Raw genomic sequence first — 57,671 nt, 5'->3', positions numbered from 1 at the left:
GAGCGCATCCAGGATTGTCGACACAGAAGAAGGTGTTACCTACGTTAAAGGTAGAGCCCTGAAACAGGCTCACACCCGCGCGGAACTCGGCGCGACCGAAGACGCTGTAGCGACTTGCTGCGATTTATGGTCTCTCGTTCAAGCGGAGAGCATCACATTGCTCGCGGAAAACAATGTCCTGATCCCCAAGGTTTTGAGGCGCGCCAAACGAACTGCTGGCAATTATGCGCAACTGTTTTTGGAGGATGAAGGCACTGAACACCAAGGCCGTTTCTATTGGGCCGGGCTGGCGGCGTTTGCTGCGAAGCAAGTGGTAGACGGTATTGAGTTTGCTGAAAGCAAATTTGATGAAGTGGTGGGGCAAGTCAGGCTCATGTCTCGTGTCACTTATTACTATCTATTAAAAGGTAATTTTTGGGTCTTTCTTGAAATCACTCCATGGATGCTCTATTGGCGAAAGTTTGGCAGTGACGTGTTCTTCCGCGATGTCGACTGCCGGGATGTAACCACCTACGACCCGGTGATCCTTGAAAAAATGAAGACAATGCCGTGGTCCATGGGGGAGAACACCGCCTTGCGCAATGACCTTGAAAGGAAAATGCGGGTGTTGGATATCCGGAAACTCAATTGGCAGATGAACCTGACTGACGGCAAAGGTGCGTTGGTGGAGATGAAGCAGTGCAAGGCGACGGAGGATTTGAAAAATGGGTTTCGCCAAATAGAAAAATATGAAATTTTAAAAAGCTCTGGCCTACAAAAACTTAAGGAGCGGGTAGCTTTCAAAAGCGCCGAGTTATTTCTGCAGCATGAGCAAAATCACCACTTACAAGCGATGGTTTACGACCATCCTGAATTCAAATTTGCCATCGACAACAACGATTTAGGAAGGCGTTTATGGAACATGCTCGGAGCCAAGGATCCTTCGCTGGTATTTAACGCTGCACCCTTGATTACCCGCGAAATTGAAGTGCGAGAACTGGAGCCTTCCGGCCTTACCGAAAAAGACGTCACTGTCACCATGGAACTGGAGCACGGCAAGCTCTACAAACCGGAGGACCGGATGACGTATGTAAAAGAGATCCTAGCCCAATACCATAAGTTAATGACGCAAGGCCGTGACTTTGAAGGCCAGTTTCGTCCGTACATGATTCAGCAAATGCAGGTAATTTCAGCCTGGAAGGAGTCCTGACCATGCGCCGCCGCACTGGCTTTTGGTTACTCGGGGGAGGCTTGCTAATCACTCTATTGATCCTGGTTCGAATTTTTATCGGCCATGCACCTTCAAATTACTCCACAACCATAAATCGGAGCCCATTAATGAACGTTCACGCACTTGAGTTCAACTTGGGCGAGAAAGGCGACACGGTCATTCAACACTCCAGCTTCTCTATCAAAAGCTCTGGTGTTAGCAGCGTACTTTTTTACACCGCTAGAAATGCTCAATTCCGTCTGAGCCATCCTCAATTTGGTCTACTCTTCCCCCCCGCTTCCTCAGTACTTTTTTATGACAATGCCCGCGACAATTACGGTATCGACGAAGTCAACATGCAGATCAAGTTGCCCAGCGCCCTGATCTTCAGAAGCCCTTTAGATCCCGAGATTGAAGCCTATGACCGGAAAGTCTATGGACTGGTATCAAACCTTCAAGCCAGTATTCAGGCAGCGGGTTGGAAGCGATTTATTTTGCAGAGCGATCCACGTTTAATAGGTCAGGCAAGCTTTAGTTTCCAAGATGGTTACTTACGGCAACCCAGCATTAACAACATGAAGCTTATCTCCCCTTTTCTAGCGGACGCTGACTACCGACTTACATGGAAGGACTGGCAAAACCTTAAGGAGGGTTTTATCTGGCAGTGGTACGCGGACAATATGCTGTTGGAATTCAGTTATACCCTCGGCAGCCGAACAACAGGATCTACCTTACTTGACAGCTTGGATATCATAATACGAACCTCCGCCAGCCTCAGCGGTGCCAGCCATCCCAACGAAGCTACCCGAGCCGAATATGCGGATTCACTGATGGGTGCCTTGCTATACCGCTTTGAACTTGAGGAGCAGGCACGAACCATTGGCTTACCAATCCTGGACAGTTACCAAGACCCCACCATGGTCAGCGGCGTCCCTGTACCGAGCATGGATAGCGTTGCAAAAGCCGCCGCGTTACAAAAATCTCAACCCGCACCTCACGAACCTGTCTTACGCAAGGCTGCCGGCGAACTCTGCCCGAAATCCGGTTGGTGGTTCACCCCCGCCCAACTCAACTCCCGCCGCTATGTTCAACAAGGTGTCACCTTTCCGGCAATAGAGGGCAGCGACTACGGCACAACCTTCTGGCAATGGAGCCCGGATCAATCTGGACCCACGCTGTAGTCGCCCAAAGCATGAAGCAATTACCTAAGGACGATGCGAAATTCGCCAATGAACAGCCCTATTCACTTCAACTCGAAAAAGCCCTCCAACGAGCACCTGCTCCTGCGCCACTACCTGATGTTTTCGGCGCTCGCGCTACTGTTATTGGTAATTTTGGCAAAGGTCCTGGTGAATTGCCTGCCACCCGCCTCCCCCCCGTTGTTCTGCAAATGGCCTTGGCTACAAGCCGCCGTCAGCGACTGATGTGATGCTGATGAATTTATACAAGTTCGACGCCCTCTTGGGCACCCAACTTGACGCGCAGATCGCCAAACTGATCAAGGTTACCCAGGGCGCAGTCAACAAGCGCCGCCGTAGGCTGGGCATAGCCTCGTACAACAGCAAAACCCCGAGCCGTATTGCCAGATATGATTTTTTGTTGGGCGTATTAACCGACCAGATCATTGCCCAGTTCGCGGGAACCCCCGGTGTCCCGGTGCTGGGCCAAATCGTGGATGCACGTGATATCGTCAAAGGCCTGGTCGAAGTATCGAATGAGCCCGACGGAGCCGCTGGTTGGTTTAATCTCATTACCGCTTTAATCGGCGTAATCCCCGGCGGTGGTGATGCCGCCAAACGCTCGTTGCGCGCAGTCAAAAGTGGCACGGCAAACGTCGATGATTTGCTGGCCATGATCCGCCGTTTCTACTCCGGCGATCCAGAAAAACTGCTTCGACAGGTAATGGACCTGGGGCCGTTGCGCAAAAAGCTCGACGAAATCCTCAATAACCCGCGCCTAATCAATCAGCTCTCCCCGCAAATGCGTGCCCAAGTCAACCGCATCCGCAACAGCCTGGATAAGCAGTTTGCAAGGTTCAAAAAAGAAGTGGATGGCTGGCTCGGGCAAGGCCGAAAAACCAGTGCCGAAGCACCGGTCAGAAGCACGCTCTCCACCCGAACCCCTGACAGTAAACCCAACAGCCCGAACGGTGAGGGCCGCAATGCTCGGCGGGACGCCAGCAACGACGTACATTCAAATCAACCCAATGCTCATACCCAGCGAACGGCCCGCTTCAAGACGCTCAGCAACAAATTGCTCGGGGTGCTAGGTGAACATATGGCCGACTACCATTGCCAGCACGTCAAGGGCTGGGGCAAAGGCCAGGCGTCTCACGATGTAGGCGCGAAAAACCTGGCCAAGCTGAATGATCAGCATCGTATGGTGCAACTGTGGCCCTGCATTCCCAGGGGACGGGGGATTGACGCGGTGTGGAAGTCCAATGGCCGTAAGCCGTACGCCATCATTGAAGCCAAGGCCAGTTTCGATCCCACCAAATCATTGAGGGCGTTGCTCGGTGAGGCGGGGGATAAAACTGGAAGTGATGCGAGTACAGGTGGACCTGTATCAGGTAAAGGCGGTGGGCATTCCCGTGGTAAAGGCCACTCAACACCTACGTCTCCACGGCAGCGGAACGGTAACGTTACTCAAATGAGTCATGAGTGGATAAAAAATCGTCTTTCTAAAGCAATTGGCCCCGGATCAACAGATTTCCCGCGCTTAATAAAGGCAGGAATAAATGGATATTCCCGGCATGTATTTCTATTCTCCATTCCTCACGCAATGGCGCACGCCGAAGCACTTATCCTGCACAGTTCGAGTTCAAAAATTAATTCATCAACTCATTCCGCACACGAAATAACAAGAGAATAGACCGACAACCAAATTGAACAGGTTGTTAACAATCGCGCTGGAACCCCCCCTAAAGCCAGAAGCAAAGCAGGTTAAGTTCATGAGCTTTCACTTGACTAGAAGACAACAATTTTTATCAGAAAAATATTACAAATTAGCCACCAAGGTTCACAACCAAATAATTGACGATGACGACGGACTTGAGGCAAGTCTGGCTTCTTCAAAAACTGAACCAAAGGAAAGGATTTTCTTTGCGCAAGGCATCGCCACTGACAAATTCAATCTATTGATGCTGGACTACACTGCTGGCGTGAGTGCAGATATCTTACAAAAAAAATCGGAGGAATTATTGCCAATTACGAGCGTTATGCAAACTTCCTTTGGAAATATCATGAGGACTACAACCAACCTGCATTTGATTTAGCAATTACTGATGACTACGCGACCCTAATGCAAATCATCGGCCTCTGTTTTCTATTACACAGAAAGGATCTGCTACCAAGAATCGCCGCTCTGCTAGATGGTGTCAGTAAAGAAAGTGGCGGCATGGATACGCTTTTCGAAGAGTTCATGTGTTATGGAGTGGGGCCTGAGGAACGCTATCAAAGCGACTACCTGTGTTGCAGCAAACCATACCGGGCGTTATTCTATGCTTTGACAGAGCTATCCGACGAAGCAAGGCTCCAAGAGCTAAATACTTACCTCAAGCATTGGTATAAAGACCTCGCGGGTTGTGCGTGGCACGACAGCCATAAAGCAGAGGGTGGATACTTTGGTTACTGGAGCTTTGAAGCGGGAGCTGCCGTTGTTCTTCTAGGCATAGAGGATGACAGCAGCCTTCACAAATACCTCTATTACCCCAAGGACTTGGTTGCTTGGTACCGAGCCAACAAAACCAAACATCTAACTGATACAAAAGCCCTACGCGATCCTGCAACTAATGCCGGAATTGCGGCAGGACAGTCCTGCCCGAAATCTGGCTGGTGGTTCACCCCGGCCCGACTCAATTCTCGTCGCTATTTTCAGAAGGGCACTCGCTTCCCCGCAATAGAGGCTAGCGACTACGGCACAACGTTATGGCAATGGAGTACGGATCAATCAACACCGGTGTTGTAAGTCGCAAAGCAACTCAATTAAATCACGAGAGCAGGAATGAACGCACCTTTGTTTGCAAATGGCCTGACTGTAAAAAATGGCCAATATCTGAGCACGACGGTGGAAACCCATAAAGAAAAAACTGAACTTTACACCGTCGGCATTCCATTAAAACCTACCCCCAATGCAGCGATTGCAAAATTGGCAATCATCACTCAGAGGGCCATCAATAAGCATCTACATCAGTGTGATATCGCCTCATACATCAGCAAGGCTGATCATTGGAGCTGTAAAATTAAACCTCAACTCTTGGACTCACTCTCTACGCCGAAGCCAACAACACCAACCCGACAATAACATCACAAAAACCATCAACAGCCCACACAGAACTAACTCAACGATGAAAAAGTATCTGAAAATAAAGCTCGCCCTACTCGTGTTTATTTGCTTATGGCTCCTTGCAGACGTATTTCTAAACACTTCCCCAACACTTTCAGCTCTATACGCTTTGTCTGCTCTATTTATTAAGGAGTAACCTCAAGCCATTACCGCAAAATACCGAGAAGCCACAAAGTTTCAGGCTTCTCATTACGCATGGCCCTGTAAAAAACCGAATCAGCCAACACCCAAAATCTGGGCCCACGGGTCTCAATTTCGCTCACTATTCAGTTCATTATTTTGAAGTCAATTCGACGATTTTTACCCCGCCCTTCAGCCGTACTGTTGTCGGCGATCGGCGCATCCGGCCCACTTCCCGTGACCGACATGCTGCTGGATTCGATTCGCTTGCCGATCAAGTACTGACGCACCGCAGCGGCCCGCGCCAAGCTGAGTTCGATATTGCTCTCGCGCAACCCAACGTTGTCGGTGTGGCCTATAATCGCGATCCGGGGGTTATTCAATTCACGGATGACTTGCGCCATCTCATCCAGCACGACTCGGCCCTTGGCTGTGAGGATCGTGCTCCCGCTTTCAAATTCAATGGTGCGCTGGCCCAGTGTTTCATCCAGCGCTTGCTGGCCCGAGCTGACCTGCAGGGTATTATGCACCTGGTAAGTCTGGTTGAAGGAACTGGCCAGGGCACTGGTAACCTCTTGGCGCAACGCTTCGTTTTTCACATTGCCGCTGACTCGAATCTGATTGCCTTCCACCTGAACCTGCCCAGCGGAAATATGCCGCAAATTCGGGCCCAGCATTTTTAATACATATTGGTCCCAGTTGGCGGGGGCGACGACATTTCCTACCTCCATCTGATCCGTAATGCTCTCGGCACCGTACAGTTCATGCAAACGGGAGAGCACCTGCGCCCTTGTCGCCTCGGAGGGCACGGTGCCACTGACGACTATCTTGTCCTGAGCAGCCAGAGCGATGTCGGCCAAACATACCCATGAGAGCAACAAACCTATGGCAATACGCATGTCATAACCCCAAAAATGTTTCGCGGAAGGTGGCTCTGGCGGTGTTGAGTGACAGCCCAGGCTGGCTGGTGTAGATGGACAATTTCTTTAGCGCATAACTGGTGCTGACTTCCTGCTCGACCCATTCGGGGTCTGCCAGCCAGATGGTGTCTTGTTCTTCAATGCGCGGATCGATAACGCCGTAGAGTCCACGGGCAGAGGTGCCGCCAAACCCCAACGTCATCGCCGGCAGATGATCAATGCGTTGTAACAGCATCAATTCGAAATCGGCTCGGCCTAAAAAATCGGCGATCAAATCGAGCCAGAAGGCTGAAACCAAATGCCGGTAGAGCGGATCGGTTGGGAGTGGTAAGCGCAAGCCCTTACCCATTTTCGGCGCACCGCTACTCATGACGGGACGCAACAGTAAACCGAGCGCCAGCAAGATGCGCCGGACATCCACCTGATGCCCCGCCGCATTGAGCAACTGCTGTAGCGAACCCAACGTCTGCGCTTCAATAAAGTCGGCAAAGGTGTTGTGCAGAATATCGGGGCTGACGGTGAGATTGGCTTTGTACTCGCTCAGTTCCGTCAAGTAGCGGGTCGGCTCGGCAGACTGCTTCGCCAACGGCAGCTCACGGCCCAGGCGCGACCATAGTTGGGTGAACGCTAATGGGCTGCGCGCAAGAAACTCCAACGGTTTTTTTACTTCGAGCGTCACGCCGGCCATAAAGGGGAATCGTCGGCCGCTGGCGTCGACACTGGGCAGCAGGTGTCCAGCAATCACTGAGTGATGGCGCGACCCCATAAAGGCGAAGTGAACGCCTGGTGCGCTGTCGTATAAGGTTTTCCAGGCGATGTCCTCAGCCAGAAGCTCCAGCCCCTCGGTTGCCCAGCGATCGAGAATGGCAATTAAGGGCCGGTGATAATCGACAGGCCGGACAAAATCAGACTGCGCAGGTAACTTACCAAAATAGCTGATCGGCAAGGTCAACACGTTCGGGCTCATGGCCGCTTCTCCAAGGCCACATCCTGGCCAACCACTGTGAGTGGCAGTTGAGTGCCGTCCAAACCCTTACGTTGGCTACCATCGGCATTCGCACGAGGGTTACTGATGATTTTCATGGTGACAGGCACCACCCAATCGTCCTGGTGCCACTGCAGTTCGTATGAGCCATCCGCGTTTTGTCGACTCTGAGCACTTTGAATCAGTTGGCCCAACGCGTTTTGACCGACGAAACTCTGCAAGTCGATCGTCCGTCCGTCGTAGGTCACCAGGCTGATTTTGACGGTCTGGTTCGGCTTGCTGCTGTCCCAGACAAAGTTGTTCCACTGTGCGGGGGTGTTGCGGTAACGCAGCTGTTGGTCCCCTACCAGCACGCTGTACTCACTGAACCCCGCCGCAGAACCTGGCAGAATCTGGAACGTCACCAACGCGCCACCTTCCGCCGTTTGCCCCAGTGGGGCGACCCATTGCGCAAAATGGGTCATCAAGGAGGGCGACAGGCTGAGCCCGACATCAGCCCACTGCTTGCTGACCAGGCTGTTGCCGCGCCGGATGACCAGCGGGCCGAGACTGTCGTTCACGAACTGGGCAATGGCCCCCTGCGGACCAAACACCTGGGCAATCTCGGCAGTACCCGCTTCGATTTGCCCAGCAGGCGCGAAAGGATACTTACCCGCCAAGGATTGCAGGAATGGCTCATGCACTTGGGCCTTCCAGACCTTGTTGATCTCGTTGTGGGTCGGTGGAATCAGTGCACCAAATGTTTGAATCATCGGCCATAACAACAGCGGTCGTAATGTACGGCGCTGACCGTCGTCCATGCTGGAGAGCAATTGTTCATCCACCAACCTGAGCCCCGCGGACAACTCGGACGTGCCACTGGCGTCGAGGGTCTGCACCATCAACTGGCGAGCACCCGGTCCAGGGTCGCCCTGGGTCTGGATGGCATTCAAGCGCGTGCGAATAGCGGACAGATTTTCCAGGTAGCTTTGCAGCAGCGAGGGCGCACTGTCGCGAGCCACCATAAGACGGGCGATCCCTGAAAACTCAAGGCCTACGGGACCGACCGGAATGTCCCCAACACTGCCGCGCACCAGTGCCTGGCCCTCGGCAGGCGCACTGGAGAACCAGCTCAACAAACCTCCTTTTGCCGTTTGGATCCCCTCATTGATCAACGAGGGATTGTCCCAGGACGTCTGCTGGTAAATCGCCTCTATCAGCTTACGCATCGGCGAATTTTGCGGGTCGCCCAGTTGGTTCATTGCGGCACTGGCGTCACTAAAATTGGAAAAGCTGGCCACGGTGATGCCTTGCACAAACCTCTTCCACTCTGTGATGTATTCCTGGGTGTACAAGTGCTCTAATTCTTTTTGGATATGTTCCGGGCTACCCGACAGCGTCAGGTCATCCGCACGTGCGTTCTGCAGTACCCAGTCAGTGGTGTTCAGTTCCTTATTGGACGCATCACGAATGGCTTGTTTGACATACCCTTCCCACGCTTCTCGAGAGAAGGTGCCCGAAATGGCATAACTCCCGGCAAAAATCTTGTCGCCCTCCCCCAGCAATCCCGCTACCGTCACGCTGGGGTAGCGCGTAGCAGCCCTGGCTTTGAGCTCCGCATACACCCGCTCACGTGCCGGCAACCCTTGCATCACTGCGCTGAGAATACGACGAGAGTCATCGACCAATGTGACCTTGGTCTCCAGTACTGGCCAATCCGTTGCGCTCGATTGGCGGATATAGAAACTCATCAAGCGTTCGGCGCGGCGCGCCATGTCCTCCCGCTCCATACTGCCGCGATTGTCCTCCAGCCATAGGCGCCAGAAGCGGGTTAGCTGGTCGCTCAGGTGGACAGGTTCTACCCGTTCGGCAGTCCCCAGCATCAAATAGGCTTTCAGGGCGTTATAAGCATCCTGGACATTGTTTGGCGACGGCGGCTGGTAGACGCCGACCGCCACTGTGCTGGCCGAGGTCGACGATTTCGCGGGCTTGAGCGCAGCTGATTTCACGCCGACCTCCCGCAGGTACGACTCCAGTTGTTCTGCTACCGGTGTCAGCATCACCTGGCGCATCCCTTGAAAATACTCATGCCGAAGCTTGGCTTCGAGTGCCGTGCCTTGATAGAGACCCAGCCCCAGCATCAACGGGTGATCGTCACGGTACTTTTGTAACTGGCCCAGGCGGTCTTGAATTACCTGCAGTGCTTCAAGCCGCGACTGCAAGTCAATCCTATCCTTCTGGATATCCTGGGCTTGACGCAAATCGGCCTGCACGTTGCTGACCAACTGTTGATTGTTGGTGTAACTCCACGCCCAGCCCGCCAGGCTGGTGCCGAGCAATAACGCAGTGCCAACGAACGCCACAGAGCGTTTGCGCGTGCGTGAACGACTGGAATATTGGCGCACCAGTTGCCTATCCGCGAACACCACTTTGCGAAACAGATCCAGTAGGAAGTAGCTATGGCGGGACAGCTGTTGCTCTACGGCCTCTGCCCCCTCTGCGTCGGCATGGCCTATCGCTTTCAGCCCAAAGCGTCGGGTAATTTCATTGGACAGGCCGCAAACACTGGCCACTTCCTGCACAGCACTGGTGAAATAAAAACCCCGAAATACCGGTTTGTATTGATAAGGATTGTCCTCGAACAACGCCATCAAGAAGGTACTTAAGCAGGCCTTGATGCCCTTGAACTCCAGCGGCAAGGTCAATAACCCCGGTGCCTGAACACCTCCCCGGTTAAGCGCCATCTGCGCCAGACTCATGTCCTTCAGGCCGTCACACAACTCATCGAAGTGCTGGTCGAACAGGCTGACGACATCGGGTCCTGATTGGGCGTTGAAGGCAAAGGTCGCTCCCCATACTTTTTCTCGCTCTTGAGGTTCCAGCGCCTGAAAGAAATCATGGAAGCCGTTTATCAAGTCGACCTTGGTGAAGACCACGTACACCGGCGCGATCACCTCAAGGCGCTCGGTCAATTCCTGAACCCGTTGCCGCAGCTTCTTGGCCAAATCGATGGCGAACTCTGGCGAGTGCCCGGTCAGCTCGGCCACGCTGGCGGCGATCACAATCCCGTTGATCGGGGCGCGCGGGCGGTGCTTGCGCAACAGGCCGAGGAAAGACAACCACTCGCCTCGATCCGCCTCCTGCACGGCATAACGCCCAGCGGTATCCAACAAGATCCCTTCCGTGGTGAAGTACCAATCGCAATTGCGCGTACCGCCGATCCCTTGCAGCGCAGCCCCCTTATGATCATTAAAGGGAAAGGTCAACCCCGAGTTAAGGACCGCCGAGCTTTTGCCGGCGGCAGGGTTACCGATCACCATCAGCCACGGCAATTCGTAGAGTGCCTCAGACCCTCGGCGACGCCCAAGCCGCGAATACTTGATCGCTTGAAGTGCTTCTTCCAGCCGTTGCTGTAACTCTGGCGTGTCACCCTCTGCGCCAGCCACCATCTGATGCAGTGCCGCCGCCGATTTCTTGGCCACCACGCGTCGCCACAGCCAAGCGGCCGCCAAGGCAATCAGCGCCACCACCAACAGCACAAGGAGTACTTTTTTCAACGCAGCAGCATTAAGAAAGAGCAAGCCCGCGACAATCAATAGCCCAATAACGGCCAGCACACGAGAGTTGGAAAAAAATGCGGAGAGACGGCTAGTCATGGATAAACAATTCCCGGGGCTAACGTGGTGCGCAAATTCATGCGAAGTCCTGAAGGGGTTTTTGAGCCGGTGGCGGCGATGGCTGGATGTGGCATACCGCTCGCCAAAGGGGGTCATACATCGAGACCAACAAGCAGTCCTGCTGCGTCTCAAGGCTGTTTGACGCCGCTAACGCCAATGAAACCAGCGATGTCACGGGGCCCATCTCCCCACAACACATCGGCAAACTCAGGCACTCACTGATGGGGTCCAAGTCGGGAAGCGTTGCGTGCACAGCGGCCAAGAGTTCGGTTTGCCGAGAGGTGTGCGGGGCCGCATCGATGAACACCGCGCCGATCCGGGTAGGGCCCGCGCTGTACGGTTGGAGCAATTGTTGAAGCGCCGGGGATCGTGCCTGCCCGGGCAGATCCACCGATTGCGTACGTTGTTCGCTATCAAATGGATGAACAATGACCGCTTGTGGCGTTGAGGCTGCGGGGAGCAGCCCCTGGGCGATCAGCAACGCACACGCCCCCTCTCCAGAGGCTTCCGGTAACGGGCCCGCGTATGTTTGATCCTGAATGAACGAATCAGCTGCGACTACGACCTGCTGCGCATTGTCAGCTTCCAGCGTCTCGGCCCGGCGCAACTGTTCAAGAAAGCTCAGCACTTGGCGAGTGTCGGCCGCACTGCTTACCAACACAGCGCACTCAAGGCCACTCTCGGAAAAGGGCGCAAGGGCCGATACCAGCCATTGCCGTGCCGCTGCCTGGGTGTCAGTCGACCAGCGAGCGGGGACAATAAAGTGCACCGGCAACGGGGCTTGAGGCTCAAGGGTATCGAGAAACTCACGTTCCACATGACGCATCAGCAAAGGTTCCAGGACCTCCAGCGCCAGCAGCAGTGCGCGCCGGACATCAATGGGCAGTGGATGCGCTTGCCCTGATTCAATGAAGTCTTCAGTGCTCAAGGTATCGACCCAAGCGATACGCCGTGGAAAGCCGTTTGCATCTTTCAGTGTGGGATGAAGGGCTGGTCGCTCTCGCGCTTTGAGTGCCTCAAAAACCGTTGCAGGCTCGTCGCCCACGGGCAACTGTATGCTCCAATCTCGTATCTGCAGCGGCAGAGCGGGTTTGGTATTCGATGACGGCCCGGTGCCAGCCAATGCCTCAGTAACACCTGATCGGCGGCGCTTCAACCACTCAACGCTCTGATAAAGGCCCCAATACCCCAGGCACAGCGCCGTCGGTATCATCAGGAAATGGGTAACAATTTCTTGCGCCGTCGGCAGACGGTAATGGTCGCGCCACGACCACAAGGCGACGCCCCAACTCCCCGCAAAGATCACCACCACTAACAGTGTTTGGTAGCCAAGGATTCGTTTAAACATCAGATTCCATTCCTGCTAGCCCTACATTTACGGCCTGTATGTTGTGGATTGGCCTGCGATTAACACGGCACCACACGAAGTGACATCACCGTCTCGAGCTGACGCTTTACCGTCCACCTCATAGTCAGCATCCCCCGTCGCAATCACCGTGGGCCCATGGACGAGGCAAGCCACCAGATCGCCGACGCGGGCAATGCCCTTGTCGTTGATCGTCGAATGGTCACTAGCCTCCATCACCATCCCGCCGTGACTGGTCATATCCCCTTTTACAATCAAAGGTCGCGTCATCTTCGTTCTCCAAGTGTGCCTTTGCAGTCGTGCATCTGCTCAGGGGTTAAGGCGTAGATCGGGCCAATGACGGCACGCGGCCAGCACTGCGCAGTTCCACATGCCCAAAATCCATCAACTTCCAACGGCCGCCCCAAGTCAAACCCAACTCTTCAGCCACCTGCCCGTACAACTCGTAACCGCGCATGGCCCAGGGGTCTTTCTCGGTAATCACCAACTTACCCTCGCGCAAAAATGCGCTGTCCGCCGCCAGGCCGTATTGGTGGTAGCTCTGCCAAGCCTTGGCATTGGTCGTACCGGGCAAGAGGCCAAGATCGTTTTGACGCTCTGGACTGCGATAGCCCTCAAGCAACACCATTTCGTAGCCGTGACGCTCCAGCATCACCTTGTAGACCACCAGCAAACGCTGTACGAAATCGGTGCCCATCTTGTCCCAGGACCGGTCAGCCGCACCGGTGCGAGGTCGAATTCGCTCCACCTCTCGTGAAGTGAACACCTCCGGCGGCAGCGCGCGGGGCGGTACTAACCGTTCCCCCCGCAACAGCTCTGCAATCAAACTGGGTGCCACTCCACGATGAACATCACGACCGTACCCTTCGAGCTCCACCGTTCCCCGTAAGCTGAATACCAATACTGGCGGCATCAGCAACAGGAGCAGCATCAGCCATAAGAGGCGCTGATAATGAGCCAGCGGCGATAACCAACGCCGACAACCAACGCCAAGACGAACAACGCTACTGTTCGAGACAGCAACAGAACTTCCAAACCATACAAGGAGAAACTTCCTACACAACTTAAAGAAGCCAGCCATTGACTTCCGATAAACCGATACGCGCTCAGGGAATAACAACCACCACAAATAAAAAAACGCACTTGCAGCCAAGCAAGAAACCACGATTAATAGCATGAAGTATACAACCCACCTCAAAAAAATTACGAACTCCAGCGCCAAAGGGTGAACATCCCCTAAAGCACTAGCAAAATGACAGCATTGAAAATTAAATATAGGTACGCCTAAATTCTTGGTAATAGTTTGCGTCCATCCAACTTTTCACCCCGCACATTCAGCGCATGCCATTTCACTGGCGAAATCACCGCCAAACATCGGAAGAAGATGCTGTGACATCAAGTAACGCACATTCAAAGGCACCGAGCTTGTTGGCGGACACTCAAGACAGCAACCCACTCGACATTCGCTCAATCAACCCTGCCGATCAGCCCAGCAGCCACTCCGCCAAGACACTGTTCATCTGGCTGAGCATCATCTTGCTCACATTGGCAACGGGGTCTGCATGGGTGCTGGATTCACCCCCCCAGACCACTGAAAGTACCGCACAGACTCCTGCCGCCAGGAATGCGATCGTCCCGCCAGCAACCACTGGCATCTCGCCGCCGACGGCCGGGCAGCCGCCTATGCAACCGATCAGTGAGCCCGCTCAAATCTTCAGCGAGGCTCCTGAACAGCACGCGAACCTCAATGACACTCTCGCCACCAGCGTCCCAACACCCGAAAAGCTCGAAAAAGCAGTGCCTACACAGCCCGTCCAGAGAACCACGGCTACGTCTCCCACGAGCAAAACCATCGCTGCGCCTCGAGCCAGCGATATCGACGTACTGGTCGCGCTGATGCACTACATCGAAAGCCCGGACACCGCCCTGCCAACCCCTACGCGCAAAACCCTGCAAGACCGGATCAATGCATGCCCTGCCGCCAATACCGAAGCAGGCATTCACTGCCGCGAACGCATTTGCGCCGACCTTCCTGGCTCAGCAAGCTTATGCACCTCACCTTAAACATCCAGAAAACCGAAGGATCAGCCGCCACTTCCGGCGACTTTAACCACCCCTAGCACCTGCTCCAGGCGAACCAATGCAGCATCATCCTTCAGCACAATCTTAAGCCACTCATGCAACGGCATTTCACCCCACTGCGCGGCCTGATCCGCCATATAAGCCACCGGGCTGTGGGGTTCCGCCTGCCGGAAGTAGTGCGCTACTTCACGCAGCCGACTGAGTGCCTCCTCACGCGAAGCGATACCAGCCTGGGCACTGATCACAGACGGTACGGCTCTGGGCGACAGCAACTGACTTGCGGGTGGCTGCTCTGACGCTGAAACCGCAGATGCCTCCCCGCTACGCACATCGACACCCGCCTCCTTGGCAAACCGCTGAATACTGCTGCCGGCTGCGTCCAACGCCTCACGAATGGACGCAAACCTGGGTGCCTGATCACCCAATCGAGCCTCTACCTCGTGTTCCAAGCGCCTCAGCGCAACGCCAGTTTGCTGTATCGCAAGCCATTGGTGCTGATAGAACGCAACCGGCGTAGCAGCCCTGGCACGCTCTATTTGCTCCAGTGTTATATGCTCGCAATCTCCCAGACGCGCAGCGCCAGAACGCTGGTGGGCTACGGCATAGTCAGACAGCGTGTACGAGTGCACACCATCATCCACCACGGGGACCGTCCCCACCCAACGCAAGCTTTGCTTAAGCACCCACGCCAGGCAACCAACCCGCTGCTCGACATCACCCTCTTCGATGACAGGGAACAGGTCGTCCCAGTACCGCTCAACCAAGCTTGCAATCAAATTGTAACCTTGACCCAGCCCCGAGAACCCTTGGGTATACACCCAGCCCTCCGTCAACCACCCCGCAACACGCAGGTCTTTACTGTCCTCTCGCAACAGTTTCGAACATCGTTTAACAACTTCCGGCCAGTTGGCAACTTTAAGATCAGCAACCCACTCACCTTGCTCTAAAGTAGGATCATCAAACTCTCGGAGTTTTTGTATATCATCAAACTCAGATGAGTATGTAAGATCCTTCCCAGAACTCTGTAGGCTGTTTATCGGACATAATAAAATTTCAAGATCAGACACTAAACCCCCTGCCAATGATACAATCATTCTGAAGTCAATTATTACACTACGATACCCGACCAGAAACTACGCGCGATAATAATCACTGTGTTTTTTTCGCCAGACAAGCCCGCACCAAAAACTTTCGTTTAGTCGTAGGAGGAAGCGTATGAAATGGATATCAAAGCCGATGAGCACACCCGCGCCGGTCATTAATAGTGACACACACCTGCACTCGCTGGAATCAACACTAGACTAACTTCACGCGGAACGCTGGTCGGGTACGGAAACGCCGTCCAATTTATACCGCTGGGATGTGTTGGTCTTGACCGGCCACCTCCCGTTGCCGCTCAACGCACTCTTCGGCCAACAGTTCACTCTACTGTGCACCAACACCTTCATGCGATTGCCTCGGCGGGTGACTAAGAGATAAGCACAGTGCGGCTGCGCCATCAAGGGCTGCTGCCATGACCTGTGGGTGGCCGTGGCGCTGCTGCTCTATCACCGACTCTGGGTGGCACCGGCGCTGAGCATCAGCATGATCGACCTTGCCGAGGTCTACCGTGAGCAGGAGGCGGCGTTTACTCGGAAAGTGGCCGAGGCGCGCACGGACCGCGAGCGTGACGCCGCGCTGGAACAGGTCACGGCGTTTGCCCAACGGCTTAGCGTGGCCCTGGACGAGTTGCCGCCTGCACGACCTGACCGGCGAGCTGCAGCGCAAGGTGACGCCACCATGAATCGGCTCCCGATGCGCCCCATCCCGCGGGCGGGCGTCTGCCGCCGCTACGTCGACGTCTGGCGCGACGAACTGCGCCAGCGTTGGTAGCTGTACGGGCCGCTGCTGCTGATCTGGACGCTGGCGTATCTGCGCCTGCTGGTCGACCCGACCCCACACCTGCCGCTGCTGTTCAACTGGACCCCGAGCCTGCCTTATCGGGTGGCCTGGCTGCAGGCCGGACGTGGTCCCTGGCAGCGCGGGCGTGATTGCGCCCCAGATCCAGCAGGCCTACCTGAAGAACCGGATCGCCACCGCTTCAGCGACTGCGGCGAGCATCATCCGCCAGAACGCCGTGCTCAACGCCATCGAGGACAGCGCCAAGATCAGCGGCCAGAAGGCCAACGACCCGGCGGCCATGGTGCTCGCCGTGGGTCGGGCACAAGCCGTGGCCCAGCAGAACGCCGCCTGGCTCAACGCCGGCAAGATCGCCGAGCAGACCCTGCCGATGATGCGCAACATCATCGAAGCGCTGATGTACGCGCTGTTTCCGATCCTGGTGCTGTTGATGCTGCTGACCGGCGGGCGCGAGACTCTGCTGGTGTTCAAGGGTTATATCAGCGTACTGATCTGGATCCAGCTGTGGCCGCCGCTGTATGCGGTGCTCAACTACATGGCCACGATCTACGCGGCCTACGACCTCGCCGCCGCTGCCGACCTGGGCGGTGGCCTGAAAGGGCTGACCCTGCAGACCGCCTCGACGGTGTATTCACGGAGCATTTCCGGGGAGGCCATCGTCGGCTACATGGTGCTGAGCATCCCGTTGATCGCCTGGGCCGCAGTCAAGCGCATGGACCATCTGGGCATGGCGCTGGTCGGCGGGCTGTCCGGCCTGCAGGGCATGCTGACCGGCACCAGCGCCGCCGCTGCTGGCAATACCAGCCTGGGCAATGTCGGCATGGATCAGGTGCATCTGGCCCCGAACCGCAGCTCCGCCTTCATGAGCACCTGGCAGAACGACCTGAGCGGCAACACCTTCTCGGCCAACGCCTTGACCGGCCGCATGGCCGCCAGCCTGCTGCGCAACCAGGGCTTCGCCTCGCGCGTGGTCTCGGCCAAGGTCTCGGAAAACGATGTCAGCGAAGCCAGCCGCCAGGTGGACGCGGCCTACAGCGAGTCAGTGACCGCCAATCGGGAGCGGGCCGCCGTGCTGACCGAGGCCTTCAGCCGCGGGCTGACGACGTTGAAGAGCGGCCGGCACTCAACTGGCACCAGCGGCAGCAGCTTTGAACAGACCGGCCAGAGCCTGAGCCAGCTGGATCAGATCTCACAGAACATCGCGCGTAATACGGGGCTGAGCCAATCTCAAGTTGCGAACATTGCCTTCGGCGCCGCAGCATCAATCGGCATCAAATCCTCCTTCGCAGGGCTGAGTGCCGATGCCAAAGCGGACAAATCCTACCAATCGGGGCTGTCTGCGCAGGAACAAAAAGCGCTCGCCAGCATGAGTCAAGAACAGCTGGACGCGTTCAAAAAGTTCGGTGATCAGGTGTCGCGCGACCAGAGCTACTTCGCCACGGTGAGTGACGACGCAAGCAGTGCCAACGAGATAGGCGCTCGCCTGAGTGCAACCACGTCTTATGCAGAGCAAGCCCATGCCAGTCTGACTGAACGCTCCGCCTATGCCGAGCGTATGTCAGCCGCTTATGAAAAAGGCGAATCCATCGCCATCGACATCGCCCAGGATCCGCACAACAGGGAGATGTTCATGCGTTACGCCGAGCAGTACGGCGGCGACAGCGCATCGGCCCGCGTACTGATGGATGCCGAACTGGCGCGCCAAGGGCTGTCGCCGAATCGGGGAATTTCTGGCGGGACGGCTCTGCCCTACTCCTTCGAGCAAGCCCGCGAGCAACACCAAGCGCAAAGGGGCGTGGGCACACTCAATCCAAGTGTCGATGCCGCGTTTGGCCGCGGGCGCAGCCAAGTGTCCTCAACGCCACAAGATATCCCGGAGGCACCTACGCTACCGGCCTCTCCGGCGCGGCATGACATCAAGGAGCGTGCGGATCAACTAAGGGAAGCGACTCAAGTCGAGCGCGAACAGTTCGATGCGAAGGCTCGGCTCGATCAAAACGAAGATGGCACGTTGGCATCGGAAAAATCATTGATGGGCCAAACGGCGAAGCAAGTGGGGAAAGATGCAAGCAGCACTTTTGATAGCGCCAAAGATGCGGTGAAAGGTGCATTCAAAAAATAGCATCAGAACCCGCAAGTGCGGCTCAACCTGTCTCGTCAGGTCTTCTTGCCGGACACATGCTCATACTCGGTGGGTTTGTTGAACGGAGGGTAACCTTCGTCACGCCAATAGTTGGCGACAAGATCATCAACATCGGTGCCCGCTCCACTTGGCAGACGAGAGAAATCATCTCTTTTCAGCAGAGGAGCATCACGCCGTTGCTTCCCAGCGCTAGACAGCGCCCCACCAATTGCAGCAGCAACCAAGAGAGAACCCCCCATCATCACCAACCGGGTTGGCCAATCGTCATGCAAACCCCACAGGTAACCCGCACAACCACCCAGCAGGATGAAGCTGAAGAAGACAACTTTGCGCATCGCACACCTCCGCACGACAGCCTCCAGGCTACGCCTGCAGGTACCACTCGATCGATGGAAGATACATCTGCCATTGGCGCTTTATACGACGGTCACAACAGGGGTTCCAGCGAACTCATATTGAGTTACAAAATTGGTGACCCCCATAGCAATTTCAGCGTGAGGCAGCTCACCTTTTCCTCATCAGGCCTTGAATTGTTGGTGCAGATCACGAGACGCATGCAGCACTCGGACGATGGTCACAGCCTGGTCAGTGCACTCAAAAAACAAGACGTAGCGACCGTAGGTGCAGGAGCGCAAATTTGTACCGAGTTCGCGACGGCTGCGATAAGCCAAAGGCGATTCCGCCACTCGTAGACACCTCTCCCGCAATTCACCGATGAAGCTCATGGCGCGCTGGGGATTGTCCTGAGCGATGTACAGCGCGATCTCTTGCAAATCACGCGCGGCACGCGGCGAGATCTGCAACTTCATGACCGTCAGCCTCTCGACTTGGCCAACTCACGCACCTGCGCTTCGATCTCCTCGAAGACCTCGTCAGCAGGTCGCGGCTGCCCGCTTTGCATGCCCTCGGCCAAGGCCGCCTTCAACTCCAGCGTCCTGGTCGCGAATTGTTGCTGCTGCTCTTCCAGCAGACGCAAGCCTGCCCGAATGACCTCACTGGTGTTGTTGAAACGCCCCGAGGCCAACTGCTGCTGCACAAAGGCCTCAAAGTGCGGACTCAAGACAACGCTGGTGGACATGCGGTTCTCCCATGTGATGCGCCTGATTACCAATAGATAGTAATTTTCAAGACGACTGCCTTCAAGTCTCAATGATGAACGGCAGCCAACATCAATCTTCATCGACAGCTCACCTCCCTATTCAGGGGGGCTATGACCGCGAAAGTGCGGCAGAACCTAGAGTTCATAACAGCCCATGAGCTAGTAGGGGTCTTAGTAGGGGTCTTTTCTCAGACATGAAAAAGCCCAACTCGCGAAAGTTGGGCTAAGTCATTGAAAAATATGGTCGGGACGGAGTGATTCGAACACTCGACCCCTAGCACCCCATCTGTTTAACAACATATTTCAGTGGACGTCTATAGAATAAAAATTGCCTATATCCCTTTTAATACAAAGCTTTAGCAACTTTTTAAATCTGAGGACATCCACTCAAATCCATCACTATACAGGGCTTTTGTGGGAGTAAATGTGGGAGTAAATTTGTCCCGTCTACGGGAGAAAAACCATGTCCAAACTCACCGTCAAATACCTCCAGGCACTAACAATTGCGGATGCAGGAAAAACGATAAGGGACGAAGGTGGCCTGTCTGCCAAAGTGGTGCTCACACAGAAAGGCATCTCGTTGTCTTTCTACTATCAATTTCGTTGGGAGGGTAAGTACTCACGTCATGCGTGCGGCACTTGGCCAGGCGCAGATTTGAAAGCCATACGCGAAATCAGGGATAACGCACGCCAGTGCATCGCACTTGGACTTAACCCCAACGAACAAAAACGCTTTGATCGCCATCAACGAAAAACCGAAGCTGCCGAACAATTAGCCCTGGCCGAAACCCTAAAAAAACAAGAGCTGACCGTATACGACCTCGCGCAAGAATGGCTGCTTAATGGCGTCGCCAGAAAGGATAATAACGCCGAGCTCGGCCGTCGCTTCGCCAAAGATCTTTACCCGGTACTGGGCAAAATCCCTCTGCGTGAAATTACCGAACATGATTTACGCAATGCCCTGCGCAACATTTTTGCGCGCGAGGCCAACCGACAAGCGATCGGCTTTTTTGCGGACGTTACCCAAATGTTCAAGTGGGCCAGCAAACGTCAGCCTTGGCGCGCTCTGATGATCGATGGCAATCCGACTGAATTAGTCGATATCGCCAATCTCATACCCGCTGATTATGAAACAGAACGCAGCCGCATCCTGTCACCGGCTGAACTGCTTGAACTGAGCGATAGATTCAGAGAGATGACGGCCGATTACGCAGCCCTACCCGCCGGCCAAAAATATGACGGTATACGGCCCTTGAAAAAAGAGACGCAACTAGCACTATGGATCTGCTTAGCCACCCTGTGCCGCATTGGCGAACTGCTCAAGGCTGAGTGGAGGAATGTTGACCTAGAAAACCATACCTGGCTAATCCCCAGCGAAAATGTAAAAGGCCCTCGGGGCAAAAAACAGGACCTCCATGTATTCCTTTCAGTTTTTGCGCTTGAGTCCTTCAAAAAGCTGCATGAATTAACAGGCCATACTCCCTGGTGCTTCCCGGCGAAAAATAATGAAGGGCCTGTCGACAGTAAGGTCGTCAGCAAACAAATTGGTGATCGGCAAGCGCAGTTCAAGCTGCGTAAGCCCCTCTCCCGTCGTTGTCATGACAACACCTTGGTGCTCGCCAATGGTCAAAACGGATGCTGGACACCTCATGATATGAGACGCACCGGAGCTACCATGATGCAAGCATTGGAGGTTAGTCTGGATGTTATTGATCGCTGCCAAAACCATGTTCTGGCCGGGTCTCGAGTGAGACGGCATTACCTGCATTATGACTATGCGCAGGAGAAAAAACGGGCTTGGGACTTACTGGGGGAGCGATTGCAAGAAATTTTGTACGCCTCGCCACAAGATGATCCTCAACTGTCGCTAACGTATTAATCAGTCTTGCGGAAGCACACGCCTTAGGCTCCAGCGATTGCAACCCTCTTAATGAAGCTTTGGCGTCCGGTTTTCTCAAAATGTTCAAGGTCTCAGTGGAGTCGCCGACTCGAGCGATGACTCTGATCAGGCCAGAACATAGCAAGATACAAATTTTTACGGAATAAGCAGTTGAGAAATACTTACCAAACATTGCTCACATTTAAATTTTAACGCTACTAAAAAACACAGACATCATTTCAACATCAAATTCAACAACCAATTTCAAACCGTATGACATCAGAATGAGAAACATCAAAAACCCTAAAAATATCGACCAAACAAAAACATAGCTACACAAACAATTGAATACATTTTTATATCAAGCCAGATAAGAAAAAGCACTTTCATTCCGGCCTAAAATGATACTGTCACTCTAAACCGAGCACAGCGCACGGCACAATTAGCCATTACAGCATAAGGTCGAAACAAATGATAAAACACCACTTCCTATTCACTTATTCGATTTCCCCGATTGAGGGCACTGATAATGCAGCCAAAGCAGCTGACAAAGTAAGAAAAGGCATCGCCAACATACAGAGCCCTGACTGGAGTAAGCTCTCCACTGTCGAAACCACTTTTTCCGGTCGGTTAGCACTGACAACGGAAACAGTCTGTGAAAAAAGAGAGGAAGCAAGGGACATTATCGATCGTGAGCTGAGAGGTGTCATTGATGCCTATAAAGCGCGTTGCGAGATACGAGCCGATATTTCTTTACTTGTCGACGGACTCGGCCCACGTATGGATATCATTATATAGTCAAGCCCCTACCCTCTTGCCTGAGCCTTACCTGACAGTCACCACCCAACATCCAGTGTCTGTCAGATCAAGCCTAAGTTGCTACACATACAGGTTCAAACCTGAAAACACTGCTCGTGAAACCAATCAAAGAGACAGACCAGTAGATTGATGACCCAATCTACCCAGTTTGAATCTCCACATAAGCAATAATCATGCTCACTTCTGAGTTTCAAGTAGCTGATCAAAATCTGATATCTGAATATCAGACGCTGCACTCAACATATCCTGAGCCAACTCTCGACGTTTACTGAGCAATTGATCCAGCGTGGCCTCAAAGGTGGTCATTCCACTGTCCAGCACGGTCGGGTAATACACATGCACGTCCTTGGTTTGTCCGATTCGATACGCACGATCTGTCGCTTGATCCTCCTTTGCCGGGTTCCAGCACCGCGTAAAGTGGATAACATGGTTCGCCGCCTGAACGTTGACACCAAAGCCAACCGCAATAGTCGACAAAATGATCACACCAAAGCCAGGTTGCGCCTGAAACTGATCAATCAACTTCTGGCGACTTATGGCACTCTCGCTGCTCGTACTGGTATCGCCATTAATCACCGTGGCACGCAAGCCGAAACGCTCTTGAATGGCATGTTGCAGTTCCCGCTGTATGTCACGAAGTTCGGTAAAGACGATGACCTTGTCCCCCTGACCTGCGGCCTTGATATTTTCCAGCGTGCGCATCAGCCACTGCATTTTTGGTGAGTGCTCACGTAAACGGGCATCCGGCTGCACGCTATAGGGGTGGGCGCAAATCAATTTCAGCTTATGCAGCAAACCCAACATGCCTGAACTTTTCTGATCCAGTTGCTCTTCGATTTGCTGCTTACGGCTATAGGCCGACACTTCGGATAGATACAGGTCACGCTGAAGACCATGCATGGTCAGCGAGCGACACCCGCGGTCTTCAATTTTTGCCGGCAAGTCCTTGGCGACGTCTTGCTTAGTCCGGCGTAGCGTCTGCGGTTCTATGAGTTTTCGCAGTCGCTCAAGAGCAACCGTATCGCGCTCGAGGGCAGCTTCAATCGGACGCTGATACTCACGACCAAACTGGTTCAATCCACCCAAAAAGCCGGGCTGAATAAAGTCGAACAAACACCAGAGATCGATCAGCGAGTTTTCAACCGGTGTGCCGGTGCACGCAACACGAAAACGTGCTGGGATCGCCTTGATCGCTTGGGTCACCAGGGCCGCAGGGTTCTTGAGTTTTTGCGCCTCATCACACACCACAATGGACCATTGCTGACGCGCCAGTGAGAATTCTTGGTCACGAAGGGTTTCGTAAGTGGTCAGCACAATTCGGGCACCACCAAGCCAGCCCGGGCGTAGAAGGTTTTTAATGCCCTTGGCTTTGATATCAGCGGGTATTTCGTCCTTTTTAAACTTCACCGCGCTCAACGCAGCGCCATAGAGTTTGAGCACTGGCAATGCGTCAGCATAAAAGAACTGACCAAGCTCGCGCTCCCAGTTATCCAGCAATGACACTGGCGCAACGATCAATACTGGTTTGTCCTGTGGATAGGCCTCGAGATACCAAACCAGAAAAGTCAGCAATTGAATGGTCTTGCCCAGGCCCATGTCATCTGCCAACAAACAGCCCGATACATCGGTGGGTGACAACTTGAACAAGTGCTGAAGCCAGGCCACCCCTTGCAACTGATGATCCCTTAGCACCACGTGGGGCTGAAGCAATGTGGGCAATTGCGGCACAGCATCAAGCCCTGCAAGCAATGCTTCTTGGCGTAACTGAACGTAGTTGGGCTCATCGATATTCTGACCGATTTGCAGAACCGCACGCCCGATCTTTTCCACGTCTGGTTTAGGCGTTGGAACCGGGGCGATTTTTTGCGACCAAACGTCAAGCAGTTGCTGTGCCGCCGGTAATGCAAGTTCAATTGTTGACTCGGGCAATAACACGGTCTGCTCGCCGTTGGCACGAGCGTCCTCCAAGCGTTGCGCGAAGTCGTCAAACTGGGCCCTGTCAGAGGGGTCCCAACGACCGAATGCTTCAGCCCCCTGTGCCAAGTCGGCAATGTCTTTAGGCAACCAGTTCTCGGTGGCCTCTTTGACCAGAAAGGGGGAGCTAATGCGCTCCGCTTCACCAATACCCGTCACTCGATCGCCGTACTGCGATAAATCCAGCACCGAATCGAACTCAGCGCCCATGGCTTCACTTTGCCAGCGTTTGAGCAGCTCTTTGATGCCTGCTAACTGGCGCAAATCGAAGTCACTCAGCTCCAGTTCATACCCGTGCCAGAATCCGGCTGGCATCCCCGCCGCGAGCTTCAATTCGAGCTCACTGACGAAAGGAGCAAACTCAAACGCCGCATGAAACGTCAATTCGATCGAAGCCTGTGGTGTAGGGGCGATCGGCTCAAGGGTCAACGTGATCTGTTGGATGCGTTGGCTTGGTTCATCGACTTGAGTGTGCAGGCTGAAGCGGTGGAAAAAAATCCCTGCTGCCACCAAGCCCTCTTCGTAGACCGTGGCGTCGAGAACCTGGCTCGCGTTTTCCCCCAAGGCACTGTAAGGATTGCGCACAAAGGACAGGGCATCATCCCCGGCTACGCGGCGGCCCGGCAACGTATGCACATAATCCAGTACGGATTTAACCTCAGGCCCAATCAGCACATGGGTCAGCGAACCATCATCGTCGGTAACCCGATAGCGATCCTGTACCTGCTGCTGGCCATCGAAACTGGAAAGCCAATTGGCAGGTTGCCCCTCAAAAGAAGGCACGAGCTCGATGACCGGGGTATCACCCACCATGGATTTACGCGGGGTCAGTCGCAAACTCTCAGGCTTGACCACCACCGTTTTATCCAGAAAACCGTCCATCCCTGCACCAGCTTTTAAAGCCAGGCTACGAATACTCGACCAGCCAATCTGGTTGGTCAGTTCGCCGGGAGCTTCCTGCTGCGCCAGGTAAAGATGGCGCACCGCACCCAGTAGCCGCCATGAGGCCTGAGACAGCATTTCAGTCTGAGTGCCATATTCAATCATTGCACCAGTGCGCCGCACAGCTACCATGGCACCCGAGGCTTGATCACGCCAACCACTGATTGAAACCTTAAAATCAGGTGAGGCCAGGCTACCTTGACTCACCAGTTGAGGAGTCAACGTTGTGAGCGGAGGCAGTCCCAATAACCCCAGACTGCTGCGGTGCTCGGGATCTTCAATCAAGCGATAAAGCTCATCCCAGGACAGCAACCAGCGATCACTCAGTTGGCATGCAAACTCTTCTTCCTGCAACTGATCAAGGTACAGCGCCAATGGCCATGAATCGGCCTGATCAGCCAGACTCAAGGAGTAACACAGGCCCTGTTCTTCGACCGAGTAAAGTACTAAAGGCAACTCAGCCGCATTGCCAGTCTGACGATTTTTCCCTGATAGAAAACGCTTGAACATCAATGTCTCCAGAACCGCAAAGGCTGATCGTTAACCTGCTTAAAACCTAACCGGTGCAAATCTGCCATCGCGGTTGGATCTGGGCGCTCCAGTTGTACGTAAAACGCGCCGCCTTTGGCCCGCGTGTCATGCAGAGTATGGGGAATGCCTACCAAAGCAGTTCCAACCTTACCCTCAATAGACACTGACTGCGGTGTGGCATGCATCGGTGGAGGGACAGGCTGCGTAGAAATATGACCATTGAGGGTGATACCCAAAGCGCGTAACTCGTCGTCAAACTTACTGAGCCAGCCTTCTACTTTGTTGGGGTAATAAGGCACTGGCGTATGTAATAAACGCTTAGGTTTACGCCCTCGCTGCTTAAGGTCGTCATTCAAATCCAACATAAATTTATCCGGATTGAACGGGCACGTATCCACCGGGTACACAAAGCAGGCATTCCCCGTCCCGGAAAACTCGACAAAGAGGTAATTCCCAATCTGCATAACCACTGCGTTGTTATGCATCGGCGCACCCTCAAGACGACTCAAACGGCCTTTGTTCTTCTCACGAAAATGAACAAAGTCTTGGCTGCGATCAATCCAGGCACCACTTCCCATAACAATGCGCGTGTAACTCATTTGATTGGCAAAACGTAGCCAGTAGAACAAGCGCGCTTGGTCGACTTCAGCATCGCCTTTCAACAAGTTGAAAAAGTGCTCCAAATCTTCCTTGGCAAACCAAGCCACCACCATAGCGCACACATCGGGCTTCACATGCTGAAGCCAACGATTTTCTCGGGAGCGCATTTGCGGGCTGCCCCAGTTATCCAGAGCGGCTTGCTTCAATATGGATGATGGTTTTTCACGGAACGACGCAAGGTAATAGCGCGACAAACAAGCACTTAAAATATCGTGTACGTATTTAGGGTGCTGGGTCCCAAGGGCAATAAAACCGGCTATGCGGTACTCAAACTCCACATCATCCAGATTAAAAATCCGCGACAGCAGCACATTGAAAATTCGCCGCCACAGCCAACTGCTGTCAGGGATTTGCGCGATGGTCTGCAACACCGACAAATCGTCAATTTCGCCGTTGAACATCTGCTCGCCCAGGCCTTCACCTGCCGTGTCAGTGAATAGCTCTTCGTACTGCTGAACAATACGAATCCATTCCTTTTCACGTACCTGCCGGCCTTTAACGCTTTCCAAACCATCTTTAATATCTTGCCTGAGCGTGCACCAACTGAAATTGGCATCCGGCATCTCGGACTCATAGCCAAAGTAGCTGAAACACAACGCCAGCCAGTCGCGCCGGCTCAGTGAACGCTGGCGAATACGCTCCTGAACCTGATGGTGAACACGTTCATACAACTGACTTTCTTCAAGAATGGGCGCCACGCGCTCACTTTTATCGGCCAGACCTGAAAACACCATCCGCCACTCAGAAGGATTGAGCTTTTGTTCGTTTCTGAACTTGTTGATGGCTTCTCGTCGTTTCAGGTGTGGCGGCGGCAATGCCTGCTCGGCGCGTTCATAGCGCTGATACAGCTCATGACTCGCCGCTTGTAAGTGGCTGAAACGCAGCAGAGGCTCTGGGGCCATGCCCATGCGTTTGCCGGTGAGTTGGGACTCGATGGCCGCTGCCAGCTTTGCAAGTGATCCGCTCATCGCGACATCGCCAACTGACACCTTTCAGCTTCAATGTTAGTAAAAACCGGTACTTCCGGTACCAACGCCCCCTCCTTCTCCTTCAAACCATAGAACTGCATTCTCAATTCGACCCGGCGGCTTTCTTCATTGGTGCCCTTGGCATTGTTGAAAGACACCCCCCCGGCCAGAAACATCGAGCGAATCTGCTGTTGGCGTTCGGCGGACAGACCAATTTGCAGCGGGCTACGGCTATCGAGCAGGCTGCACATCACCCACTCGGAGCGCTGCAAGGACAAATGCAAGTTGTACAGATAAGAACCGACCGTGTCGGTAAAACCCTCAATTACCACTTGTTTGAACCACTTACGCCCTTCTTCACTGTCTGCCGCATCGAGGATCAAAGGCACCACTTCTTGCAGGGCGTTTTGACCCTGTGCATTCAGCGAATAGAGGTTATGCCCAAAACGCCCCGCTTCACCGAAGCTGATGCGATTGTCTTTGCAGTCCACCAGGATCGTCGTGTTTGAGTTTTTGGCAGTGAGCTGAAGACGCTCGCACAACCGCCCAATATCCTGGGTGCGTTGCTTCTCACCTTGCTCAGCCTGCTTGATGCGTTGGGTCACCGAGCTCAAGGACGCGACCATCACCACCAAAAACAAGATCATCATCGCCGTCATCAGGTCAGCGAAGGATATCCAGAACGGCTTTTCGCCTTCATCTTTCTGACGCGTCGCCGAAGGCATCTGTTTACCAAACATGGGTAGCCTCCATTACGACCTGATTTTTTCCATGACATCACTGAAATCTTCGATGCTTTCCTTCACCCCATCGACCCCTGCAGCAATACTCTTGACGGCTTTATCCAGTTCAAGGTCCAGGTTGCCCAGTGTCCGGCGCAGGACATCGTCCATGCCATCGCCAAACGCTTTAAACCCATTGCCCAGTACACCGCTGATGTTGTCGAGGTACTCGTACACTTCACGGTTCATCGCTTGCAAACGCTCGCTCTGCGCTTTGAGGTCTTGCAAATACTGGCTGCGGCCGCTGGCTTCACCGTGAGCACTGGCTACCACCCCTTCAATCACGGCCAAGGTTGTGGCCAGTGCTTCGCGGTTATTGCGATAGTCCGACACCACGGCCGTAAGCTCGCGGGTTGCCTGGCCCAACTCAGCCCCTGCCACCTGAACAGCCCCCATCAAGTTGGCTGTCGAGTCGCTGGCCTTGGTTACACTGTGGCCTGCAGTTTCAAATCGCTCAGCTGCGGCGCGCATTTTATCGGCGCCCACCTGCATACTCTGTAAATGCTGCTCGGTTTGCGCACTCAGTGCCTTGACCGTGTCTTGCGCCGCCTGCTGCTGCGCCCCCACCGTTTGTAGCAGGGCTTTGACTTGCTCATCCAGGCCACCGACCAGATCCCGCGTGCCTTGATGCAAGTCGGCTTGCGCCGCGCGCGTCGATTGGTCCATCTGCTGCTGACCACGCTCAAGTTGCGAGAACACCGCCGAAAGCTGTTCGCCGAGGACATCCACCGAGCCTGCGATTTTTGACATGGTCGCTTCTTGGCCATGACCAATATTCTGCTGGATAGACTCGACAAACGCCTGCAGGTGTTCAGCCATGGTTTGTTGGCGGGCTTCACTGTCAGCGAACAGTTTTTCCATCTGCTGCGCCATACGCTGGCCCGCGCCTTCACCTTCATTGCCGATACGCGCCACGGACTCCTGCAAATGCGCCAACATCTCACTCATGCCCGCCTGCATGGCGTTCTGGGCCAAATGCATGTCCGTCAGCAACTGCGCAATCATCGTCGAGCTGGTTTGATTGGACGAATCACTGGCCGAACGCATGTCTTGGATAAGCGTCGAGAAGCCCTGTTGCATGGACTGCATGGCGGCCACCGATTGCCCCATCAAGTCGTGCAGGCCATTAAACTGCTGGCCAAAGGTGCTTTCCAGCTTGTTCATAAAAGCGACCAACACATCTTTTAGAATGCCTTCTACTTGCCCGGTTTGGGCACCGCTGGCTGCTTGGACGGCCCCGGCGATGGTTTCGAGGGGCTGCTTGAGGCTGTTCTCAATGGCACCGCTGACCTGATCAGCCAATAACTGACCTGAATCGCGATAAGTCGTGGACAAGGTGTCAGCCAGTTTCAGGCTTTCACGCACTTGAGTATCGACAAGGTTTTGCAGCATTTCCCGCAAGTCCGTGACCAGGCTGTCTTTGAGTTGACGCGTCTGAATCGAACTCTCGGCGCTGGAGCGTACGAGTTCAGCCAAATACTCTTCACCCACGCCGCTATCGAACAGGCTGTCTAGGGTCTCGGTCAGGCCTTCAAGCAATGTATAGCAACGGCCTAAGCGCCACTTCTCGACCAAAGTGACCAGAATTGAAACTCCGATAGAAAATACAGAACCGACAAACGCAAAAAATACATCTTTTAGCAGCTTATCCAGGCTGGCATTAACCAACTCAGGGGTACTGGGATCAAAACTTTGCAGCCCTAACATAAGCCCGAAAAAAGTCCCGACAATACCGATCCCCGTCAGGATGCCGGGAAGGTGTTTATAAAACTCCGTACGCAACGGCGTATCGACAACACTTTGAGCCGAGAAAAAATGAGCCGCGGCGGCCGTCGCACGCGAGCGAACCAAGACTTGCTCACCCTCGCGAAACTCATACTGGTCGTGCAGCGTTTCCGAGTACTCATCCCAGGAATGCTCAAGCGAACTGCCCACAAAAATTCGTTGAAGTTCAGAGCGGCGCTGCGCAGGTGCAAATGTTTTGGCCTTTTTAAGGGCAACCTTGAGCTCTGCGAGACTTTTAGCCAGCTTCAAGGAGGGCCATACGTAGCGGAAGACGAATACCACAAGTAAAAACAGCACAACACTGACCACCAACACCGGGGCTGTCAGCTGTTCCGCACTCGCGTCCTTCAACAGACTTAAAAATGATGAGCCTTCCATTCCAACACCTTTGAACATTTGATTTAAAAGCCTTTTCTCAAGGCAGCAATTTACCGAGAAAAGGTTTTATTTTTCTCTGGCCAAGACACAGCATTTGTTAGTTAGGAACGTCTTAAAGGAGCTCCAGATAGTGCGAAAACAGGCAGGATCATGTCTTTATGCCAGCACGATAGCCTTACCTGCGATCAGGGTAAAGCCATAAGTTACTTGAACCGAGCCTGACCTAACCGAATACGACTAAAGTCATACCTTGATCACTACGGGCCCGAAAAATGAACCTCATAGAATGATGGCTAAGCGCCTTTACCTTGTGCCGACTGCTGGATATGCTCAATGCAAACCGCTACGTTACAAAGATGGCAGCTCTCGGGCAACGAAACCCAATCGCGCATGCATCCGTCGTCTCTTGTATACAGCCAGGTTTCCAGGTTCACGTTCGAAATAGGGCCTCTGCTGCGCAGTCTGACCAGCAGCGATAAAGATGGCTTGGTAATGATGTGCCTTTGTGGAGCGCCCTTAGGGATAGCCTCACCTCTGAATCTCTTCGATCTAGGAGCTAGTTATGCTTGGTACAACAGATGATGGGCAAAAAGTAGTACTTAATCAGGACGGAACCTGGCATTACCAGCACGCAGGCCTGGCAAAGGCTGATAACCGACACAGCTTCCGAAAAACCTTCTGGGGGATGCACGCAGCAGAGGTTAAGCAGTCTGAGGCAAACGTTGAATGGCTCGAGGGAGACGGGTTCCTGGCTTTTGAGTCAACACTTGCCGGCAATAGCTGTTTGGTAGTTTTCGTATTTTTGAATGACATACTGGTACGAGGAAAGTATGTATTCAACCAAGATTTCGCTAACGCCAATACCTACCTATCCAAGTTCGATGAGCTAAAAGTCAGTCTGCAGAAAAAATACCCTCTCCTGATAAGCGATGACGAGTACTGGATGAACGACTTGTTTCGTGACGATTATCATAACTGGGGAACGGCAGTGAGCGCAGGGCACATGTCCCGCTTCACTAATTGGGCAGATGACGAGACCAACATTTTTCTGTCTTTGACTGGTGAAGGCTACCAGTGCACCCTTTCGATAGAGTACTCCGCCAAAGCACACGAAGCAGATGAGGCGAAGCATAAAGAAGGCCTATTACTAGATATGCTCTGATAGACAACCAATAACTCGGAACGCCAGGGGGAATGGAAATCTTCCCCCACCTCCATTTCTAGGTCAACTGTTACCACGCCCATCCAAGGATTCACGATTTGCCTATCAAAACAGACGTCTGGACCGTTGGCCCTGTGCCGAGCAAGCTGCGCCAAACCCGCTTGGCCAGTGAACAGTTGCTGGAAGATATGATCATCAGTTCTCCAAGCATTCTCTCGGATGAGTGGATGTTGATAGGTAGACAAGAAAACACAGGCATGGGCGGGCGTATCGACTTACTGGCAATCGCACCTAACGGTGATCTGGTACTGATTGAGCTCAAGCGCGACCGCACACCTCGTGAGGTAGTGGCCCAAGCACTTGATTACGCGGTGTGGGTCGAAGGGTTGCGTGAGAACGATATTGCAGCGATTTATCAGCGCTTCAAACCAGGATGCAGCCTGTACGCAGATTTCCTGGCGCGCTTTGGTTTTGCGCTGGACGATGATGAATTGAACAAAAGCCATCAGTTGATCATTGTCGCCACCGAACTGGATGCCAGCAGTGAGCGAATCGTTGAATACCTGAGCAAGCGTGATATTCCGATCAACGTACTGTGCTTTCAGATTTTCGAAGCAGGTGATCAACAGCTATTAAGCCGTTCATGGTTACTCGACCCAGTTCAGACCCAAGTGAACGCTGTATCGAGCAGTGAAAGCCATAACGAACCTTGGAATGGTGAGTTTTACTGCTCGTTTGGCGACTCGACCTCGCGCTCCTGGGCCGACGCTGTCGATTTTGGCTTCATTTCCGGCGGTGGTGGTGCGTGGTATAGCAAAACACTTCAATTGTTGTCGCCGGGTGACCGAATCTGGGTCAACGTGCCGCAACAAGGCTATGTCGGTGTGGGTCGCGTACTTGGCACCTCGACGCCTGCGAAAGACTTTACCGTGATGGTCGACGGGGAAGAACGCCCGATACTTGAAGTTGCATCGCGGGCCAATTACCACGCTGAGTTCGCCGACGACCTGGAGCTATGCGACTACTTTGTGCCCGTCCAATGGCTGCAAAGTGTGCCTATCAGCCAAGCAGTGCGAGAAGTCGGCATGTTTGGCAACCAAAATACGGTGTGCCGCCCTACCACGCCGAAATGGCGCTGGACGATTGAGCGCCTCAAGCAACACTTTCCGCATTTTGATGACGCGGTTAAGACTGACGCAGCTAGCCTGCTTTAACGGCGGATTAGTGCGCAGCGAAGCCCTAACGAGACCAACAGTCACAAATGCAAACGGTCTTTTGCAGCCTCACTCCTTCCAAACCTCAGCCGCCAGCGGCAATTCGTTCAACTCGGCGCGTGCCTCGCGCCAGGTTGGATAATGCTCCCCGAGGATAGACACAAAGCGTTCATTGTGGGTAGGCTCAAGCAGGTGAACCATCTCGTGGACAATCACATACTCAAGCAGGTCTTTCGGCTTCTTCACCAACTCGGTGTTCAGTCGTATGTTCCCTGCTTGATGATTACAGCTGCCCCATTTGGTTTTCATCCGCTGCAGGTAATAACTAGCAACCTTCACCTTCAGCTTACACGCCCACTTATTGATCAACACCGGCACCACGGCATGCAGTTGCCGCTTCTGCCATTCGTGCATAACTTCGGCGCGCTTTTGCGAATCGCTGCCGGGGCGAACAGTTAGGGTGATACGTTTGTGGTCGAGCACCACCGATGGCTTGGCGTCTTGGTAGTTAACCACCATCAGGTACCGTCGACCCCAGACATAGTGGCTTTCTCTTTCCACGAACTGACGCGGCGCTTCACGCGCCTGCGCCTCCAGTTTGCTCTGTTGCTCGCGAATCCAGCCCAGCCTGGAAATAGCATAAGCCCGAGCGACTTCAAGCCGTGTGCTTGTTGGGGCGACTAACGTTACCCGCCCCTCGGGCGGGTGCACACTCAGGTGGACATGCTTGATGTCTTTTCTGGTCACCGAAATTAAAATTTCGCCCAACTCAATAATCTCGTCCATCAATAGCCCGGTTGCTTCTTGATAATCTCGAACATTGCCATGGTCGCTTCACCGTCACGCCCCATCAAAGGATACAGCGCATTAATAATCTGTGATTCACGTGATGATTCTCCTCGCCAGGAAGACGGAGCCTCATTACGCATAACTTGATCAATATCTAAGGCCAACTTCACTTTCGCGCCCTCGTCATGCGGGCACTGAAAAGTGGTTGCTGCAATGCTGTCGAGGTTGTTGAACACAACAGTAGCCTCTCGAAGCCCATTGAGTGCAACAGGGGAGTTACCTGGCCCCTTCTGCGCCAGTTGTCTAACCAGCGCCTCAGCCTTGCGCAAGAACTCCTCGTAGGCGGCAGCATCTTCACGACTCTGCTTGATCAGATCTTCAAGCAGCCTCGACATGCCCTCATAGAACTTCGGGTCAGTCAGTTGATCGCGAATGATCGTTTTACGGACGTTATTGATAATGCCTTCGGCAATCGCCCCCTTGGAAAGCTTGCCCTTGGCGTTGAGCTTTTTGGCAATGGCATCGTGAACACCAGTCTGAACGATCAGTTCAACCAGCGAAAAGTTATCAACCGTACTCATGGGGTCAGCAGGGTCTGCCTGGATATAAGTATTAAGCAAATGCCGCATGTCCGATTCAAATGGCTTGATATCCAGCTCTTCACCGGAATGCTTCTTTATCGCCTCCCGCACGTCTGCATAAAACTGCACCTCTATCTGAAGCCTCCCGGCTTCACCCGCCGAGTATCCGGCTTCGGTGAGGTGCTGCGCCAATTCGGCAAACGCCCGCACAAATGAAGCCACCGCCTTGTAGAAGGACACCCGCAGTGCTTCGGTCTCATCTAGCCCATTGGCGTTAGCAGCAGCACCACAGAAGTAATGGATAAACTGCTCAATCTCACGCGGTGGTGCCACGGGGGCGCACAAGTAACTCAATGCCTCACGGGCAGCGTCCAGTTGCTTCTTCCCTTCAACCAGCCAGTTCTTCAGTTCAACGTTGTTATTGCCCCCGCTGCCTGCGTCGACATCCAACTCGTCAGAGGTGTACACCGAAATGGCGTCTTGCACGTCGCCGAACAGCTCTTTGAAGTCGACGATATAGCCAAAGTCCTTGTCATCACCGTCGAGCCGGTTGGTGCGGCAAATTGCCTGGAAAAGGTTATGGTCCCGCAGCTCGTTATCAAGGTAAATGTAGGAGCAACTAGGTGCATCGAAGCCAGTAAGCAGCTTGCTGACCACAATGAGTAGCTTCAGGTTGGCAGGCTCCTCAATGAAGCGACGCTTGGTCTCTTCTTCATAAGCGGTGGTGGTCTGGCCCGGCTTAAGCACGTACTGCGTGTAGGTATCGAACTTGTAACGCTCATCGCTTTGCGCCGGCTCGCGGGAGATTGCGTTGTGGTTCGGCTCATAGGACGTGATGATGCCGCAGTAAGGTCCGAATGAGGTGGTCTCAAATAAGCGCAAGTAATGGCATGCATCGTAGATGCTGGCTGCCACCAGAATGGCGGTCCCCCGATTGTTGTTCAATCGCGGCTTCAGGCTGAAGTCCTCAATGATGCTGGCAATGATGCGCTGTTTGCGCTCGCCGGCACTCATTAGCGCCTCCATGGTCGCCCAGCGCTTGCGAAGGATCGACTTCTGGTAATTGTTCAATCCTTTGGTTTTATGTTCAAACCAGGCATCAATGGCCTTTGGCGAGGTCAAGCGCTGCGGCACATCTCGCGCCTCATACTTAAGGTCCAACACGACCTTATCCGCCACGGCTTCATGGAACTTGTAGGTATGGATGTAAGTGCCGAACACATCGCGTGTAGTCTGCTTGTCCTTACGCAACAACGGTGTACCGGTAAAGCCAATAAACAGGGCATTGACCAGCCACTGCTTCATTTGCTTGTTCATGTCGCCGCCTTGGGTGCGGTGACATTCATCCACGAATACATAGAAACGCCCATGCATGGGCGGTGGCGGTACGCTCAAATCAGGCTCAAACTTGTGCAACAGCGCACAGAGCAGGCGCGGCGAGGGAGCGAAAAGCTTCTGCACAAGATCGGCGCGCGAGGTCACACGTGGCGATGGCGAGTCGTTACCGATTACCCCCGCATTACGCATCACCCCGGATATTTGCTTGTCCAGCTCATCGCGATCCGTAATGACCAAAATGCGCGCTTCGGGATCATGCTCCAGCAACCACTTGGCAATCAGCACCATCAGAATGCTCTTGCCACTGCCCTGGGTATGCCAGATAACCCCACCCTCTTTACGCCGAACCCGCTCCTGCGCGGCCTTCACGGCAGCGTATTGATGAGGTCGCGGCACCTTCTTGATACCCGCATCGAAGATGATGAAGTTGCGAATCAGATCAAGTAAACGAGACTTTTCACATATCTGGGCCAGTGGGCCATCCAGAAAATAAACAGACTGAGGCACTTCTGCGCCCGCGAGCACTTGGTAGCGAGCAGGCATTTCGCGCTGTGTATTCAGTTCTTCAGGCCTAGCGTTCAGGGAAGACGTCTTCCACTCGACAAAAAACTCGGCGCGGGTAGTCGCCGTCCCGTAGCGCAAGCCCTGAGAGTCACTGCCAGCAAAAACCATCTGCACTGTGCTAAAGAAACCTTTATTGAAAATTTCCTCCTGGTTGGTGATCAGTTGGTTAATACCATCGCCCACCTCTACCGAACTACGTTTGAGCTCAATCACACCGATGGCGATACCGTTCAGATAAATCACCAAATCAGGGCGGCGCTCATGACCACCGCGCAAGGTCACTTCTTCGGCAATGGAGAAGTCATTGCGTTCAGGGTGCTCCCAATCAACCAGATGCACCGTTTCGTGGGCCTTCCCAACGGCTACCTGTACCGGCACGCCGTAACGCAGCAGTTGGTAAGTACGCAAATTAGCCTGATACAGCGTGATGCCAGTGGCATCAGCCGCGGTCATTAGCTTTTGCAGCGCCGCCGATATCTGTGCATCGGAGTAGCCGCGCTGTTTCAGGTTTGCCTGCAACAGTTCGACTTCAATGTTGCGATTTTGCCCACGCTTGCTCCACTCACCCAGGTAGTTGTAGCCAAGACAATCAGGCCGCGACGTGTCCGTAAACAAGGCCACAATACGATTCTGGGTGCGACGTTCGGAGCGAGGTTGTTGAATCATCAGATGCATCCTGCAGGGTTTACTCGGATTCGTGTTTGCTTACGAGACTGTTGAGCAACACGTTATTCATTTGTTCGGAATGGGCGCGTATGGCGTCGGCATCCCAAGATTCTATTTCCATCATCAAATACTGTTTAACGCTATCGATGGTGTTGTTCTTATAAAACTCTCTCTTGGCCGAAGGCATGAAATTGCTCAAGCGAGAGTTCTTGCTGTGGCTGATCAGGCACAGATTGCCGAACGAGTTAAGCGTGTCAGCATCCAGCTGAACTTGTCCGTCTAGAGGATGCTGCGGGTAGTAATGCTCAACCGAACTACGGAAGGTGAATTCGTAGGATTTAACCGGCTCTTTTGCCCTGTGTTCAAGCCAAAGCAAGTAGTCCAGAAAGTTGAACACCAGGTTGTTTTCGATGTTACCGAATGTCAGCCGAGACTCAATCGGCTCTGCCGCAATGCTTTCGCGACGCGTCTGACAGGCGCTCCCGTTGGTATAGATCATCGCAAAGTATTCAAGCCCTGCCCCTTGAGCCAGAAAGCGGTCAAAGACAAACGCTTTTGCTACCGACTCCATGTGCTTCAGATAAGCCAGAGCCTCAATCTGTTCAACATAAAACAGGTGAAACAGCGCCGCATTCAGCCAGTGCTTGTAAACCAGCGTTGGCGTAGAAACATGAAACGCTGACAGCAACATCATGATGCGGCGGTTGATGTCTTCGTTGCCATCCTCCTCGCCGAAGGTATTCACATAACTCCCGCGACCTGCCCGGCTACGTTCTCCGCCGTCATTCCATTTGAAGCGTTTGAGGCTCCAGCCATCAGCGCCCTTGATGAACTCGCGCTTGATCACGTACTGGTCAAACAGATACTTGCAGCGCAACAGGCTAAAGGTAAAACGCTTCACCGCGGCTACAGGATCTGGCTGCTTGAGCACATAAGCTTCAAAGGTATCGAGCAGACGTTTGTCATCCAATGGGATGTCGGCTTTCGTATCGACACGCAGTACATGCAACAGGAAGTTCGGGAAGTTGATAGCCGTGTTGAAACGCTCTGGCGCGTCCTCACTTGACTCATCCTGCTTCGCAGCAACCGGTGCTTTAGCAATGATCTGATCAAGCGTTAAGCGAGTTTCCTGCTTAGCGGCTACCTCTTGCGAACTGTGCAGCGCAGCCCGCAGCGCATCAAAGTCAGCAAGCTCAAATTGTCCCCAGTCCTTGTCGCCAAAAATGCTGCCACGTTGGCCAGGCGTGAAGCCCATTTGCACATAGCGCTCCATGTTCGCGCAGGCTTCCCATACGGCATGCAGGCAGTTCTGGCTCTGCTCGCAACCCTGCAACTCCTTCATCATCCGTGCCTTGAGCACCTCGTGCTTTTCCAACTGCTCACCGCGGTTATTCATGATCTCGAAGTAATGGTTCAGGTCCGTATCCGCCGGTACTTTCACCCGCATGATTTGCACGTAGTGGAACAGATAGTCGTAGAACTGCTGAAGCGAAATGCTGTTCTCTTTGAGCTTTTGCGGCAAAAGTTTCTGGATGAGGCGGTAGCCATTGAGGATGCCAGTATTGATCTGTTTCTCGGCCAGCACCTCGGCAGGGTCGTCGTTGAATTTCCCCTCGAAGATGGCCGAAAAGGTAGCGCGCGAATGCTCACGGCTATCGAAATGGATACTCAGGTTCGAGTACCAGGCAAGATCGACCAACCGGGTGTTTTTCAAGTACGAAGTCAGTAGCGAGAGGGTCGTCAAGCGCTGTTGGCCATCAATGGTTTCAAACACCGGTGTTTTGCTATCCGGGCGCTCATACACCACCAAGGTGCCAATGTAATAATTGCGCGCTTTATCGTCCTTCTTCGGCAGGTAATCAATCACGTCCTGAATCAGTTGCGTGATTTCGCCCTCCTCCCAGGCGTAATTGCGCTGATACATCGGGATGACGTATTCGTCCCGACCGCTGAGCAGCGCCTTGATGGAGAGCTGACTGATTTCCCTACTCATAATATTTCATCGCCTTGAACAGAGCCTCGATCTCACCGGTTCTGGTTGACTTCTGGCCATTTAATACCGGCAGTGTGCAGTTAATAAAGTCAGCAGGACGTGTGGCGTCCTTGATCAACCGGAACAGATTGTTCTCCAGCACGTGATTATCCATGCTGGCCAGCTGTACTACCTGCATCTTCAAGCGCAGGCTGTAGGCCCAGATGAAAATCTTCTCGATGGCGCGGGAGATATCCGCGTGACCGAACTTGTCGATGTAGTAAATCAACAGGCAATCGAACATCGCCCGTACGTAGCAATCGCCGGTGCGGGTTCTTGCCGAATAGCTATTGAGGGTATCCATGATGGTTTTCGCATAGCCATCAAGCCCTTCAGCACCCACCAATTCATGTCCGCTCCAGGATTCAGCGCTGATCCGCGCCACTTTGCCCTGATAGTGGCTGATCAACTCAAAAAAACGCCGGCCATTGATGATGATCTGATCCAGATGGAAGGGAAAACCAAGCTCGCGCGAGTCGATCTTGCGCTCGTACTGCCCGTTGTAGTTATCGACAAAATGGTGGGTGATACGCAGCTGCTCCACATAGGGATAGCTGGTCACTGTATCGATATTCACGCCCTTGAATATGTCACTGTCATCCTTGCTGAAGTAACGCGCCGAAACCCCTTTCGACCAATTGCGGATCCGGTACAGGTACTGCGAGAACAATGTGGCCAACTCATCGGTATCCGTGTTTTCCCAATGCGCCACTGTGGCGGCCTTCAATGGCTCGTCACGTGAGCTGAACTCTCGCAGGTGGTAGGCCTTGAGCAGATCATGGGGTTCCAGGTCCCGACCCCGCGCATTCTGCGAGTCGAAGAACTGGAAGGCTTCCGACACATCGTTCAAGGCCACCACCACGACCTGACACTTGTTCAGGAAGAAATCGATATGCGCCTCGGTGAAGTCCGATCGGGAAACGATGCGGGCCACCTCAAGGTAATTGCTGTGGATATTCTTCTGCGAGATCTCGCTGGTAAAGCTGGGGTTCACCATCGCTTGCTCAAGCTTGAGCAAGCGTTCGCGCAAGTCTTTGCGTTCGAGCTTTTTTTCCTTGTTCCGCTGAATAAGCGCACGGACCGCTAGTAGCAGGCTAATGGTCCGCTGCTGGCCATCGACGATGTTCTTTGTATCACCGTCCTGGTGAAACACGATGGTGCCCAAGCGATAGGCCGACTTATCCTTATGGATGGCAATATCGGAGAACAGTTGGTTGATGTTCTTGCCGGTCCACTTATAGGGGCGCTGGTAGTGGGGGATATCCAGAGAAGAGTCCATAAGCAGTTCGTAAACGCTGATGATCTTGCTGGACAGCCCCTTTGCCTGCTGCGGTTGAGTCGCATCCATGCTCAGGTTTGTCATAGCAGTCGGGTTCTTCCTGTCAGCAGTTCTTGCATCATGCCTTGCTTGAGGGCGCGGGTTTTGTCCAGGCGCTGCTTCAGCGCGGCCAGTTCGTCGTCCATATCGGACAGCACGGCGGCGATGGCGGTTTGTTCAGGGAAGTCGGATGGCAGTTGAACCTCGACAACCTTCACATCAGTTGAGTTTACGGATTCAAATGTCGAGCCCTTTGAATGCTTGCCCCACATCGGCTCAAGAAAAATAAGGTAATGATAAAGAAAGTCATTTGGATATCGGATTGCACAAACTCCGCGCCCGATACACAGATCGAAAGTCGCTCGCGATACCTCCCCAACAGGAGCACGAACCGACATCAGCGTGTCGCCTGCTCGTCCACGTTTCGTGATTTGAGTGGTGAATACACGCTTGATCGTTTTGCGGTTTGCAATGTCCGCATTTCCCTGGATCAACGGGAGGCCATCGCCTTGCGAGTTGTAATTCGAGGAGCTTGGTGACTGCCCCATCACGATCTCCGCCATTTCCCCCAGGCGTTTCACCTCCCACTCACCATGGAAACCAGGGAGGCGAGATTGGCCAGTGAGAAGTTGTTGCATGGCGGCCTGTTTGAGGTTGCGCTTCTTGGAGATAAGTCGCTCCAGTGCACCCAGCAACGCATCCACATCACTCAATACCGCCGCGATGGCGCGTTGCTCCTTGATAGGCGGCATGATAATAGGCAAAGCTAGTTGCTTAACAATGCCAAGGTAGGCCCGCGTTCCGCCTCCAGCCAAGCTAGTAAAAAGCGATTGGAATGATTGGCTATCGAAATAATGCCGTAGAAAGTTGTTGTTCAGGCTATTCGCATCTAGAACTCGATAGTAGGTAACTTGAGGTGTGAGCATGATGTAATCGGTGCTCAACTCGCCAACGATGGCAGTGTTCCCTACCGTTCCTTTATGGGTCAACAGAACATCACCAGATACCGAAAAACCTTTCTGGAGTTTGTCCGCTCTTTCCTTGGTGATGAACTTACAATTTTCAAAATTTACATGGCCGTTAGAAAAATTGTTCGCCATCACGAATGGGATGCCGTGGTAAACGTAGTCGCTGCTCTTCGGGTGAATGTTGCCGTGATTTCCGTCAAGCGGTTTCGCGAGAGTTCTTTCCTCCACGAGTCTTTCGACTGCAACGACCTCCCACTCCTCCGGAATAATTCCCACCTCGGTCTGCTTATAGCCGGGCTTCACTGCCATACCGCCCCCATTTTTTTCAGATGATCTTCGACACGGCTGGCCAGGGTGGCGACTTCATCGGTGAGCTGCGGCAACGGGGTGGCGTAGCGTTCGCTCAGCTCGCGGATGCGTCCGGTCAGAGTCTGAGAGACTCGGTCAAGTTCGCCCTGCACAGCAGCGGCCAAGGTAGCCAACCATTTATCATCCACTACCAGGCTTTTGATATCGTCCTCGCCAAGCAGCGGGTATTTCGCGTGGATCATGTTCTCGAGATCTTCCTCTGCCTTTTTGAGCTTGGCCTTGAGGCTGCTTTGCTGATCGATCAACGCGTCGTATTCGGCCAACACCTTGAGTTCATCCTCATAATCCGGATCCAGGCCAATCTCGCGTTGACGTGCCTTGATGGCTTTGGCGGTGACTTTCTGCTTATCACCCTCGCCCTCAACCACCTCACTGAGCGAGCCATCCTCACCGCTGTGCTCTTCAAGCATTTCACTCATGCTTTGCTCGACACTGGCAAGCCAGGTTTCAAGGCCTTCAATGTCGTTGCGCTCAGCCATGAAATAGTTGGCAATGAGAATCTCGACCGGAATCAGGTCGGATTTGAAGCGGCGCTTGCCTTTACAGTAGTCATGCTTCTCAGCCCAGACCAGCTTGTTGTTCTTGTCTTTTACTTTGAAGATTTCGCGCGCACTAGCGGCAGCTTTCCAGCCGTCGGCGCTGATCAGATAGCAGTCGTCCTGCATGGTCGCCGCCCAGTAGTCCATCAGGTGCTGATAGATGTCGTAATGGTCAAGCAGGTGCGCTTTGGCGAAAGTACGGAGCAGGTCTTCGGACAATGTGGCAACCAGCTCCTTGGGGTGGCTGTTGACTGCAAAGCCTTTGAGTAGCGGGGTGCTGCTGATCAACCACTGTTTGAACAGCGTATCCACACCGGCTTTAAAGGTGGCGAACTGCTGGTGAGCGAATATGACCGACTTCACCTCACGGCTAACCAGCTCACAGTAACCGGGGTGGCTGGCCGGCTTGAACAGGGCCGCGCGCAGGGCCGGCATGACCTGCCAGTAGCTGTCGAAGGCGTCGATGTCACGCTCGGGAATGCCTCCGCGCAAATGGCCGTCGATGTCTTGAATATCCTCAGGCTCGGTACTGTCGATATAGCGCGGCAGGTTGAGGTTGAAGTCGTTTTTCGGGTCGCTGATCTCGTCGAAGGGGACCATGCGCGCGTAACGCGGCACATCTGCCATTCGGGTAAAGGTATCGACGATTTTGTGCACGTCCTGATCGCGCAAGCGGTTCTTGGGGCCGTCTTTGATAAAGCCCTTGGCGGCATCGATCATGAAAATGCCTTTGCGCGCACTGGCGTTTTCCTTGTCCAGCACCAGGATGCATGCGGGTATGCCTGTGCCAAAAAACAGGTTTGCCGGCAGACCGATAATCGCTTTGAGGTAGCCCGAACGCACCAACTGAGCACGGATCACGGCCTCGGCATTGCCGCGAAACAGCACGCCGTGGGGCAGAATACAGGCGCCTTTGCCGGTACTTTTCAGTGAGCGGATGATGTGCAGCAAAAAGGCATAGTCGCCCTGTTTGGCCGGCGGCTCACCCCAGGCAAAGCGCTGGTAAGGGTCATTGGCGGGTGTCAACCCGACGCTCCAGCTCTTGACCGAAAACGGCGGGTTAGCCACGACATAGTCATAGGTACGCAGCTGCTCGCCGTCCTTGAACTTGGGCGTGGACAGTGTGTTGCCCTGCAAAATATTAGCGGTCGGGAAGTCGTGCAGGATCATGTTCATGCGGGCGAGACCGGCGGTGGTCACGTCCATCTCCTGCCCTTCCAGGGTGATGTGTTTACCCGCCTGGTCGGCTACTTTCAGCAACAAGGAACCTGAGCCGCACGTCGGGTCGTAGACGCTGGTTTTGGCCACCGTATTGGCCGGGCTGATACCGATGACTTGGGCAATGACGCGGCTAACCTCGGACGGGGTGTAGAACTGCCCTTTGCTCTTGCCGCTTTCGCTGGCGAAGTGGCGCATCAGGTATTCGTAGGCGTCGCCAAGAATGTCGTCGTTATCGGCGCGATTTTTCGAGAAATCCAGCTCGGGCTTCTCGAAGATGGCCACCAGATTGGTCAGGCGCTGCACCATCGCATCGCCTTCGCCGAGCTTGTTTGGATCGTTGAAGTCGGGAAAGTCACTGCGCGCAAGCCGGCTGTTGGCGTCGATCAGCGGTTGAATGACCTGCTTGTTGATCTTGTCGCCGATGTCGGCCTTGCCCTTGAGGGCGATCATGTCCTTGAAACTGGCACCCGGTGGAATATTGACCGGTGGTGCGAAGTCATCCGAGTTACCGTACTTGTCGGAGATGTACTTGATAAACAGCATGAACAGGACGTAGTCCTTGTACTGGCTGGCATCCATCCCACCGCGCAGCTCGTCACACGAGGCCCAGAGGGAAGAGTAAAGATCGGATTTCTTGATAGCCATTGGCGATCCTAGAGTAAAAAATAAGTGCGCAGGCGTCGCTGGTGCGTGATGGATAATCCACCATGGCGCCAGCGCCAGCAGGGGGACAACAGAGATCTGTGGCCAGGCGAAGGCTGTACCTGCGGTTAATGGGCGAACCTTACCCACTTCAGTATCATCGGGCCAGCAAATCGTCCCTATTTTTGTTCCTTTTCACCATCACAAGTGAAATGCCCAAGATGTCGTAGAGCGCGAGGGTCACCAACGATTGCGCGGACAGTAAACCTCTGGGCTTGGAGTACCAATACTGGATGTGTAAACAGGTAACATTTTGGCTCAGGACTTACTAGCTTCCATTCTTCAACGAGGCCCAAGCGGCACCAAGAGCGATGTTTATAGCGATATTGCCTCACAATCTGTGCCGATTGTTGACATGTCTCAACGACACTCATGCATACGCTCACCCACTAACTAGTTGTTCTGCAAAATGATTTACAGCTAGATAGCGGAATGACATCATTTATTTATTCTTCAGCCTCATGCAAGGACCTTGAGTGAGCACTCAGTTCAAATTTATGACCCTTCCCCATCGCTCGGGAACCGTGGCCAATGTATTTATCCATGGCTACTCAGCCGGCCACGATATGGAAGATCGCTGTGCGTTGCGCAAGGCCATCCCCTCATCCTTGCACAACTGCATCAACATCTTCGCCTTCTGGCCATCGGGGCATTGGAGCCAGTTCGACACTTTCATCAGCAAAGGCATTTGGGCTACCGCGCGAGTCAGCGCCTTTGTTGGCGCTGGAGCTGTTGCCGTCGACCGTGCTATCCATTTCAACAGAAGCCGCAACCGCGCCAGCGACATGGGCAAGACGCTGCTCAAGCAACTCGATAGCTACCTGCTTGAGCATCATCCGTACGTTGAAACTGTCAATCTGGTCGGGCACTCGCTGGGGGGACGTATAGTCATCAGTGCATTACGCGAACGGCACAATAATCCGCCTGATGACGGACTAGTAGTCGGTGATGTTCTGTTGATGGCCGCTGCGTCTAAGCTGTCGGGGGATGAAGCATCTGCATTCGACAAGCTTATCAAAGGCAAGCTGTGCAATGCTTTTTCGAGCTCCGACAAAATCCTGCTGTTTAACCTGGGCGAAACCAGTGCAGGCCGTAACCCGGTAGATAACTGCAAGAATGTCGAGATGACCGATTTTGGGCACACGGACTATTGGGAGAGCCTGGAAAAAGTGTTGCGCGACTGCGGCTTCCAAGGCTATCAAAGCGGCCTACCAGCATCATCACAGCCGCAGACAATAATCAAAAAACCCGACCCCGTTGTACTTGACCACCTGCTCTATGACCTGCTGGAGCTGACCAGCGAACGCATCCGCGGCCAGGTAGTCAAACATCTGCGGACCAGCAGCTGGGCGAACCTTGAAACCGATCAGTCGTTGTACCTAATGGCCAAAGAGCTTCAACTGCTCGGAGGGCATTGCATGGTCAATCTGGCACGGGGTCGCGGGCTTAAATACGTGCAAATTCTCCTGATGCTCGCCGAGCACTATGAGCTTGTAAACGAGATGCACGACTGTGCGCAGGTTATCGAACTGGAGGCAATGCTGATCAGCCAGTTCTTCCAGTCTTCATTCGGGGATAATCACACGCTTGCTTCGAGAAAAGATATCCTTCAGCAAGTACGCGCCATGCCTGAGAAAGACTATTTTGAGCAAGTTGATGCTCTGGCAGCCAGCCTGACCGTGACGTCCTACTTTTCGGCGCCTGAAGCACCAGCACCTCTGTATAGGAAAACCCAATCATCGCAGCCCAATCTCAGTAAAGCAGTGGCTTTGGCATCCTTATCAAGATGGTCATCGCTCAGCACGCTGATACCGACTGAACGACTTCAAACAGCGTTTACCAATCTTAAAAGTGCGGTCAAACCGGGTTACTCGGCGCTGATACCGGCTGTTGCCATTGTGTTCTATGCGCGCCTGAAACTGAATAACGAAGGGTTGCTCTGACACTCACGCAACCAGGTCTGGCCAGCATCACTGGCCAGACACATACGATCAGATCACCCGAAACTCGCCTTCGATCACCACTGGCGCACCAAACGCCTGATTCAAGTGGGTTTCAAGCTGCCCCAGTTGCGCTTGCCGGTTGCTCAAGGCATCCAGACTTTTCTCCTGTTCGATCAGGATTTTCTCAAACATCTTGATCTGCGGTGCAAAAATTTCCATCACCTTGTCGTGATCCATCAGCAGCCTCATTGGCTCGGCAAAATGGCTTTTAACGACTTCAGCAAGGTCACTCTGCAGCTTCTTAAGCTCCGCCTCAGCACGTTGCTGCTGCACAACGGTGATGATGTCAGTCAATACCTGAATAGCCGCACCAATCGGTCCAGACCAGCGGCTGATGTTAGAGGCCAGCTTAGTGGCTTCCCAAGGCTTGAATTTATAGACGTAACCCGTAAGGTTTTTCAGGGTCTCTCGAGCTAGGAACACACCATTTTTGATGTTCTCGACGGGAATTTTCGATACCGCGCTCAACGCTCTGCTCGAAGCCGACAAGGCCGATGCCGTAATACTGTCAGCAAACGCTAACGAGGCATCTAGCTGATGTTCAATACTGGCGCTAATACCACTCATAATCGATGAAGACTGGTTGAACGCCATGCTAAACAGATGATCAATGCGAAAACGCAATTTTTCGCCTATGTCGCTCTTCGTGAAGCCGATTTCTGCCTCCAGAAAGGCGTGAACCTGATCACGGGGTAACGTACGTATGCTGTTAAGCAGATCTTTCTCAAGATTGCTGAGTGCCTGGTAAAGGTCGCCTACGGTAGCAAGGACTTTGCGCTTGCCCTCATTAATATCTTCCTGGATGCGGGTTGCTTCGAGGCGCTGGTTATCGGCCAGTAGTTTGAGCCTGATCAACTCATCCTTGGCCATGCCAATCTTCTTGCCCAACACGTCACGCACCACATCAACACCTGTCTTCTTGATCAGGGTTTCACGACCACTGCTATCCAGTACCTGCTGGGTAACCTGCTTGAGCTCGCTGATGCGAGAACGCTGGTCATACAAATCTTTTTGCTCAAACCAAAATTCCAGCCCACGGCTGTTGGGGTTGGAAGCTACGCAGACCACATTGACTGCATCACGCTCGGCCGGCGTCAGGCCAACAAAGCGCTGTAACTTATCCAGCAGGTTGTTCTTCTTGATAGCGCTCTGCTGCTGAAATTCTTCGGCATCGCGCAGGTCAGCCACTTCATCCATTTTGTTAATGACGAAGATGGTCGAACTCAACTTGTTCAGGTCGCGCAACACCCAGCGCGCGATGTCCTGATGGCTTTCCTTGAGCGGGTTGGTCGCGTCGACCACGTAGAAAATCAAATGCGCTTCGGAGATGTAATTTTTGGTGATATCGCCGTACTGAACCAAACTGCCATTTTCTGCAGCTTTCTCCTTGTCACCGAAAAGGCCGGGGGTATCGACAATTTCGCAGCGGTCTTGCAGGTTATCGGGCCGGTAGATTTCTAAAGCGTCCGAGGACTCGTTGGCGTCGATCTTCATGTTCTTCATGACCTGCCCCAACCAACCAGCAACCACGCTGGTTTTTCCGTCGGAGAAAGCGCCCACTAAAGCAATGCGCAGGGTATCGGCCTGGACATCACCTATAGCCTGTTTGATCTTGTCGAGGTCTTGGGACACATCGAGTCCCAGTTCTGCGAGAGCACCAACAAGGTTCTGGAGGTCACCAAGCGACTTGACGACTTCGGACTTGCTGGCATTGAACTGCTTAAATTGTTCCATAGGGTGCGGCTTCCACTTGATTTTTCAACGCCTGGATAGAGGCAATTTTCTTATCGAACACAACACCAACATCGGCCATCTTTTGGCGTTCATCACTCAACTGACGCAGTGTTGAGCCCTCGATCTGCGCCCTGATTGTTGCCAACAGAACCTGAGTCTCTTGCTCAAACGGCGTCTCACTGGCAGCACGCTCTTTTTTGATTGCCTCAGTCACATTGGCTTGCGCCTCGGCGATTTTTTTATTGCGCCCACCCAGGAGATAGCTAATGCCTGCCGCAAATAGCCCAACAATGCCGCCGACCACTGCCCCAATAATATTGCCTGCGCCAGGAATAAACGAACCGAGCGCGAAACCACTCATGGCATAACCACCGACGCTCATGAGCAAGCCGCCGAAATCCGAAAAGTTGAAACTGATGGCATCCATGGCACTGGAAAGCGAAAGCGAATGGTTGGCAGCGACACTCAAGCGTTGTTGGAACTGGACCCGCTCGGCATTTTCCTGCAGGCGCTTGATTGCCCGCTCTATACTGCTCGACAGTTGTTCAAACAGTTGCTCCTGGCTCTTTGCAAGGCTATTAGCAAGTCGTTCTTGTCCGACCCTGACGTGTTCTTGAATGACCCGTTCCACTTCGTCTTTGTCCTTGAAGTGCGCTTCGACAGCCTCCCGAGCAGCACTAGTCAGGTCATTGAAAAAGATACCCAAAGCATTACTGCGTTGTTTGCTAAAGCTGTTTTTCAGCTCTTCAAAGCTGAGCCTAATGGCTTTTTCACACTCAATGATTTCTGCACCAACCTGATTACTAATAGTCTGGTGCTCGTCCCGCTGCTGCTTCAAGTCATTCACGGTGTCCTGCAGGAGGCGCAAGACTTTGCGCTTGTTACTTTCAACAATATCGACTTCGAAGTTGGCACAACCATCACCAATCACCTGCTGCAGCTCATTTAACTGGCTGAAGCTGCGCATGGCTTGCTGGCTGACGAAGTCCTGCTTGTAAGCGCGTTGTGACTTCAACAAGTCTGTTCTATCGGGATGGATACTGGTCAGGCCCCGCTCGTCGAACGCCACACCCGTCAACCCCAGCAACCCTTGCAGGCTCTGGCAACCACTGACCAAGGCCGAACCGAGAATATCTTCAAGCACTTCACGAGTCTGCGCACGAATGGCGCCTGCATCTTTGTGGGTTTGCTCGAGCGACTCACGGTCCATATCAAACTCATAGGAGTCCGCTTTACCACGCAGGTTGCAAATGGCGTAGACCTTGGCATCACGGTTGAGGTAATGCTTGATTCTCCGGGCAGTCTCGGCCTCCGGCTTCTTGTTGGTACCATTTACGTAAAATACCAAGTGAGCCTTGGCGATGGCCTCCTGGACCATGGCCTCATACTTGGATTCGTTACCCTCAATTCCAGGTACGTCGATCAAGTGAAAGTTTTTGCCCTGATGGCTGAACTCGTAGATCACATTATCCTGGGTGAAATCCGCCTGACCGGTACCGACGATTTCGCCATCAACCTGGCCTGCACAGCGCTGCAAGCGCTCCAGTTCTTTTTGTTGCTTGAGCAGAGTTGGCAGTCTGTCACTGACCAACTCACTCAGGGAGTGTTGTTCGCGCATGGGGGATGTCCGAGGTCGACCAAAGAGAAATAACTACTCAGCGTTAAAGCCACGGTATTACACCAACTGTGCGTAGCCCAGAACGCCCGCGACAATACCGATCGTCGTCCCCACTAATAGACCTAGCAGCATTTTTACTTTTGCACGCTGCTCCAGCGAAATACGCGCGGCTTCACCTTGGCGTTTACTTTCGACTAATTGAGTTCTGTAGGCTTGCAACTGAGCGCCCTGCTCGGTGAACTGTTGCTGACTCTGTTGCAAGTCGCCTCGTACACTAAATAGCTGCTGCCCTAGTTCCTGAAGCTCACCTTGCAACTGCCCGATAAGCTTTTGGCTTTCACTCAGCAACGCCTCATTATTCTGTAGCGACTGCCGAGCGTAATGCAGTTCGCTAACGGTATTATTCAACCGCTGCTTGCAGTGGCTAAATTCCTGCTCAGTGCTTTCCAACTGCAATCGAGTGCTTTGCAGGTCACGCTGAGTCTGGTTGACCAAAGCTCCAATATCATCGCCTAACGCAGCGATGTCTTCGCAAAAGCTGACATAACGTGTACTCAGTTCATCAATCAGGGCGTCGCTTTTCTCCGAAAACACAGCCTGAATATCGCTGACAGTCGCCTGGTTTCTCTGGATCAGTGCCTGACGCTTTTTTTCTTCAAACAGAATGCGCAAGCTCTCGATGATCGTGCTTTTCCCGGCATTGGTTTCGCCGAAAAATGCGATGGTGAAATTGTCCCATTCAGCATGCTTTTCGAGATAGGCAATCTCACCGTCAAAGCGAGCTTTCATTTGACCCAATTTATCTTTGACGTTAGCCAGGTGGGCATATCCCTTGTCATTGCTCACATCCAGCCTGGAAACATCATCCAGTGCCATGGCTATATCACTCGCCACCCGGGTGTACAGCTTGGAGAAATCCTGAGCCTTACTCATATCGTTCCTTAAAGGTTCCCATCTGCACTGAATATCAAGGAGGGCTAAGTTGCATTTTGCCACTACGGCTGTCAAGTTTATGGACGGTGGGTATCTGGATCTCCGTCATGCCTTGACTCAGAATCGCCGTCGCGCCAAAAGCTCAGCGAATGCACCTTTCAACCACCCAGCAGCTCGCATCCCCAACTCCTTGCTCCCGCATCTGGGACACCGGTCAAACCACTCACCCGACTTCAATGAATCACTTCCCGGTGCCACTGTTTTCGCCCAACCGCATGCGGCACATTTGTAGGTCAAGGGCCTGGGTTTCATTGGCATATCTGCTCTCCTAGGTTATTGCCCAGTCGAAGACAAACGCTGAGGACATCGTGACCGCTTGACCAGCCCCGCCCCCTGCTCTCCGATCAAGCATCTTTTGGACCGTACAATTTGTTCATAAGCCCACTGCCGGGATCAATTGCTGCAATATCACCAGCCTCTTCTCCAATTCCGCCGTGCGCTCTTTCTCAACTCGCAACTCAGCACGCAGTTCTCGCTTTTCCATTTCCAGAATCTTTACCCAGCGCGCATCCTTTTTGAACATCAGCGCCATGCGCCAAAGCTCACGTAACTTCAAACTCTGCTGTACAAGCATCAGTAGGATCGCCACCAGCAGCACCAGTGCCACAGTCAAAAAATCTTCCGACATGTCCATATCCACTTCCATCGTGACTTTGATTTATTTCGAAAACACAATCACGATATGTAATGATTCACGACAGGTCTAGATTGTAGACTTATACAGGTAAAGTATCCGCGCACATGGAGGGGTCATGAAACGCAAACAGTCTATCGCGCAGGTCCGCTGGGATCTGGCACTTCGCTATCGTTTGATTGAGACCGTTGCCTGGTGGGAGGGCCGGCTGACCACGGGACACCTGATCCAGAGCTTTGGCATCAGTCGCCAGCAGGCGTCGAAAGACATCAACACCTACATCACCGAGCATGCGCCCCGAAACTTGACATATGACAAGCAGATCAAGGGCTATATACCTAGCAAACACTTCAAGCCAAAGTTCATCGACGACAGTGCCAACGCTTATTTACACCTGCTTTACCAGAACAACGAACGCGCGCCGCACATTGATGGACTTGCCCTAGCGTACACACACACCAAGGTGTTGGAGGTTCCGGATCGACCAATTCGCCCCGAGATCCTGCGCCCACTGCTGAAAGCCTGCCGCGACGGTCTACGCCTGGAAACCGAGTACGTATCGCTCAATACACCTAATGTTGAAATTCGCCTCATTGCCCCGCACACACTGATCTATACCGGCATGCGCTGGCATGTGCGAGCGTATTGCGAGAAGAACGGCCAGTACCGTGACTTTGTACTTAGCCGATTACGAGGAGAGCCTGGGTTACTCGATGCGTCAGAGAACACCCAAGACCGGGATGAAGACTGGAATATTGAAATACCCGTTATCATCGCGCCCGATGGGCGTTTGAGCACAGCACAAAAAGCGATCATTGAAAGCGACTTCGGTATGGTGGATGGCCAACTCGTAGTGCCCTGTCGCAGGGCACTGGTGAAGTATGTTTTACAACGCTATCAGATTGATCATAGAAACCTGGACCCCAACCCGGAAGCTCAGCAAATCATAGTCGCCAACCTCAAGGAATTGAGGCAATGGCTCTATGAGTGATTAGTCCGCAGGTCAGCTGGATTACCTGGACGCGGTACAGGTAATCAGCCTCATCTTTCTGGCCCTGGCCAAAGGCTCAGACGGCCTTACTTGCGCAACAGTTCATGCCGAAAACGTGCTTCCAAGGATGGAATTTCCAACAGCACATCGTCGTCTTCCCAAACATCATAAGATCTGACCTCCAGGATCTCGTCCTCAAACGCCAGATCCTCATGGTCGTCATCCGCAATTTCTTCATACAGTGCCGAGGTATAACCCTTGATCCACAGTTTGCGCTTGTCCGCGCTGAAGATATAACCGGAGGTATATTCTGAACCTGGCAGACGGTCAGGCATTGCGCTGCCTTTACGCCCCAATGCGGTGATCGCAATTACCAAGTGTGCCAGCTCATCTATATCTGGGCAGACCGTCTCATGGAAGGCAGGCCAGAAGGATTTGTCCTCATCGGAGGCTCGCCAGCCCTTACAATCATTGACTTCGGATAAGTCTTCATAGGGGTGCGAATGGAAGGTGCCGATTAACTCCAACTGCGGCCAGTACTCGGCAAAGAAATCTCTCTTCATCTTGATGGATTCAAGGTCGGGTCTGACCCATGCAGTATGACGCAACGCCGAGGTCTCCACGGTAGCAACCGCAGCGACTAGTCGCGCAGGTACATTCTCACGCACTGGTAATGCATACCCCCACAGCAACCCAAAGGTTTCCAGTTTTTTGTTTACTCGACCTCGCTCATGAGCTTTGTGGGAGACTTCATACGCCTCAATAGCGGATGTCAGAAGCTGAGGCAATACGTGGTCTTCGATAATGACTTGTGTGCGCATGAGAGTCCTTGTTTTTACGCTGAAAGTGGAGGTTCTGGAAGGTGTGGCTAGAACCTGCAAACCGCTATCGGCCCGAACACAGCTTTCTTGAAAAACGCCGCTAGGAATAGATCCTGTCGTTCTGGAGTTGTCGCTGTCACACAGAATGCCGGGCGCGCTTGGGGCCGTTTGTGCGCGGGCGCAGTTACTGGAGCAACGACGCGAGGCGGCGCAGCAATGGGCTGACTATTTGGATTTACTCAAGCACAAAGCGATTGACCGGTATTCAGATCAGTTAACGGGTAAATCGGATTAGGTAACAACTGGATTACCATCAAACCGCTGATAAAACCGCTCCCCAACCTCAGGCAATTCCCCTCCAGCCACCTCCAGCGCATCAACCAGCCAGTCCTGCGACTTCTCCCAGACCAGCTTGTAAATATTGCGGCACAGCAATCTAGCCGCCTTCCCTTCCCAGTCGGCCGGCAAGAGCTCGTCAGGCAGTTGCGGGTCGCGCAATAACAGCTTGCGGTATTCATGGATCAATAGAAGTCGGGCCAGAAAGCAATCCTGGGGCGACAGTTCTTCCTGTTCGCGTAACGACTGCCATAGCGGGCGAAACAGATGAATGAACTCCCGATAATGCTCGGCCAGCTCATCGATATTCCAGGTTTCCCGCACTTGCTGACGCAGCGCCTGAGAGGCCATGAATTCGTGGGCTGTGGCCTCGAAAACGATGGTTTGGTCTTGCGCATCCAGATCAAGCAAGGTGCTGCTGATATCGATTCTGTCTGCGTGGGGACTGGCCAGCAGCACTGGAGAAAGTGCCCCAAAGCCCTGCCACTCAAGCTCTTCGCGTACCGTTTTGCGTTTGTCCTGATCCAGTTGCGTAAGCATTACCAGGCACCAGGAACCATCCCAGCTGCAGTCACCCGCGTGATAGACCCGCTTGAAGGCTTTGTCGAAGCGTCTGCGACCAATGTTGGTCAAACCGTAGTAGCTGCGTCGCCCCACTTTTTCGGCCGTGACCCAATTTTCCTGACTCAGACGATAAATCGATGTTCGTATCAGGCGCTCATTGATGCCGAAGGGTTCCAGCAGTTTAACCAGGCTCCCCAGCCATGTGCTTCCGCCATGAGGTTCGATGGCATCACCATAGAGGGTGATGATTAATGAGCTTGCTCGAATCGGTGTTTGCTCTTGAAAACGTTTTATCAAGTGATTCAACGGGCTGAGGGAAGACATGGCATTACCGGGCAGATCCGAAAGCTGAAATATACCCTCAGCCCAGCGCTATGAACACAGCTCTACCGGGATCCATCTACCCAATAAACCACACCACTTACGAAATTAGACACACAATTTAAAACTTTTGTAATTTTGTCGTATCCCTTTGGCGCTAGACTCAGAAAAAAACACACCTCGTGTGGCATTAATTTTGGGGAGGGCATTCAAATGCCTTGCTTGCTGAACAGGATGAACAACCCTCAAGGCGTGTGCATGATCACCTTGAGTCGGCCCGAGGCATTGAATGCACTCAACACCGAACTGCTCAAGCAGCTTGTCGAGGCCCTGGATGATGCGCAAACAGATCCGGCTGTCCGAGCGGTTGTACTGACAGGGGGCAGCAAGGTATTCGCGGCTGGGGCGGATATCCATGAAATGGCTGCCAACGATTTTATTGCGACCCTGTCTGATCAACGCGTTGCCTGCTGGCAACGCATATCCCAGTTTAAAAAGCCTTTGATTGCCGCTGTAAACGGGCTTGCCCTGGGCGCCGGCTGCGAGTTGGTTTTGCACGCCGATATCGTTATTGCCGGTGAGAACGCCAGGTTCGGTCTGCCCGAAATCAACCTGGGCATCATGCCCGGAGCCGGAGGGACTCAGCGCCTGCCAGTCGTCGTGGGTAAATCACGGGCCATGCAAATGGTACTGACTGGCGAGCCTATTGATGCTCATCAGGCCTTGCAGAGCGGGCTGGTCAGCGAAGTGACCTCTGTAGAGCGCACGATCGAACGTGCACTGCACATTGCCCACTCCATCGCCTGTAAAGCTCCCATAGCGGTCAATTTGGCTAAAGAAGCCGTGTTGACCGCCTCCGAGGCAAACCTTGCCTGTGGCTTACGCCTGGAGCGCAAAGCGTTTGCTTTGTTGGCAGCCACTCAAGATCGACAGGAAGGCTTGAAGGCTTTTCAGGAAAAACGCGAACCCCACTTTATAGGCCGTTAAGCCATACCTATCTGCGCTGAAGGGGCATAACTCAATGAACATGCAGCACCTGTTATTCAGCTTAGATGCTGGTGTAGCCACTCTGCGGCTGAACCGTGCCGAACAACTCAACAGTTTTAATGCACAGATGCAGGCTGAAATGATTGAGGCGCTGCACGTGATAAGTAACCTGCCAAGTCTGCGGGTGCTGGTATTGACGGGAGAAGGCCGAGGGTTCTGTGCAGGCCAGGACCTGAAAGAGCGCAGCGTTTCATTGCAGGGAGCTGAAATTGATCTGTCGATCTCTCTGGAGCATTTTTACAATCCTTTGATTCGCCTGTTACGCGCCCTGCCCGTTCCGGTGATTTGTGCAGTAAACGGGGTAGCGGCCGGGGCCGGGGCCAATATTGCGCTGGCCTGCGATCTGGTATTGGCTGCGCGCTCCAGCACCTTTATTCAGGCATTTTGCAACATTGGTTTGATCCCTGACTCCGGTGGCACGTGGGCTCTGCCCAGACTCATGGGCCTGCCTCGAGCCAAAGCCTTATGCCTGCTGGGGCTGCCATTGAGCGCGGAGCAAGCCGAGCAGTACGGTCTGATTTATCGCTGCGTGGATGACGCCGAGCTGGAGCAAGAAACCCAGCGTCTGGCGACCCATTTAGCCAAACAGCCTACCTATGCCCTGGGATTGATCAAGCAGGCCTTGAATGGCTCTTTCGACAACAGCTTCGAGCAACAACTCGAACTGGAGAAGAACCTGCAACAACTCGCAGGACGCAGCGAGGACTATCAGGAAGGTGTGCGCGCATTTATGGAGAAGCGCGCCCCCCACTTCAAGGGCAAGTAACCCATGAAAGCACTCACCACCCACGACCCCATCGGGATAGTCGGCTCCGGCACGATGGGTATCGGCATTGCTCAAGTGGCCGCCAGCGCTGGCCATCCTGTCTTGCTGTTTGATCAATGCGCTGGCGCTGCCCAAGCCTCCATAGGTCAGATGGCCACACGGCTGAATGCTCAGGTGAGCAAAGGTCGCCTGGATCCCGCCATGCGTTACCTGACATTGTCACGCATGCGTGTGATCGACAGTCTTGAGGGACTGAAAGCCTGCTCTCTGATCATTGAAGCGATTACTGAAAACTTCGATGCCAAGCGCAGCCTGCTTCTGCAACTGGAAGAGGTCTGCACCAAGACCTGCCTGCTCGCCAGCAACACCTCTTCCCTTTCAATTACCCAGCTGAGTGCAGAGCTCAAACACCCCAAACGTTTGCTCGGATTGCACTTTTTCAATCCGGCACCAGTGATGCCACTGGTTGAAGTCGTCGCAGGCCATTTAACCGACCCGAACCTCATCAAGCGCGCGAGCACGATTGTTCGCGCCTGGGGCAAACAGCCTGTTCATACCCGTTCAACTCCTGGCTTTATCGTCAATCGGATCGCAAGACCCTTTTATAACGAAAGCATGCGTGCGCTTGAAGAAGGTGTTTCTGACTGCACGACCCTCGATGCTCTGATACGTGAGGCTGGCGGCTTTAAAATGGGCACTTTCGAATTGACAGACCTGATCGGCCAGGACGTTAACTACGCAGTCACTTGCTCAATCTTTGAAGCCTTTTATGGAGATCGTCGCTTTCAACCTTCACTGATTCAAAAACAGCGGGTGGATGCAGGGCTGCTCGGTAGAAAAAGTGGTCAGGGTTTTTATGACTACACCCAAGGCGCGTTCGCACCAAGCGTTTCAGAGGTTATCAGTGACCTGCTCGTCAGCCAGTGCACGGTCGAGGGCTCGGCCAACTGGGCGAACGGCCTGATCCAGCGTTGCCAGCACCATGATATTCCGGTGAATCAAGTTCCCGGGCGCGGACTCCTGCGTATTGGCGATGCCACCCTGGCCTTGACCGACGGTCGTCTGGCCAGTCGGCGCGCCCTTGAGGACGCCCTGCCCAACTTGATCCTGGTGGATTTGGCCCGGGATTACCTGCAGACCAAACGCCTGGCAATCAGTTGTTCATCAACTATCGGCGTGCTGGCCAAGGCTCAAGGCATCGGTTTCTTGCAGCAACTGGGGATCAAGGTCACCTGCTTGACCGACAGTCCCGCACTCATCGTATTGCGCACCTGGGCGATGCTGGCCAACGAAGCTGCCGAGGCGTTGCTTCAAGGGGTTGCCTCAGCCACAGATATCGATCTGGCCATGCGCGCTGGTCTTGGCTTCCCTCAAGGGCCACTCGCTTGGGCAGATGGCTTCGGGCTGTCAAACCTGCTGACGGTGCTCCAGAACCTGCAAGCCTGCTACGGCGAGCACTATCGCCCTTCGTTACTGCTGCAGCGAAAAGCAACCGAAGGCGATCACTTCCATAGCTGACCTCTGATCAAGACCTCAGAGACCCCCATCAAAATCCACCACCACAAAAATAAGAGTGACGTCATGCCCATGCCAAACGCTCAACACCCTGCCATCGACGCTTTTCAAACCCTCGGTCTGGACGAGTTGCGTAAGCGTCCGGGCATCCCATCTTGCGCAACTAATCCGGTTGCCACCGATGCGGCAGTAGTTCCTGAATCTCACTTGCCCGCTGCGTCGGCAGGCGCGTGAAAACGTCCTTCAAGTAGGCGTACGGATCATGCCCGTTGAGCTTGGCCGATTGGATCAAGCTCATCAACGCAGCAGCGCGTTTGCCACTACGTAACGACCCTGCGAAGAGC

Annotated in this window: 46 protein-coding genes and 1 pseudogene (1 of these 47 running past the window's edge); 20 read left to right on the top strand and 27 right to left on the bottom strand. The window is 53.5% G+C overall.

Annotated features, from left to right (window positions below; genetic code table 11):
• From Q1W15_RS16780 to Q1W15_RS16750, 7 genes are all read left to right on the top strand, one after another.
• Nucleotides 1-1,189 carry the 3' portion of a hypothetical protein gene (locus Q1W15_RS16780; RefSeq protein WP_300730329.1) on the top strand. The gene continues 2 nt to the left of window position 1, outside the view, so 1,189 of the gene's 1,191 nt are visible here — the last part of the coding sequence; only part of the start codon is in view: it crosses the left edge, with 1 base visible at nucleotide 1; it ends in the stop codon at nucleotides 1,187-1,189.
• Nucleotides 1,190-1,191: 2 nt separating this feature from the next.
• Nucleotides 1,192-2,370 carry a hypothetical protein gene (locus tag Q1W15_RS16775; protein WP_300730327.1) on the top strand — a complete coding sequence of 393 codons (1,179 nt, stop codon included), beginning with the start codon at nucleotides 1,192-1,194 and terminating at the stop codon, nucleotides 2,368-2,370.
• 11 nt (nucleotides 2,371-2,381) lie between these two features.
• On the top strand, nucleotides 2,382-2,618 hold the full coding sequence (locus Q1W15_RS16770; RefSeq protein ID WP_300730325.1) for a hypothetical protein: 237 nt from the start codon (nucleotides 2,382-2,384) through the stop codon (nucleotides 2,616-2,618).
• Nucleotides 2,618-4,060 carry a hypothetical protein gene (locus Q1W15_RS16765; protein WP_300730323.1) on the top strand — a complete coding sequence of 481 codons (1,443 nt, stop codon included), beginning with the start codon at nucleotides 2,618-2,620 and terminating at the stop codon, nucleotides 4,058-4,060. The genes Q1W15_RS16770 and Q1W15_RS16765 overlap by 1 nt, the downstream gene beginning before the upstream one ends.
• 79 nt (nucleotides 4,061-4,139) lie before the next feature.
• On the top strand, nucleotides 4,140-4,463 hold the full coding sequence (locus Q1W15_RS16760; protein ID WP_300730321.1) for a hypothetical protein: 324 nt from the start codon (nucleotides 4,140-4,142) through the stop codon (nucleotides 4,461-4,463).
• Between the two features lie 26 nt (nucleotides 4,464-4,489).
• Nucleotides 4,490-5,155 carry a PoNe immunity protein domain-containing protein gene (locus tag Q1W15_RS16755; RefSeq protein WP_300730319.1) on the top strand — a complete coding sequence of 222 codons (666 nt, stop codon included), beginning with the start codon at nucleotides 4,490-4,492 and terminating at the stop codon, nucleotides 5,153-5,155.
• A 36-nt stretch (nucleotides 5,156-5,191) separates the two neighbouring features.
• Nucleotides 5,192-5,491 carry a hypothetical protein gene (locus Q1W15_RS16750; RefSeq protein WP_300730318.1) on the top strand — a complete coding sequence of 100 codons (300 nt, stop codon included), beginning with the start codon at nucleotides 5,192-5,194 and terminating at the stop codon, nucleotides 5,489-5,491.
• A gap of 308 nt (nucleotides 5,492-5,799) precedes the next feature.
• On the opposite strand, the gene Q1W15_RS16745 is transcribed toward Q1W15_RS16750, so the two are convergent.
• From Q1W15_RS16745 to Q1W15_RS16720, 6 genes are read right to left on the bottom strand one after another with little or no spacing between them, the layout of a single operon-like run.
• Nucleotides 5,800-6,552, bottom strand: a complete 753-nt coding sequence (locus Q1W15_RS16745) for an OmpA family protein (protein WP_300730316.1) — start codon at nucleotides 6,550-6,552, stop codon at nucleotides 5,800-5,802.
• A 1-nt stretch (nucleotide 6,553) separates the two neighbouring features.
• Nucleotides 6,554-7,540, bottom strand: a complete 987-nt coding sequence (tagF, locus tag Q1W15_RS16740) for a type VI secretion system-associated protein TagF (RefSeq protein ID WP_300730314.1) — start codon at nucleotides 7,538-7,540, stop codon at nucleotides 6,554-6,556.
• Nucleotides 7,537-11,193, bottom strand: coding sequence for a type VI secretion system membrane subunit TssM (tssM, locus tag Q1W15_RS16735; protein ID WP_300730312.1), 3,657 nt, complete (start codon nucleotides 11,191-11,193; stop codon nucleotides 7,537-7,539). The genes tagF and tssM overlap by 4 nt, the downstream gene beginning before the upstream one ends.
• 37 nt (nucleotides 11,194-11,230) lie before the next feature.
• On the bottom strand, nucleotides 11,231-12,562 hold the full coding sequence (locus Q1W15_RS16730) for a hypothetical protein (RefSeq protein ID WP_300730311.1): 1,332 nt from the start codon (nucleotides 12,560-12,562) through the stop codon (nucleotides 11,231-11,233).
• A 27-nt stretch (nucleotides 12,563-12,589) separates the two neighbouring features.
• Nucleotides 12,590-12,850, bottom strand: coding sequence for a PAAR domain-containing protein (locus Q1W15_RS16725; protein WP_300730309.1), 261 nt, complete (start codon nucleotides 12,848-12,850; stop codon nucleotides 12,590-12,592).
• A gap of 46 nt (nucleotides 12,851-12,896) precedes the next feature.
• Nucleotides 12,897-13,277: a M15 family metallopeptidase gene (locus Q1W15_RS16720; protein WP_300730307.1), complete on the bottom strand. Its 381-nt coding sequence runs from the start codon at nucleotides 13,275-13,277 to the stop codon at nucleotides 12,897-12,899.
• A gap of 692 nt (nucleotides 13,278-13,969) precedes the next feature.
• On the opposite strand from Q1W15_RS16720, the gene Q1W15_RS16715 reads away from it, so the two are divergent.
• Nucleotides 13,970-14,644: a hypothetical protein gene (locus tag Q1W15_RS16715; protein WP_300730305.1), complete on the top strand. Its 675-nt coding sequence runs from the start codon at nucleotides 13,970-13,972 to the stop codon at nucleotides 14,642-14,644.
• Between the two features lie 20 nt (nucleotides 14,645-14,664).
• Here Q1W15_RS16715 and tssA read toward each other — a convergent pair whose 3' ends face one another.
• Nucleotides 14,665-15,756 carry a type VI secretion system protein TssA gene (tssA, locus tag Q1W15_RS16710; protein ID WP_300730304.1) on the bottom strand — a complete coding sequence of 364 codons (1,092 nt, stop codon included), beginning with the start codon at nucleotides 15,754-15,756 and terminating at the stop codon, nucleotides 14,665-14,667.
• A gap of 436 nt (nucleotides 15,757-16,192) precedes the next feature.
• On the opposite strand from tssA, the gene Q1W15_RS16705 reads away from it, so the two are divergent.
• Complete coding sequence (locus Q1W15_RS16705; RefSeq protein WP_300730302.1) at nucleotides 16,193-16,534, top strand: hypothetical protein; 342 nt, start codon at nucleotides 16,193-16,195, stop codon at nucleotides 16,532-16,534.
• A gap of 133 nt (nucleotides 16,535-16,667) precedes the next feature.
• Nucleotides 16,668-18,683, top strand: coding sequence for a conjugal transfer protein TraG N-terminal domain-containing protein (locus Q1W15_RS16700; RefSeq protein WP_300730301.1), 2,016 nt, complete (start codon nucleotides 16,668-16,670; stop codon nucleotides 18,681-18,683).
• Nucleotides 18,684-18,718: 35 nt separating this feature from the next.
• Here the strand turns inward: Q1W15_RS16700 and Q1W15_RS16695 are convergent, their stop codons facing one another.
• The 3 genes from Q1W15_RS16695 to Q1W15_RS16685 form a co-directional block, all read right to left on the bottom strand.
• Complete coding sequence (locus Q1W15_RS16695; RefSeq protein ID WP_300730299.1) at nucleotides 18,719-19,039, bottom strand: hypothetical protein; 321 nt, start codon at nucleotides 19,037-19,039, stop codon at nucleotides 18,719-18,721.
• 183 nt (nucleotides 19,040-19,222) lie between these two features.
• Nucleotides 19,223-19,513, bottom strand: coding sequence for a type II toxin-antitoxin system RelE/ParE family toxin (locus Q1W15_RS16690; RefSeq protein WP_278937958.1), 291 nt, complete (start codon nucleotides 19,511-19,513; stop codon nucleotides 19,223-19,225).
• A gap of 5 nt (nucleotides 19,514-19,518) precedes the next feature.
• Nucleotides 19,519-19,782: a type II toxin-antitoxin system ParD family antitoxin gene (locus Q1W15_RS16685; RefSeq protein WP_300730294.1), complete on the bottom strand. Its 264-nt coding sequence runs from the start codon at nucleotides 19,780-19,782 to the stop codon at nucleotides 19,519-19,521.
• A gap of 484 nt (nucleotides 19,783-20,266) precedes the next feature.
• On the opposite strand from Q1W15_RS16685, the gene Q1W15_RS16680 reads away from it, so the two are divergent.
• Both Q1W15_RS16680 and Q1W15_RS16675 read left to right on the top strand, forming a co-directional pair.
• Nucleotides 20,267-21,682 (top strand): site-specific integrase, encoded by a 1,416-nt coding sequence (locus Q1W15_RS16680; RefSeq protein WP_300730292.1) that lies wholly within the window; start codon nucleotides 20,267-20,269, stop codon nucleotides 21,680-21,682.
• Nucleotides 21,683-22,153: 471 nt separating this feature from the next.
• Entirely contained in the window at nucleotides 22,154-22,480 is a 327-nt protein-coding gene (locus tag Q1W15_RS16675; RefSeq protein WP_300730290.1) for a hypothetical protein, read from the top strand.
• A gap of 198 nt (nucleotides 22,481-22,678) precedes the next feature.
• Here Q1W15_RS16675 and zorD read toward each other — a convergent pair whose 3' ends face one another.
• From zorD to zorA1, 4 genes are read right to left on the bottom strand one after another with little or no spacing between them, the layout of a single operon-like run.
• On the bottom strand, nucleotides 22,679-25,927 hold the full coding sequence (zorD, locus tag Q1W15_RS16670; protein WP_300730288.1) for a type I Zorya anti-phage system protein ZorD: 3,249 nt from the start codon (nucleotides 25,925-25,927) through the stop codon (nucleotides 22,679-22,681).
• Entirely contained in the window at nucleotides 25,927-27,576 is a 1,650-nt protein-coding gene (gene zorC / locus Q1W15_RS16665; protein ID WP_300730287.1) for a type I Zorya anti-phage system protein ZorC, read from the bottom strand. Before zorC ends, zorD begins: the two co-directional genes overlap by 1 nt.
• Nucleotides 27,573-28,316 carry a type I Zorya anti-phage system protein ZorB1 gene (gene zorB1, locus Q1W15_RS16660; RefSeq protein WP_300730286.1) on the bottom strand — a complete coding sequence of 248 codons (744 nt, stop codon included), beginning with the start codon at nucleotides 28,314-28,316 and terminating at the stop codon, nucleotides 27,573-27,575. Before zorB1 ends, zorC begins: the two co-directional genes overlap by 4 nt.
• A 12-nt stretch (nucleotides 28,317-28,328) precedes the next feature.
• Nucleotides 28,329-30,521, bottom strand: a complete 2,193-nt coding sequence (gene zorA1, locus Q1W15_RS16655; protein ID WP_300730285.1) for a type I Zorya anti-phage system protein ZorA1 — start codon at nucleotides 30,519-30,521, stop codon at nucleotides 28,329-28,331.
• Nucleotides 30,522-31,083: 562 nt separating this feature from the next.
• Here zorA1 and Q1W15_RS16650 point away from each other — a divergent pair.
• A complete protein-coding gene (locus Q1W15_RS16650) occupies nucleotides 31,084-31,683 on the top strand; it encodes a hypothetical protein (RefSeq protein ID WP_300730284.1) in 600 nt (199 codons plus the stop codon).
• Nucleotides 31,684-31,781: 98 nt separating this feature from the next.
• Nucleotides 31,782-32,897, top strand: a complete 1,116-nt coding sequence (locus Q1W15_RS16645) for an endonuclease NucS domain-containing protein (protein WP_300730283.1) — start codon at nucleotides 31,782-31,784, stop codon at nucleotides 32,895-32,897.
• 69 nt (nucleotides 32,898-32,966) lie between these two features.
• Here the strand turns inward: Q1W15_RS16645 and Q1W15_RS16640 are convergent, their stop codons facing one another.
• The 6 genes from Q1W15_RS16640 to Q1W15_RS16615 are packed head-to-tail and all read right to left on the bottom strand — an operon-like array spanning nucleotide 32,967 to nucleotide 43,927.
• Nucleotides 32,967-33,683 (bottom strand): M48 family metallopeptidase, encoded by a 717-nt coding sequence (locus Q1W15_RS16640; RefSeq protein WP_300730282.1) that lies wholly within the window; start codon nucleotides 33,681-33,683, stop codon nucleotides 32,967-32,969.
• Nucleotides 33,683-36,835: a type I restriction endonuclease subunit R gene (locus Q1W15_RS16635; RefSeq protein ID WP_300730281.1), complete on the bottom strand. Its 3,153-nt coding sequence runs from the start codon at nucleotides 36,833-36,835 to the stop codon at nucleotides 33,683-33,685. Before Q1W15_RS16635 ends, Q1W15_RS16640 begins: the two co-directional genes overlap by 1 nt.
• A 19-nt stretch (nucleotides 36,836-36,854) precedes the next feature.
• Nucleotides 36,855-38,828, bottom strand: a complete 1,974-nt coding sequence (locus Q1W15_RS16630; protein WP_300730280.1) for a DUF262 domain-containing protein — start codon at nucleotides 38,826-38,828, stop codon at nucleotides 36,855-36,857.
• The gene (locus tag Q1W15_RS16625) at nucleotides 38,821-40,230 is read right to left on the bottom strand and encodes a DUF262 domain-containing protein (RefSeq protein WP_300730279.1); all 1,410 of its coding nucleotides are present in this window, start codon (nucleotides 40,228-40,230) and stop codon (nucleotides 38,821-38,823) included. The genes Q1W15_RS16630 and Q1W15_RS16625 overlap by 8 nt, the downstream gene beginning before the upstream one ends.
• Nucleotides 40,227-41,462 (bottom strand): restriction endonuclease subunit S, encoded by a 1,236-nt coding sequence (locus tag Q1W15_RS16620; protein WP_300730278.1) that lies wholly within the window; start codon nucleotides 41,460-41,462, stop codon nucleotides 40,227-40,229. Before Q1W15_RS16620 ends, Q1W15_RS16625 begins: the two co-directional genes overlap by 4 nt.
• On the bottom strand, nucleotides 41,453-43,927 hold the full coding sequence (locus tag Q1W15_RS16615) for a class I SAM-dependent DNA methyltransferase (RefSeq protein WP_300730277.1): 2,475 nt from the start codon (nucleotides 43,925-43,927) through the stop codon (nucleotides 41,453-41,455). Before Q1W15_RS16615 ends, Q1W15_RS16620 begins: the two co-directional genes overlap by 10 nt.
• 533 nt (nucleotides 43,928-44,460) lie before the next feature.
• Between Q1W15_RS16615 and Q1W15_RS16610 the strand changes: the two genes are divergently transcribed.
• Nucleotides 44,461-45,927: a DUF726 domain-containing protein gene (locus tag Q1W15_RS16610; RefSeq protein WP_300730276.1), complete on the top strand. Its 1,467-nt coding sequence runs from the start codon at nucleotides 44,461-44,463 to the stop codon at nucleotides 45,925-45,927.
• Nucleotides 45,928-45,975: 48 nt separating this feature from the next.
• Here Q1W15_RS16610 and Q1W15_RS16605 read toward each other — a convergent pair whose 3' ends face one another.
• From Q1W15_RS16605 to Q1W15_RS16590, 4 genes are all read right to left on the bottom strand, one after another.
• Nucleotides 45,976-47,721: a LeoA/HP0731 family dynamin-like GTPase gene (locus Q1W15_RS16605; RefSeq protein WP_300730275.1), complete on the bottom strand. Its 1,746-nt coding sequence runs from the start codon at nucleotides 47,719-47,721 to the stop codon at nucleotides 45,976-45,978.
• Nucleotides 47,708-49,339: a GTPase gene (locus Q1W15_RS16600; RefSeq protein ID WP_300730274.1), complete on the bottom strand. Its 1,632-nt coding sequence runs from the start codon at nucleotides 49,337-49,339 to the stop codon at nucleotides 47,708-47,710. Before Q1W15_RS16600 ends, Q1W15_RS16605 begins: the two co-directional genes overlap by 14 nt.
• A 57-nt stretch (nucleotides 49,340-49,396) precedes the next feature.
• Nucleotides 49,397-50,272, bottom strand: a complete 876-nt coding sequence (locus Q1W15_RS16595) for a hypothetical protein (RefSeq protein ID WP_300730273.1) — start codon at nucleotides 50,270-50,272, stop codon at nucleotides 49,397-49,399.
• 433 nt (nucleotides 50,273-50,705) lie between these two features.
• Entirely contained in the window at nucleotides 50,706-50,966 is a 261-nt protein-coding gene (locus Q1W15_RS16590; RefSeq protein WP_300730272.1) for a hypothetical protein, read from the bottom strand.
• A 118-nt stretch (nucleotides 50,967-51,084) separates the two neighbouring features.
• Here Q1W15_RS16590 and Q1W15_RS16585 point away from each other — a divergent pair, with 118 nt between their 5' ends.
• Nucleotides 51,085-51,957, top strand: a complete 873-nt coding sequence (locus Q1W15_RS16585; RefSeq protein ID WP_300730271.1) for a WYL domain-containing protein — start codon at nucleotides 51,085-51,087, stop codon at nucleotides 51,955-51,957.
• A gap of 86 nt (nucleotides 51,958-52,043) precedes the next feature.
• Here Q1W15_RS16585 and Q1W15_RS16580 read toward each other — a convergent pair whose 3' ends face one another.
• A complete protein-coding gene (locus tag Q1W15_RS16580; RefSeq protein ID WP_300730270.1) occupies nucleotides 52,044-52,778 on the bottom strand; it encodes a hypothetical protein in 735 nt (244 codons plus the stop codon).
• Between the two features lie 100 nt (nucleotides 52,779-52,878).
• On the opposite strand from Q1W15_RS16580, the pseudogene Q1W15_RS16575 reads away from it, so the two are divergent.
• A pseudogene (locus tag Q1W15_RS16575) lies at nucleotides 52,879-53,073 on the top strand (hypothetical protein); the annotation flags it as partial.
• Here Q1W15_RS16575 and paaX read toward each other — a convergent pair.
• The gene (gene paaX, locus Q1W15_RS16570) at nucleotides 53,070-54,002 is read right to left on the bottom strand and encodes a phenylacetic acid degradation operon negative regulatory protein PaaX (protein ID WP_300730269.1); all 933 of its coding nucleotides are present in this window, start codon (nucleotides 54,000-54,002) and stop codon (nucleotides 53,070-53,072) included. The pseudogene Q1W15_RS16575 and the gene paaX sit on opposite strands and share 4 nt — an antisense overlap.
• A gap of 210 nt (nucleotides 54,003-54,212) precedes the next feature.
• On the opposite strand from paaX, the gene paaF reads away from it, so the two are divergent.
• From paaF to Q1W15_RS16555, 3 genes are read left to right on the top strand one after another with little or no spacing between them, the layout of a single operon-like run.
• On the top strand, nucleotides 54,213-54,986 hold the full coding sequence (gene paaF / locus Q1W15_RS16565; protein WP_300730268.1) for a 2,3-dehydroadipyl-CoA hydratase PaaF: 774 nt from the start codon (nucleotides 54,213-54,215) through the stop codon (nucleotides 54,984-54,986).
• A gap of 34 nt (nucleotides 54,987-55,020) precedes the next feature.
• Nucleotides 55,021-55,812: a 2-(1,2-epoxy-1,2-dihydrophenyl)acetyl-CoA isomerase PaaG gene (paaG, locus tag Q1W15_RS16560; protein ID WP_300730267.1), complete on the top strand. Its 792-nt coding sequence runs from the start codon at nucleotides 55,021-55,023 to the stop codon at nucleotides 55,810-55,812.
• Between the two features lie 3 nt (nucleotides 55,813-55,815).
• Complete coding sequence (locus Q1W15_RS16555; RefSeq protein WP_300730266.1) at nucleotides 55,816-57,330, top strand: 3-hydroxyacyl-CoA dehydrogenase; 1,515 nt, start codon at nucleotides 55,816-55,818, stop codon at nucleotides 57,328-57,330.
• Between the two features lie 160 nt (nucleotides 57,331-57,490).
• Here Q1W15_RS16555 and Q1W15_RS16550 read toward each other — a convergent pair.
• Nucleotides 57,491-57,671, bottom strand: a 181-nt coding sequence (locus tag Q1W15_RS16550; protein WP_300730265.1) for a transposase domain-containing protein, incomplete at its 5' end; no start/stop codon positions are given.

The sequence above is a fragment of the Pseudomonas sp. genome, from assembly GCF_030150285.1.
Classification (GTDB): domain Bacteria; phylum Pseudomonadota; class Gammaproteobacteria; order Pseudomonadales; family Pseudomonadaceae; genus Aquipseudomonas.
The sequence above is the reverse complement of the archived record's forward strand: the minus strand, read 5'-3'. Positions and strand labels throughout refer to the sequence as shown.

Bases quoted from the DNA above. Each gene is read 5' to 3' on its own strand.
- Q1W15_RS16765 (WP_300730323.1), top strand. From the start codon at position 2,618: ATGCTGATGAATTTATACAAGTTCGACGCCCTCTTGGGCACCCAACTT.
- tssA (WP_300730304.1), bottom strand. From the start codon at position 15,756: ATGATTGTATCATTGGCAGGGGGTTTAGTGTCTGATCTTGAAATTTTA.
- Q1W15_RS16745 (WP_300730316.1), bottom strand. From the start codon at position 6,552: ATGCGTATTGCCATAGGTTTGTTGCTCTCATGGGTATGTTTGGCCGAC.
- Q1W15_RS16770 (WP_300730325.1), top strand. From the start codon at position 2,382: ATGAAGCAATTACCTAAGGACGATGCGAAATTCGCCAATGAACAGCCC.
- Q1W15_RS16625 (WP_300730279.1), bottom strand. From the start codon at position 40,230: ATGACAAACCTGAGCATGGATGCGACTCAACCGCAGCAGGCAAAGGGG.
- Q1W15_RS16675 (WP_300730290.1), top strand. From the start codon at position 22,154: ATGATAAAACACCACTTCCTATTCACTTATTCGATTTCCCCGATTGAG.
- Q1W15_RS16690 (WP_278937958.1), bottom strand. From the start codon at position 19,513: ATGAAGTTGCAGATCTCGCCGCGTGCCGCGCGTGATTTGCAAGAGATC.
- Q1W15_RS16650 (WP_300730284.1), top strand. From the start codon at position 31,084: ATGCTTGGTACAACAGATGATGGGCAAAAAGTAGTACTTAATCAGGAC.
- Q1W15_RS16680 (WP_300730292.1), top strand. From the start codon at position 20,267: ATGTCCAAACTCACCGTCAAATACCTCCAGGCACTAACAATTGCGGAT.
- Q1W15_RS16720 (WP_300730307.1), bottom strand. From the start codon at position 13,277: ATGGGCACCGATTTCGTACAGCGTTTGCTGGTGGTCTACAAGGTGATG.
- Q1W15_RS16695 (WP_300730299.1), bottom strand. From the start codon at position 19,039: ATGCGCAAAGTTGTCTTCTTCAGCTTCATCCTGCTGGGTGGTTGTGCG.
- Q1W15_RS16605 (WP_300730275.1), bottom strand. From the start codon at position 47,721: ATGGAACAATTTAAGCAGTTCAATGCCAGCAAGTCCGAAGTCGTCAAG.
- Q1W15_RS16775 (WP_300730327.1), top strand. From the start codon at position 1,192: ATGCGCCGCCGCACTGGCTTTTGGTTACTCGGGGGAGGCTTGCTAATC.
- Q1W15_RS16640 (WP_300730282.1), bottom strand. From the start codon at position 33,683: ATGGACGAGATTATTGAGTTGGGCGAAATTTTAATTTCGGTGACCAGA.
- Q1W15_RS16600 (WP_300730274.1), bottom strand. From the start codon at position 49,339: ATGCGCGAACAACACTCCCTGAGTGAGTTGGTCAGTGACAGACTGCCA.
- Q1W15_RS16555 (WP_300730266.1), top strand. From the start codon at position 55,816: ATGAAAGCACTCACCACCCACGACCCCATCGGGATAGTCGGCTCCGGC.
- Q1W15_RS16590 (WP_300730272.1), bottom strand. From the start codon at position 50,966: ATGGACATGTCGGAAGATTTTTTGACTGTGGCACTGGTGCTGCTGGTG.
- paaF (WP_300730268.1), top strand. From the start codon at position 54,213: ATGCCTTGCTTGCTGAACAGGATGAACAACCCTCAAGGCGTGTGCATG.
- Q1W15_RS16630 (WP_300730280.1), bottom strand. From the start codon at position 38,828: ATGAGTAGGGAAATCAGTCAGCTCTCCATCAAGGCGCTGCTCAGCGGT.
- Q1W15_RS16760 (WP_300730321.1), top strand. From the start codon at position 4,140: ATGAGCTTTCACTTGACTAGAAGACAACAATTTTTATCAGAAAAATAT.
- paaX (WP_300730269.1), bottom strand. From the start codon at position 54,002: ATGTCTTCCCTCAGCCCGTTGAATCACTTGATAAAACGTTTTCAAGAG.
- Q1W15_RS16620 (WP_300730278.1), bottom strand. From the start codon at position 41,462: ATGGCAGTGAAGCCCGGCTATAAGCAGACCGAGGTGGGAATTATTCCG.
- zorD (WP_300730288.1), bottom strand. From the start codon at position 25,927: ATGTTCAAGCGTTTTCTATCAGGGAAAAATCGTCAGACTGGCAATGCG.
- zorA1 (WP_300730285.1), bottom strand. From the start codon at position 30,521: ATGGAAGGCTCATCATTTTTAAGTCTGTTGAAGGACGCGAGTGCGGAA.
- Q1W15_RS16585 (WP_300730271.1), top strand. From the start codon at position 51,085: ATGAAACGCAAACAGTCTATCGCGCAGGTCCGCTGGGATCTGGCACTT.
- zorB1 (WP_300730286.1), bottom strand. From the start codon at position 28,316: ATGTTTGGTAAACAGATGCCTTCGGCGACGCGTCAGAAAGATGAAGGC.
- Q1W15_RS16750 (WP_300730318.1), top strand. From the start codon at position 5,192: ATGAACGCACCTTTGTTTGCAAATGGCCTGACTGTAAAAAATGGCCAA.
- paaG (WP_300730267.1), top strand. From the start codon at position 55,021: ATGAACATGCAGCACCTGTTATTCAGCTTAGATGCTGGTGTAGCCACT.
- Q1W15_RS16755 (WP_300730319.1), top strand. From the start codon at position 4,490: ATGCAAATCATCGGCCTCTGTTTTCTATTACACAGAAAGGATCTGCTA.
- tagF (WP_300730314.1), bottom strand. From the start codon at position 7,540: ATGAGCCCGAACGTGTTGACCTTGCCGATCAGCTATTTTGGTAAGTTA.
- zorC (WP_300730287.1), bottom strand. From the start codon at position 27,576: ATGAGCGGATCACTTGCAAAGCTGGCAGCGGCCATCGAGTCCCAACTC.
- Q1W15_RS16725 (WP_300730309.1), bottom strand. From the start codon at position 12,850: ATGACGCGACCTTTGATTGTAAAAGGGGATATGACCAGTCACGGCGGG.
- Q1W15_RS16615 (WP_300730277.1), bottom strand. From the start codon at position 43,927: ATGGCTATCAAGAAATCCGATCTTTACTCTTCCCTCTGGGCCTCGTGT.
- Q1W15_RS16685 (WP_300730294.1), bottom strand. From the start codon at position 19,782: ATGTCCACCAGCGTTGTCTTGAGTCCGCACTTTGAGGCCTTTGTGCAG.
- Q1W15_RS16635 (WP_300730281.1), bottom strand. From the start codon at position 36,835: ATGATTCAACAACCTCGCTCCGAACGTCGCACCCAGAATCGTATTGTG.
- Q1W15_RS16730 (WP_300730311.1), bottom strand. From the start codon at position 12,562: ATGTTTAAACGAATCCTTGGCTACCAAACACTGTTAGTGGTGGTGATC.
- Q1W15_RS16595 (WP_300730273.1), bottom strand. From the start codon at position 50,272: ATGAGTAAGGCTCAGGATTTCTCCAAGCTGTACACCCGGGTGGCGAGT.
- tssM (WP_300730312.1), bottom strand. From the start codon at position 11,193: ATGACTAGCCGTCTCTCCGCATTTTTTTCCAACTCTCGTGTGCTGGCC.
- Q1W15_RS16580 (WP_300730270.1), bottom strand. From the start codon at position 52,778: ATGCGCACACAAGTCATTATCGAAGACCACGTATTGCCTCAGCTTCTG.